This is a genomic window from Streptomyces sp. NPDC059499 (genome assembly GCF_042749285.1).
Taxonomy (GTDB): domain Bacteria; phylum Actinomycetota; class Actinomycetes; order Streptomycetales; family Streptomycetaceae; genus Streptomyces.
The window spans coordinates 1-54885 of the sequence record NZ_JBHYTT010000007.1 but is presented as its reverse complement, the minus strand read 5'-3'; the positions used below and the strand labels follow the sequence as shown (position 1 = coordinate 54885).

Below are 54885 nucleotides of genomic sequence, written 5' to 3'. Positions count from 1 at the left end.
GCGCCGGAATGCTCGCCGTGGCGCAGGCGGCACGGGCGGCACGGCCGGAGGACGACGGCGGTCCGGCGGTGGACTGGGTGCGCGCCGACGCGCTGGCGCTGCCCTTCGCGCCGGTCTTCGATCTGGCCCTCAGCCTCGGGGCGTTCGGTCACTTCCTGCCGAAGGAGCGCCCCGAGCTGTTCCGGCAGGTGCACGCTTCGCTGCGGCCGGGTGGCCGGTTCGTCTTCCCGGTCGGTGCGCCGCCCCCGGTGGGTTCGCGTGCCTACTGGTCGCTGCTCGGCTTCGACGTGGCCATGCGTGTGCGCAACGCGCTGTGGCGTCCGCCGTTCGTCATGTACTACCGCACGTTCCGGCTTCCGGATGTGACGGAGGATCTCGTGCGCACCGGATTCTCCGTGCGGCTGCTTCCCCTCACGGACCTCGGCCAGGGGCCGGACGGCAGTCCCCGCGCCCGTCTGGTGGTCGCCACCCGCCGGTAAAACTACGACAGATCTCGTACAATGGACAGCCCGGACGAAGTGGAGCCACAGTGACGTCGAATGCCGCCCGTGCGCTCGCCCACCCCTCGCGGGACGAGATCCGCCTGGAGGGCGTGCTCCATGCGCTCTCCGACCCGATACGACTGCGGATCGTGCGCCAACTGGCAGGCGCCGCAGATGAGCTGGCCTGCTCCCGCTTCGAGCTTCCGGTCACCAAGTCCACCAGCACCCATCACTTCCGGGTGCTGCGCGAGAGCGGTGTGATCCGGCAGATCTACCGTGGCACCGCGAAACTGAGCGGCCTGCGGACAGAGGACCTGGACGCCCTTTTTCCGGGCCTGCTCGACAGCGTCCTCGGTGCGGCGGACCGGCAGGCGAAACGTCTCGGGGAGGACTGACCCCACGGCGGGCCGCTCAAGAGCTGTCCCGTCACCCGATGCCGTCGCCCCGCGCCGCGTCGAGCAGTCCGGGCCAGTCGGGGATCTTCACCTGTCCACGTCCGAGCGAACGGCCCAGTGCGGCCTCCGCCCGCTCGATCGACAGCCAGCCGTTCCACTCCACCGGGCGCAGCCCCCAGTTCCTCAGGGCGCCCAGCGGGTCGGCCGCGACCGCCCTTTCCGCGAGCAGCGGCGCGTCGTCGATCAGCGAGGCGACCGTCTCCTTGGCGCAGGACCTGTTCGAACCGATCACTCCCGTCGGGCCTCGTTTGATCCACCCGGCGACGTACTCCCCGGGCGACGCGACCCCGTCCCGCAGCACCCGGCCGGCCAGATGCGGCACCGTGCTCCGCGCCGGGTCGAACGGCAACCCGGGCAGCGGAGTTCCCCGGTAGCCCACGGCCCGCAGTACGAGCTGGGCCTCGATGTCCTCGTGGCCACCGGTGTCCCGCACTCCGCCGGCACCGTCCGGAGCCGTCCGCGCGAACCTCACACCCGCCACCCGTCCGCCCCTCTCCAGCAGCTCGACCGGGCGCAGGAAGAAGCGGAGCCGGATGTGGCGCTCGGGGTCGTCCTCCTGGGGCGGCGGATCGGTCGACCACCCGCGCAGCACCTCCAGATTCCGCCGCACCACGGCGGGCAGCGGTGGCGTCCCGGGCGCGCCCGCCGGGGCGGCGTAAGCAGGGTCGAGAGCCAGCTCCGCACCGTTCACGACCATCCGTGCGCGCGGCAGCGCACCGAGCTCGCGCAGTTCCTTCGTGGTGAACCTCGCCTGTGAGGGGCCCCGCCTGCCCGCGATGTGGACATCGCGGACCCGGCTCGCCGCGAGTGCGTCCAGGGCTGCCGGGGGCACATCGGTGGAACGCAGCTCCGCCGCGCCGCGGGCCAGGATCCGGGCCACGTCGACCGCGACGTTCCCCACGCCGATCACCACGGCCGAGCGTGCCCCGAGCGTGAAGCCGTCGGCGGCCGTGTCCGGGTGCGCGCTGTACCAGGAGACGAACTCGGTCGCGGAGAAGCTTCCCGGCAGATCCTCGCCGGGAACGGCGAGCGGTCGGTCGGCCGCCGCACCGACGCAGTAGACCACCGCGTGGTACAGCTCCTTGAGCCGGGCGGGTGACAGCCCGCCCTCGCCGCCCACCTCGACATGCCCGACGAAGGTGATCCGGTCGTCCTCCAGAACCGCCCGGAGACTGTTCTGGAGCGACTTGATCTTCTCGTGGTCGGGGGCGACCCCGTAGCGGACCAGGCCGTACGGGGTGGGCAGCCGGTCCAGTACATGGACCCGCACATCCGGCACCCGCGACTGCTGCAGCAGGGCCTGGGCGGTGTAGACCCCGCTGGGGCCCGAACCGACGACGGCGACACGGAGCACGGCGCACCTCTTCCCGCAGGATGTCTCCAGCATCGCACCGCGGGGCGCAACGGGGGAGAGGCACGCGGGGTCCGGTTTGCCCGCCCGGGGCCGTCAGGTCATGAGCTTGCGCATCCGGTCGATCTCCACGGTCTGCTGGGCGACGACATCGGTGGCCATCTCCTCGACGGTGACGTTGTTGCCGTCGGCGAGGGCCTCCGTCGCCATGGTGATCGCGCCCTGGTGATGGGTGATCATCAGGTCGAGGAACAGCGCGTCGAAGGCCTTGCCCCGTGCCGCGCGCAGCTTCTTCAGCTGGTCGTCGGTCGCCATGCCGGGCATGGCGGAGTGGTCGTGGGTCTCTGTGCGCCTGTTTCCGCCGTTGTTTTTCAGCCAGCCTTCCATCGCGCCGATCTCCGGCTTCTGACCTGCCGATATGCGTTCGGAGAGCCGTTCGACAGATGTGGAGGCGCCCCGTCCGGAGACCAGCGCGGTGAGGACCAGGGCCTGCTTGTGGTGCTCGATCATCAGCTCGGCGTAGCGGAAGTCCGCGGAGTTGGGGGTGTCGTCCCCGGCGGCCTTCACCGCTTCCTCGGCGGACAGGGTCCTTGCGGGCTCGCCCGGTTTTCCGGGCGCCACCACCGAAGGCCCCTTGTCCGTAGCGGATTTCGTCTCCTTGTCGCCGCTTCCGGAATCGCAGGCCCCCAGGGCGAGTACGGCCACCGCGAGCGTCGCCGCGAGAGCGGTTGCGCGTGTGCGCGGGGTCTGACGGCGGATCAACACGGCGACCTCCTGTGCCACATGGGTGTGTTGCAGACCGTCCTAACACCTTCCACAGGGCAAAGATCAAAAACTTTTATTACGTCTCTGTTGCCATCTGTTGGTGTGTACATGCGAGGGACGATACTGCCGGGGTCCATGCACCGTTCAACCATGAACGGCCACAAGGGAGGACGCAGTGACCTCGTTGCACACCACCAGAGTGCGGCGCAGACGTCTGGGTGTGGCGACAGCCGCGGCCGGACTGATCGCCACGCTGCTCACGGCCGGACCCGCGGCCGCGACACCCGACCCCGGTGACAAGGCTGCCACCAGCAGCGGTGTCTCCGTGAGTCAGCAGGCCGAAGCCAGGGCAGCCATCGAGAGCGGCGAGATACCCGGCGTGGACGAGATCGTCCACAGCGACAACATCACTCACGTCGCCAACGTTCCGAAGGACGCTCTGAAGGGCACGAACTCGGACCTGGTATTCCAGGGCAAGTACGCCTTCGCCGGAAACTACGACGGCTTCCGGATCTTCGACATCAGCAACCCGAAGAACCCGAGCACCGTCGCACAGGTCCTGTGCCCCGGTTCGCAGAACGACATCTCCGTCTCCGGAGACCTGCTCTTCCTGTCCACCGACTCCTCGCGCAGCGACAACTCGTGCGCCAGCACCACTCAGCCCGCCACGGAGAAGTCCTCCTGGGAGGGCATGAAGGTCTTCGACATCAGCGACAAGCGCAACCCGGAGTACGTCGCCGCAGTCGAGACCGCGTGTGGTTCGCACACCCACACGATCGTTCCCGAGCGCAAGAACGTCTACGTGTACGTCTCCTCGTACTCGCCCAACGCGACGTTCCCGGACTGCCAGCCGCCGCACGACGGGATCTCCGTCATCAAGGTGCCGCGCAACGCTCCCGAGAAGTCCCGGATCGTCAACTTCCCGATCCTCTTCCCGGACGGCGGGAACCCGGGCGCTCCGGACAACCCGGGTGTCTCCAAGACCACCGGCTGCCACGACATCACCGTGCTCCCGTCGAAGGACCTGGCGGCCGGCGCGTGCATGGGTGACGGCCTGCTGTTCTCCATCAAGGACCCCGAGAACCCGAAGATCATCGACCGGGTCCAGGACAACGTGAACTTCGCGTTCTGGCACTCCGCGACCTTCAACCAGGGTGCCGACAAGGTGGTCTTCACCGATGAGCTCGGCGGAGGCGGCGCGGCCACCTGCAACGACGAGGTCGGTCCGAACCGCGGCGCCGACGGCATCTACGACATCACCGGCAGGGGCGACCACCGCAAGCTGGTCTTCCGCAGCTACTTCAAGATCGACCGTCCGCAGGCCGAGACCGAGGTCTGCGTCGCCCACAACGGGTCGATCATCCCGGTCAAGGGCCGCGACCTGATGGTCCAGGCGTGGTACCAGGGTGGCGTCTCCGTATGGGACTTCACCAACTCCTCGAAGCCGAAGGAGATCGCGTTCTTCGAGCGCGGACCCATCACGACCGCGGCCGTCACCACGGCCGGTCCCTGGTCGGCCTACTACTACAACGGCTACATCTACTCCAACGACATCGCCAAGGGCTTCGACGTGCTGAGGCTCGACGACCGGCGGACGGACCCGGCGAAGCGGGTGCGGATGCACGAGCTCAACGTGCAGACGCAGCCGGACTACTTCGACCACTGACCCGGCCGTACCTCCCGCACATAACGCTGTGCCCCGCCAGGTGGTTCACACCCGGCGGGGCACGCTTAATTCATTGACCGACGAGCCACGCGGGGACATGCTGTACCCCTGGATCCGGCGACGCGGGGGATCGCCGGAATCAGAGGACCCAGCGGCATCGACGGGAGCCGGACGGAACCGGCGGTATCAGCCGCCGGGGGCCGTGTCGCACCGGACGCTCTCAGGCCGCCGGCCTCACGCTCGTACCCGCCGCCGCGGCCCACTCCACCAGCAGGCTCTGGTACTCCGTCTCGTCGTCCGGGGACAGCAGTCCGCCCGAGCGCTGCCACAGGTCACGAATCTCTTCGTTGACCACGGAGACGGAACGCACGGAACCGGACGTGTTCGGATACGGGGACATGCGTCCAGGCTAAGGCCCCTGTCCGACAATCAGCCCCATCGGCGGACAGGACATCCCTCACACCTTCTCCAGGAAGCCTTCACGAAGCGTGCGGATCCGGCCGCCCGTCCGTGAGCGTCACCAGCCCGAGCGCACGGAGCCCGTCCGGCCGCTCACGCACGGGCAAGTGATCCACGAAACGCACGTCACAGCCCAGTGCCGCCGCGCCCCCGTCCGCGTGCCGGTCGTCGCCGACCATGACCACGTCCGACGGATCGTGCCCCAGCAGCGTGCAGGCGGTCCGGAACAGGCGGGGATCCGGTTTCTGGATGCCGTGCTCGAAGGACAGGACGTACGCGTCGACCAGGCCGTCCAGGCCGTGTGCCCGGAAGACGGGCCGCAGATCCCAGCCGATGTTGCTGACCACACCGACCGCGATCCCGTTGCGCCGCAGCCCACGGAGCACCTCCAAGGCATCGGGGTACGGGCGCCATGCCTCGGGCGCCATATGGCGGTCGTACAACGCGTCGCACAGGCCGGGATCCGGCAGCTCGGCCCGGTGGGCCAGGCCGGTGTACGCCTGCCTGTGCAGCTCCGCGCTCCTGTCGCGATCGGCCCAGGCCGCCGTGAGGTGCGGCGGGATCCGCTCCGGACGAGGGCCGCCCGGCAGGGCCCCGGCAGCTGTCAGCCGCTGTACGTACCGTGCGAAGTCGGCCCGTCCCACGGTCGCGCCCCGTGCGTCGAGGACGGCGCGCAGCCACGAGTCGACCGACTCGATGCGGAAGAGGGTCCCGGAGAAGTCGAAGAGCACACCTTTGAGGGCCATGGTCCCTGATCCTCGTCGTCTCACGGGCGGTGCGACAAGGCCGCGTCCCGTCCGCCGCGCCGCCGGAGTGCCGTGTAACCGGCTGTCGAGAACGCGACCACGGCGGCGCCCAGCAGCAGTCCGCCCACGACATCGGTCATCCAGTGCACCCCCAGGTAGAGGCGGGTGACGGCCACCCCCACCACGGAGACCCCTGCCACCGCCAGTGCCGTGCGCCACAGCCTCGGCCCCGCATCGAAGAGGCGCAGCAGCCACAGCAGCAGTCCGCAGCTCACGACCGCCGTCATCGCGTGGCCCGACGGGAAGGCCGCGTAGTTCGCCGAATCCACCGGGTCGGGCCACTGGGGGCGCTCGCGGCCCAGGGCGGCCTTCAGCCCTTGCTGCACCGCGGTGGCGAGCGCACTCGTCGCGGCCACCCACACGGCGAGCAACCGCGCCCCGCGCCACCACAGGGCGATCACGGCCACGGCGATCAGAGCGCGCATCGTCCAGGGGTCCCACACCCAGTCCGTCAGTACCCGGTTGACCTGGACGAGCCCGGGCTCGGTCACCGCTCTGCGGTGCAGGGCCTCGGCGACCGTGCGGTCCAGCGACATCAGGGGCGACCAGCGAACCGCGACCAGGATCAGCAGCACAGCGGCCAGGGCCGCGCAGATGACTCCGGTCGTCGGAAAGCCGGCTTCGGTGTGCGGGGGCCGGGAGGGGGAGCGCATGGGGACGATCCTCGCGGACGTGGGGCGAAACCCACTCATCGCAGGGCGCTGAGTCCCGGAACGAAGGCCACCAACAGCGGTACGACCGGCACCAGGGCGGCCGCCGCGGTCAGCCGCAGCCGGCGGCCCGCGGTCAGCCGCTCCACCGGGGCGAGCAACCGGTTCACCCGGAGCGGCACTTGCGCGTCCGGGGTCGGGCACGGGCCGAACACCCCGCGGTCCTCGTTGAGTTCGACCAGGGCGAGGGCGATCGTGAGGCGCCCGAAGCGCCGGGACGCCACATCGTCCGCCGCCAGTTCGACCAGCCGGTGCATCTCGTCACGGAACGCCGCGAACACCGGTACCTGCGGGAACCCGGTCGCCAGCGCGGCCGAGCAGTGCAGGAGCCAGTCGTGGCGGGCCTGCGCGTGTCCCTGCTCATGAGCCAGTACGGCATCGAGCTGACGGCCTTTCAGCCGCCCGAGCGCCGCCGTGGTGATGACCAGTTGAGGCGCCGCACCGGGCAGCCACCAGGCATCCGGACGCTCGCCCTCCAGCACCACCAGAGGGTCGCTGCCGGGCTCCTCGCCGGGCATCAGCGGGGAACGGACCAGCAGTTCGCTCCGGCGCCGCCTGCGCCGCTGCTGCGCCCGGTGGATCTCCCGTACGAGCATGGCCGCGGTCCAGAGACCGCCGAGCGCGAGCAGCACCGCGATGACGGCCGACCAGGGTCCGTAGGCGGCCAGCGCGTAGGCCTCCACCACCGCGCGGGGGGCAGGCGCGAAGACCTGTCCGCGTACCTCCTGCCAGGCGGCGGCCGCACTGAGTGTCATGGAGAGCCCGAAGGAGAGCAGAACCCCGGCGACCACGCACTGCCAGACCCACAGGGCCACGACCGGCTCGCGCTCCGGCCACTGTGCCCGGGCCATCAGGCGCGGAGTCACAACGGCCGTCAGTGCACCGAGGACCAGCAGCACGAGGGAGACCAGCATGGGCGTCACCCTATGAGGGCCGCGGCACTCGCGGGTATGGCCGTGCACGCCAAGTGACGCACGACACGGCACAACGGGCCCGTTGTCTCACAGGGTGAGCAGCATCGCGAACATGCCTATCCCCATGGTCAGCCTGCAGGCCAGTGCCAGCTCGGGGCGTGACTCCCGGCCGGGGCCCGCCGCACCGCCCGGGCCGGCGACTGCGGTCACCGGGACCAGCCGTCCCGCGGAGCGCAGCACGTACAGCGCGTAGTACGCCAGCAGCACTCCGGTCAACAGGGGTATGCCTCCCGCCGACGCCGAGGATCCGGCGACCCCGTGATCCATGTGCCCGCCGCTCACGCCCCGACCCGCGCCTGGCGCCATCGCCACCGCCATGTAGACCATGGCCAGCGAACCGACCAGATGGTGCAGATGGTGGGCGCGGTAGCGGGCGGCCACGAGCACGCGCAGAGCCGCCCCGCCGAACAGCACCGCATACACCGCCCAGGTCCAGCCGGGCAGGGTGAACACGGCCGCGGGCACGGCCATCGCGGCCATGCCGAAACCCATCAGTCCCTCCGCGCGCGCAGTCCGGCGCTCCTCCGCCGTTCCGCTGCGCGTACGCAGCAGGCAGTACGCCCCCGTCACCCCGCACAGCACCATCAGCAGCCAGCCGGCCAACGCCGGTCCGTGCACGGTGCACCTCCCCCTCCAGGTGAACGCCTGTGTCACCTACTCGTTGCCCAGGGCCGGGTCGTCCTACCGGGGCGCACTGGGGTACTGGGGGAGCGCGCCAGGGCCTGCGGGGGGCGGCCGGTGGCCGGGTTAGTCTCGGACGGCACCGTCGGCAGCAGACAAACGGAGAACGCCACCATGGACATCGCACCGTCCCCTGACCGGGCCCAGCTGACCTTCCGCGACGCGACCGAGGACGATGTGCCGGTCCTCGTGCAGCTCATCCAGTCCGCCTACCGCGGCGACTCGAGCCGGACCGGATGGACCACGGAGGCGGACATCCTCCAGGGGCAGCGGACCGATGCGGACGGGGTGCGCGAGGTGGTCACGGCGGCCTCGGGGCGGCTCCTGGTGGCCGAGCGGGACGGCGACCCCGTCGCCTGCTGTCAGCTCGAGCACCGGGGCAAGGCCGCCTACTTCGGCATGTTCGCCGTGAGGCCCGGGCTCCAGGGCGCCGGACTCGGCAAGGTCATCATCGCCGAGGCGGAGCGCATGGTCCGCGAGAGCTGGGGCGTGACCGAGATGCACATGACGGTGATCTCGGTCCGCGAGGAGCTGATTGCCTGGTACGAGCGCCGGGGCTACCGCCGTACGGGAGAGCTGACGCCCTTCCCGTACGGCGACGAGCGCTTCGGCATCCCGCAGCGCGACGACCTCGCGTTCGAGCTGCTCGTCAAGGAGCTGTAGACCCGTCCGGCGCTCAGGCGGTGAAGCGGCCCGCCCGGCGGATCTCCGGATAGTCGGTGGTCGCTCCGTCCAGGCCCAGGCCGCGCACCAGCCGCAGATGGTCCTGGGTGTTCACCACCCAGCCGATCACCTTCAGACCCTCCGTGTGCGCCTGCTCGACGACCTCCAGCGTGGTGCGGCGGATGTTCAGGGCAAGCGTGGAAGCTCCCACCGCCCGGGCGCGTTCGACCACGTCCCCGCCCCAGTGGCTCGCGATGAGTACCGTCCGCACCCCTGGTACCAGCTGCGCGATCTCGGCGACCGCCTCGTCGTGGAACGACGACACCTCGACCCGGCCGGCGAGATCGCGCCGAAGCATCACCTCGGCGAGCGCCCGCGCCGCGGCCACGTCCTTGATCTCCGCCTGCAGGGGTGAGCCGACCGCGTCGAGCACCTCCTCGAAGACGGGTACCCGCTCACCCTGTCCGGCATCGAGCTCGCGGAGCTCTGCCAGCGTCTTCTCGGCGATCAGCCCCCTGCCGTCCGTCGTGCGGTCCACCGCGGCGTCGTGCATGACGGCGAGTGCGCCGTCCTTGCTCAGATGGAGATCCAGTTCGATGGCGTCCATGCCGGCCTGCTCCGCGTGCGCGAAGGAGCGCAGCGTGTTCTCCGGCTCGACACCCATGACTCCGCGGTGACCGATGGTGAGAAAAGTCAAGGCAATCCCGCTTCCGTCCGTCGTCGGCCCCCGCGTGCTGGTCATACCCCAGGGAACCAGGTCTCGCGCGCAGGAAGGCGAATGTCCTGCCTGTCCGGCGGAAGAAGTTGTCCAGCGGATGTGTGACAGGAAAAATAACGGTGATGATGGAGGATCGCAGGATAATTTTCTGGATCCGACTTGTTCGAAGTGGCCGTGCGTGGTTACCGTTGCTCCACGCGAGGTTCTTCTGTGAAGGAAGTGTTATGACGGAAATTCTTGAGCACACCGCCGCCACCGGCGCGATAGCTGCTGCCCCGCGGGTTGTCGAGCACCCGGCCTGGCCCGTGCTCAAGAGTGCCGTGGAAGAGATCCGTCCCTGGCAGTCGAAGGACGGCTCCATCGACTTCACGGCCGCGGGAGCCCCCTCCCCGGAGACGGCCACCGCCACGCTCGAGCGCGTGATCACCGCGGTCGAGGAGCTCTCCCCCCTGCTCCCGTACGACGCCGCGTACCACCGCGCCCTCGTCCAGGACCTGCGCCGCTGGGCAGCCGACGGCTTCGGCGTTCCGGACTTCCTCGACTCGCTCCTCGCCTTCCAGCCCGCCAAGAACCGCGCCGACGGACTCCAGCACCTCGTCGTCTTCGCGATGTACACCCAGAACGGCAACCCGGACCGCAACCTCGAAGCGGTCGTGCTGCGCATGGTCTGGCCCGAGTGGCTCGCCGACCTCGAGGCCACCCGCTACGACAACCCGCTGTTCTGCGGCATCACCTTCGAGGACTTCACCTCGGGTTACGACACCAACTCCGCCGTGCTCTTCCCCGAGACCATCGCCGTGCGCGAGGCGCCCGAGCGTTTCAGCTGGGGAGGCATCTTCTGCGACCGTGAGGCGGCCCGCTTCCGCCGCGTCACCGAGGCCTCCGTCGAGCTCCTGGGTGTCGAGCTGCCCGACGACATCCGCGAGATGATCGGCGACCAGAAGCGCTGCGAGCAGGCATTCGTACTCTGGGACATGGTCCACGACCGCACCCACAGCCACGGCGACCTGCCGTTCGACCCCTTCATGATCAAGCAGCGCCAGCCGTTCTGGATGTACGGGCTCGAGGAGCTGCGCTGCGACCTCACCGCCTTCAGGGAGGCCGTGAACCTGGAGGGCGACGGCTTCGGCCAGGGCCGCGACGTGCAGTTCGCGGTGCTGTTCGACCGGATGTTCCGCTTCCCCGTCACGGGCGAGCGCGTGCGCAACTACGACGGCCTCGGCGGCCAGCTCCTCTTCGCGTACCTCCACAAGCACGACGTGGTCCGCTGGACCGACAACACCCTGAAGATCGACTGGGCCCGCGCCCCCCAGGTCACCAACCAGCTCTGCGGTGAGATCGAGAAGCTCTACCGCGACGGCATCGACCGCCCCAAGCTGGTGCACTGGTTCGCCGCGTACGACCTGGTCGCCACCTATCTCGCCCCGCACCCCGGCTCCCGCTGGGCCAAGGGTCCGGACGCCCTGGACCTGACCCAGCCGCCGCGCAAGCTCGTCGACGACGTGCTTCCGGACGAGTTTCCCCTGAGCATGTTCTATGAGGCGCTTTCCAAGAAGCTGAAGCACGTGATCGCCTCCACCAAGGGGATCACGGCGACGGATGCCGAGCGGGCAGCTGCGTGAACGCGCGTTCTGAGGAGTCGGTGGCCATGAACGGAACAGACAAGAACGAGGGCAGCGGTGTGCTCGAGGGTGCGGTGATCGCGGTGGCCGGAGCGGCGGGGCCCGCCGGCCGGGCCACTCTGCTGAGGCTCGCCGAGGCGGGTGCGACCGTGGTGGCGTCCGACGCCCATCCGGAGCGGCTCGCCGAGGCGGTCGACGCCGCGCGCTACGCGCACGGTGGAGCGACCGTCACGGGAGACATCGTGGACCTGCTCGACGTGGGTGCCGCGCGTGAGTGGGTGGACAAGACGGAGAAGGAGTTCGGCCGGATCGACGGCCTCGTCCACCTCGTCGGGGGCTGGCGCGGCAGCGCGACCTTCGCCGAGACGTCGCTCGCCGACTGGGACTTCCTCGAGAAGCTGCTGATCCGTACGGTCCAGTCGACCTCCCTCGCGTTCCAGGACGTCCTGCAGCGCAGTGACCGCGGCCGCTATGTCCTGGTGAGCGCGGCAGGAGCCAGCAAGCCCACGGAGGGCAACGCGGCCTACTCCGCGGCCAAGGCCGCGGCAGAGGCCTGGACGCTCGCTCTGGGCGACGCCTTCCGCAAAGCGGGGGGCGACGACGGTCCGACCTCGGCTGCTGCGATCCTGATCGTCAAGGCACTGGTGCACGACGCGATGCGCGCCGAGCGCCCGAATGCGAAGTTTGCGGGCTTCACCGATGTCAAGGAGCTGGCCGAGGCCATCGCCGGCGTCTGGGACATGCCCGCCGGAGAAGTGAACGGAAAGCGTCTGTGGCTGACCCCGCAACCGTAAGGACCGATGCGCGACGTCACCACGATCCGCAGATACGCGGTTTCGCCAGTGACAACTACGCGGGCGCGCACCCGGAGATTCTCGCCGCCCTGGCCCTCGCCAACGGCGGCCATCAGGTCGCCTACGGCGAGGACGACTACACCGGGCACCTCCAGCGGGTCATTCACAGCCACTTCGGCCCGACCGCCGAGGCCTTCCCGGTGTTCAACGGCACCGGGGCCAACGTCGTCGCGCTGCAGGCCATGACCGACCGCTGGGGCGCGGTGATCTGCGCCGAGTCCGCCCACATCAATGTGGACGAGGGCGGAGCGCCGGAGCGGATGGGCGGACTGAAGCTGCTCACCGTCCCGACCCCGGACGGCAAGCTGACACCGGAGCTCATCGACCGCCAGGCCTACGGCTGGGACGACGAGCACCGGGCGATGCCGCAGGTCGTGTCGATCACCCAGAACACCGAGCTCGGTACGGTCTACACGCCGGCCGAGATCCGGGCGATCTGCGATCACGCCCACGAGCGGGGCATGAAGGTCCACCTCGACGGAGCCCGGATAGCCAACGCCGCCGCGTCGCTGGACGTGCCGATGCGCACGTTCACCAACACGGTCGGTGTCGACGTCCTCTCCTTCGGGGGCACGAAGAACGGCGCTCTCTTCGGCGAGGCGGTCATCGTCCTGGACCCGGACTCCGTCCGTGCGATGAAGCACCTGCGCAAGCTGTCGATGCAGCTGGCCTCCAAGATGCGCTTCGTCTCCGTCCAGCTCGAGGCGCTGCTCGCGCGTGACCTCTGGCTGCGCAACGCCCGGCACTCCAACGCCATGGCGCAGCGCCTCGCCGAGGGGGTCCGCTCGGTGGACGGCGTGGAGATCCTCTATCCCGTCCAGGCCAACGCCGTCTTCGCCCGCCTGCCGCACGACGTGAGCGAACGGCTGCAGAAGCGCTTCCGCTTCTACTTCTGGGACGAGAAGGCCGGAGACGTCCGCTGGATGTGTGCCTTCGACACCAGGGAAGAGGACGTCGACGCGTTCGTGCTCGCGCTCAAGGACGAGATGTCGAAGTAGTCGCAGGGGATGCGGCCGACCGGAACACCCGGTCGGCCGCATCGCTGTGCCCGGCGGGCGCACGCCCAAGTTCAGTGGAGTGAACCGTCCAGTACGCTGTGCCGTACCGCGTGCGGTGGTTCCGGAACGCCCGGACCTGTGCCCGCAACGCGTCGGAGCGAGGCGGACGATGGCACTGACGATCACGGTTACCGACGAAGTGCGCAGCCTGGCCCCGGACTTCACCCATGTCGCCGTCGAGGCGCACGGTCTGGTCAACGGGCCCAGCAACGAGGACAGTTCGGCGCTGCTGGACGATGCGACCCGCAGGCTGGTCGAACGGCTCGGCGGCCGGGCGCCGCACGAGGACCCGCACATCGCCGCCTGGCGCGAGACCTACACATCCTTCGGCGCCAAGCCCTCACGCACCCGCAACTCCGCCGAGGCGCTGGCCAGGCGCGCGCTCACCGAGGCCGGACTGCCCCGGATCAATCTGCTGGTCGACCTCTACAACGCCATCAGCGTCGCCCACCTGATCCCTGTCGGCGGCGAGGACCTGGACCGCATCGGCGGTGCCATGCGGCTCGTGCGCGCCACGGGGCTGGAGCCCTTCCCCACCGTCGCCGGCGGCGAGGGCGCCGTGGAACACCCCGAGCCCGGCGAGGTCGTCTGGCGCGACGACGAGGCAGTCACCTGCCGCCGCTGGAACTGGCGTCAGGGCGTGCGCACGCGTCTCACCGAGGAATCGGTGAACGCCCTCTTCCTGCTGGAGGGTCTCGCCCCCGTGACACCCGGCGAGCTCGGGGCCGCAGCCACCGAACTCGCCGAGTCCCTCGAGAAACTGAGCCCCGGGGTACGGATCACCCTCCACGAACCGGCGTGACGATCCGCTGCCGAACGGCCGGTCAGCCGAGCTCGCGGACCTCGGCGGGCGTCGGAGCCGTACCGCCGAGGTGCGCCGGGACCCACCAGGTGTCGCTCGCGTCCTTGGGGCGCACCGGATAGGCGCGCTGCGCCGCTTCCAGGAGCTCCTGCACGCGCTCCCGCAGCCGGCGGGTGATCGCGCCCGCGTACTGGTCGGTGGGCGCCTCCACGGGCTCGCCCACCCGGATGGTGACCGGGATGTGGCTGCGCCGGAAGTTGCGCGGGCGGCCCTTGGTCCACAGCCGCTGCGTGCCCCACAGCGCCATCGGGATCAGCGGCACGCCGGCCTCCTGGGCCAGCCGCGCGGCACCCGACTTGAAGCTCTTCAAGGTGAAGGACTGGGAGATCGTCGCCTCGGGGAACACACCGACGATCTCGCCGGACCGCAGCGAGGCGAGCGCGTGCGCGTAGGCGTCCTCGCCCTGTTTGCGGTCGACAGGGATGTGCTTCATGCCCCGCATCAGCGGGCCGGAGACCTTGTGCCGGAAGACCGATTCCTTCGCCATGAAGCGGACGAGCCGCTTCTGCGGGAGGGCGCCGAGTCCGGTGAAGATGAAGTCCAGATAGCTGATGTGGTTGCTGACCAGTACGGCGCCACCGGTCTTCGGGATGTGCTCCGAACCCTGTGTGTCGATCTTCAGGTCGAGCGCCTTGAACAGCGTACGAGCGGCGCCGACGACCGGCCGATAGACGAGTTCTGCCATCTGGATGAAGACCCTTCTTCAGTGCCTGGGGTGGGTTCTCCCGGCGGAAGTTACGCAGCCGTAGGTAATCGGCATTGTGGCGATCGTGCCCCATGTGCGACGCCGTGGCCAGCCCCAAAGGGCCCGGCGCGCGAGATTCTCGTCACGTGAAACCTCCGGGAATGTAATGGGGCCATACGATGCTGACCCTTTGCGCAGAGCTCTGAGAAGGAGGACGCGGATGGACGGGCAGACGGCTGCCGAGACCCTGGACGCTGCCCAACTCGGCGCGGAACTGGGGGATCGGGCGACTCTGGTGCAGTTCTCCAGCGCGTTCTGTCAGCCCTGCCGGGCCACTCGGCGCACGCTGACCGAGGTGGCGGGGATGGTCGACGGCGTGGCGCACATCGAGATCGACGCCGAGGCGCATCTCACCCTCGTACGCAGACTCGGTATCGGTCGCACGCCCACCGTCCTGGTGCTCGACGCGGCGGGCAGGGTCGTCCGGCGGGCCGCGGGGCAGCCGAGGACGGCCGATGTCGTCGCGGCGCTGGGGCAGGCGTTGTGACGGACCGTGATGCATCTCCCACATGGCGGGACGCGCTTGACTGCACACACCACGTATCGAAAGTCTGACGTCATGCCGCCAGCACTCCTTCTCTACGGCCGGGTCCACATCGACCTCGTACGCCATGCCAGTGCGCGCTGTCCGGGTGCCTGAGAACCCACGGCCCCGTACATCCCCTCGCAGAAGGACTCCCATGACGGCCTCGCCCGATCTCGCCGCCCCCCGGACGGCCTCACCCGAACTTCTCCGTTCGGTCTTCCGACAGCACGCCGCCGGTGTCGCCGTGATCACCGCGGCCGGCGAGCGCCCGGTCGGCTTCACGGCCACCTCGCTCAACTCCGTCGCCGCCGAGCCGCCCCTCATCTCCTTCGGTGTGGGTACCTCGTCCTCCAGTTGGCCCGTGGTGGCCGAGGCCGAGCACATCGGCGTACACATACTCGGCGAGGAACAGCGGGAACTGGCCGCCACGTTCGCGCGCAGCGGCGCAGACCGGTTCGGCCCGTCCACCGGCTGGCGCAGTGGGCCGGAAGGCGTGCCCCTGCTCGACGGTGTGGTCGCCTGGCTCGTGTGCCGAGTGGTGGCCCGGATTCCGGCCGGGGATCATCGCATTGTGATCGCTCAGGCGGTGGTCGGGGATCCCTCCGGAGGTGGCCGCCCGCTCGTCTACCACCAGGGCCGATTCACCGCTCTGCGAGACTGAGAACCCGCATGCGGCACATGGGCGGACCGCGTTGGCAACGTCACAGTTCCAAGCGCTTGCTTATGGGCAGATCAATGAGTGTACTGACGAGTAATATTTCCACCGGAGCATCGGTCGCCCCGACCGGAAACCGCCCCATAAGGCGCCTATGCTGCGTGCAACAAGGCAGCCCAGAAAAGACGATGCAGTAGGAGAGCCGGCGTGAGCTTGAGGATCGTTGTCTGTGTGAAGTACGTGCCCGACGCCACCGGCGACCGGCACTTCGCCGATGACCTGACCCTGGACCGTGACGACGTCGACGGTCTGCTGTCGGAGCTGGACGAGTACGCGGTCGAGCAGGCGCTGCAGATCGCCGACGAGGCGGACGACGCGGAGATCACCGTGCTGACGGTGGGTCCCGAGGATGCCAAGGACGCGTTGCGCAAGGCGCTGTCGATGGGTGCCGACAAGGCTGTCCACGTCGAGGACGACGACCTGCACGGCACGGACGTCATCGGTACCTCGCTGGTGCTGGCCAAGGCGATCGAGAAGACCGGTTACGACCTGGTCATCTGCGGTATGGCGTCGACGGACGGCACGATGGGTGTGCTGCCGGCGCTGCTCGCGGAGCGGCTCTCCGTCCCGCAGGTCACGCTGCTCTCCGAGGTTTCCGTCGAGGACGGCACCGTCAAGGGCCGCCGTGACGGCGACAGCGCGTCCGAGCAGCTTCAGGCTTCCCTGCCGGCGGTGGTGTCGGTGACCGACCAGTCGGGTGAGGCGCGTTACCCGTCGTTCAAGGGCATCATGGCGGCGAAGAAGAAGCCGGTTCAGTCCCTGGATCTCGGGGATCTGGACATCGAGGCGGACGAGGTCGGTCTGGGGGGTTCCTGGAGCGCGGTGGATTCCGCGGCGGAGCGTCCGGCCCGCACCGCGGGCACGATCGTCAAGGACGAGGGCGAGGGCGGCAAGCAGCTGGCCGAGTTCCTTGCGGGCCAGAAGTTCATCTAGCCGCCCCCTTGCGGGCCAGGAGCTGATTCCGGGCCCCGGCTGTTCTCTGTTCACCGCCCCCGCCTCTTTCGCACGCAGGAGATTGAAGTCCCATGGCTGAAGTTCTCGTCTATGTCGACCACGTGGACGGTGCCGTCCGCAAGCCCACGCTGGAGCTGCTGACGCTCGCCCGCCGCATCGGCGAGCCGGTCGCCGTCGTGCTGGGCAACGGTGCGGCGGACACCGCCGGTGTGCTCGCCGAGCACGGTGCGGTCAAGGTCCTGACCGCGGACGCCCCGGAGTTCGCCGACTACCTCGTCGTCCCGAAGGTCGACGCGCTGCAGGCCGCCTACGACGCGGTGTCGCCGGCCGCGGTGCTGCTGCCCTCCTCCGCGGAGACCAAGGAGATCGCGGCCCGTCTCGCGGTCCGTATCGGTTCCGGCATCATCACCGACGCCGTCGACCTGGAAGCCGGCGACCAGGGCCCGGTCGCCACCCAGTCCGCGTTCGCCGCCTCGTACACCACCAAGTCCCGTGTCTCCAAGGGCACCCCGGTCATCACGGTCAAGCCGAACTCGGCCCCCGTCGAGCCGGCCGCCGGTGCGGGCACCGTCGAGGCCCTGAGTGTGTCCTTCTCCGCGACCGCCACCGGCACCAAGGTCCTCTCGCGCACCCCGCGTGAGTCGACCGGCCGCCCCGAGCTGACCGAGGCCGCGATCGTCGTCTCCGGCGGCCGCGGCGTCAACGGCGCCGAGAACTTCGCGGTCATCGAGGCACTCGCCGACTCCCTCGGCGCGGCCGTCGGCGCGTCCCGTGCCGCGGTCGACGCCGGCTGGTACCCGCACACCAACCAGGTCGGCCAGACCGGCAAGTCCGTCTCCCCGCAGCTCTACATCGCCTCCGGCATCTCCGGCGCGATCCAGCACCGGGCCGGCATGCAGACCTCCAAGACGATCGTCGCGATCAACAAGGACTCCGAAGCCCCGATCTTCGACCTCGTCGACTACGGCGTCGTCGGCGACCTCTTCAACGTCGTCCCCCAGCTCACCGACGAGGTCAAGACCCGCAAGGGCTGAGCCGCCACAAGCAGTACCTGTGCGACGGTCCGGGGCCGCGCGGTGTTCTTCACCGCGCGGCCCCGGACCGTTTCCGATCACCATTGACGCAAGGGCGGACGGACTTATAACTTCACTATGCGGATGAGTATTTCCGGGAAGCGGAAATTGCGAGAGTGTGGAGGGTACGGTCATGGGCCAGCAGGAGAAGGTGGCAACGAGCCTCGCCGACACGGTGGGTGAGGAGATCAGCGCCTCCCTCGCGGCGGTGGACGCCGAACTCGCCCGCCGCTACCCGGGAGACCCGGGCACGCGCCAGCCGGTCCACACCGTGTACGTCCCCGCCGACACCTTCACCGTCGGCACCATCCGGTCCTGGGGCGACCAGGCGCTGAAGGCCCTCGACGAACACGCCCCCGACGCCGCCGCACTCGCTGGGGTCCTGGGCATCCCGCAGGAGCTCGCGGAGCCCGTCCACGACCGCGTACGCGCCAAGCTGGAGCGCGAGCCCGTGGAGGACCTGCGCATCGACTTCGAGGACGGCTACGGGCCCCGCCCGGACGCGGAGGAGGACGAGGCCGCCGCCCGCGTGGCCCGGCTGGTGTCCGAGGCGTACGGGAACGGGACCGCGGCCCCGTACATGGGCATCCGCATGAAGTGCATGGAAGCCGGGGTGCGCGACCGCGGCATCCGCACCACGGATATCTTCCTCACCGGTCTGATGCGGGCAGGCGGCCTCCCCGACGGGCTCGTACTGACGCTGCCCAAGGTGACGTACCCCGAACAGGTCACCGCCTTCGTGAGCCTGCTCGAAGCCTTCGAGCAGGCTCACGGGCTGCCCGCGGGCCGTCTCGGTTTCGAGATCCAGATCGAGACGAGCCAGTCCATCCTCGCCGCGGACGGCACCGCGGCCGTGGCCCGCATGATCGACGCCGCGCGGGGCCGTGCGACGGGACTGCACTACGGCACCTTCGACTACAGCGCCTGCGTCGGTGTCAGCCCCGCCTACCAGGCGAGCGACCACCCGGCCGCCGATCACGCCAAGGCCGTCATGCAGGTGGCCGCCGCGGGCACCGGCGTGCGCGTGTGCGACGGGTCCACCAATGTGCTCCCCGTCGGCCCCGCCCACCAGGTCCACGAGGCCTGGCGCCTCCACTACGGCCTCACCCGGCGCGCTCTGGCCCGCGCCTACTACCAGGGCTGGGACATGCACCCGGGACACCTGCCGACCCGCTACGCGGCCGTGTACGCCTTCTACCGGGAGGGTCTCGCGCAGGCCGCGTCCCGCCTCGCCGCGTATGTCGCCAAGGCGGGCGGCGACGTCATGGACGAGCCGGCCACCGCGAAGGCGCTCAGCGGCTATCTGCTGCGCGGTATCGACTGCGGCGCCCTGGACACCGCGGAGGTGGCCCGGCTCACCGGCCTCACCCGCGCGGACCTGGACGCCTTCGCCTCTCCCCGGCGCGGCGGGCTGACGGTCACGACGCCCTAGCCGAGGGCGCCGTACGCACGCTTCAGGCGGGCGGCAGTTCGCCCGAGCCGCGGGGGATGAGCCTCGTCGGGAGCTCCACCCGCACCGGGGGGTGGTCGGCTCCGTCGAGGCGGCGGAAGAGGTGTTCCGCGGCGGTCCGGCCCACCGCCGCGGCGTCCTGGGAGATCACCGTGATGCCGAGCAGGTCGGCGAGCTCGATGTCGTCGAAGCCGACCAGGGCGATCCGCCGTTCGTACTCCGCGAGGACACGAACGGCGGTGACCGTCACGCGGTTGTTGCCCGCGAAGAGGGCGGTGACCGGTTCGGGGCCCGAGAGCATGGTCCGGGCGGCTGCCGCGACCCGCTCCGGATCGGTGGATCCGAGGGAGACCCAGGAGTCCTCGACCGTGATTCCGGCGTCGGTCATGGCCGCGTGGTAACCGCGCAGCCGCTCCGTCGCGGTGTGGATGCGCGGCTGGTCCCCGATGAAGCCGATCCTGCGATGGCCGTGCGCGAGGAGGTGGCCGACGCCTTCGCGTGCGCCGCCGAAGCTGTCCGAAAGGACCATGTCGGCATCGACCCGGCCCGCCGGGCGGTCCACGAACACGGTGGCGATACCCGCCTGTATCTCGGGCTCCAGGTAGCGGTGGTCGTCACCGGCCGGAATCACGATGAGGCCGTCGACGCGACGGGCGCAGAGCGCGAGCACCAGCTCCTGCTCGCGCTCCGGGTCCTCGGCGCTGGAGCCGTTGATCAGCAGCGCGCCGTGGGCGCGCGCCACTTCCTCCACCGCGCGGCTCAGGGGGCCGTAGAACGGGTCGGCGAGATCCTCCAGGACGAGGCCGATGGAGGCAGTGCGGCCCTTGCGCAGCACACGCGCGCTGTCGTTGCGGCGGAAACCGAGGGCCTCGATCGCCTCCTGGACGCGGCGCTCCGTGTCGGGGGTGACGCCGGGTTCGCTGTTCACCACCCGGGATACCGTCTTGAGGCCCACTCCGGCACGGGCCGCCACATCCTTCATCGTGGGCCGATTGCCGTAGCGGGACTCGGAATGACGGGTGGTCTCGGCCACGGTGCGCTGTCCTGTCGTCGGGTGCGGGAGGTTCCGGCGGCGCCCCACGGGCGGTGCTGGGAAGGGCTCGGAGCCTGTGGCGTCGAGCATAGGCCCTGGACAACGTTGTCAACAGTATGGAGACTATGCAGACCACGTACGGAAGTCGCAGGTCCGCACCTTTCCCCGCTCCTCACCCATCCGGAGAGACCACACCGATGCATACCGACCTCGTCGCAGCGCTCGACATCGGCGGCACCAAGATCGCCGGCGCGTTGGTGGACGGCGGCGGAACCCTTCTCCTGCGGGCGCAGCGGCCTACACCCGCACGTGAGGACGCCGAGACGGTCATGGGCGCCGTGAGCGAGGTCCTGTCCGAGCTCAGGGCCTCCACGCTGTGGAACAGGGTGAGGGTGGCCGGAATCGGCAGCGCAGGGCCCGTCGACGCCTCGGCCGGCACGGTCAGCCCCGTCAACGTGCCGGCATGGCGGGGTTTCCCGCTGGTGGAGCGGGTCAGTGCGGAAACGGGCGGCCTTTCCGTCGCGCTGGTCGGCGACGGTGTCGCGATGACAGCGGCCGAGCACTGGCTGGGGGCGGCCCGCGGCTACGACAACGCGCTCTGCATGGTCGTCTCCACAGGCGTCGGTGGCGGCCTCGTGCTGGGCGGAAAACTGCACCCGGGCCCCTCGGGCAACGCCGGACACATCGGTCACATCAGCGTCGACCTGGACGGCGACCTCTGCCCGTGCGGTGCGCGCGGCTGCGTCGAACGCCTCGCCAGCGGACCGAACATCGCGCGCCGCGCCCTGGAGAACGGCTGGCTCCCCGGCCCGGACGGCGATGCCACGGCAGCCGCGGTGGCCGCCGCCGCGCGGGCCGGCGACCCGGTCGCCGTCGCCTCGTTCGAGCGGGCCGCCCAGGCGCTGGCCGCCGGAATCGCCGCCACCGCCACGCTGGCCGAGATCGACATCGCGGTGATCGGCGGGGGAGTGGCGGGCGCGGGTGAGGTGCTCTTCGCGCCGCTGCGCCGGTACCTGCGCGACTACGCCACCCTGTCCTTCGTCCGGCAGTTGACGGTCGCCCCCGCGGTGATGGGCACCGACGCAGGGCTGGTGGGCGCGGCAGCCGCCGCGTCCGCGGTCCGTCCCGGAGGAGCGAACGGGGTACGGGTCGTCGTCGCCCAGTAGCGGCCCGCCGGACCGGGCGCCCCGCGCCGGGCTCAACAGCCCCGGTCCGTCGCCTGCTGCGGAACGACCACCAGGAACGTGTCCTGCTCCAGGTCCATCACGACCTCGGCGGCCATGCCCTCACAGCGTCGGGCGGCCGCGAACTCCTCGGCGGGCCAGCTGCCCCGTGGTCCCCCCGCGGGAAACCGCTCAAGTACCGTACGACGCACCGCGCACCCCCTCGTCGTTGCCGTGCTGACCGCTCCAACGACGTCCGGCGGTCCGCCGTTACGGTCGCGCCGGCGGCCGGGCTCGTACAGTGGGACGCCCTCCGACAGGCGCCGGTTGCCGTCTCCGTGCAACAGCGTCGCCCGGGCGGGTTTCCGCAGCGGGGTGTTGCGGGCAAGCCACAGGGGGCTACGGAAGAGGGGGACCCGTGATCGTCTGGATCAACGGTGCGTTCAGTGCGGGCAAAACGAGCGCCGCGTGCGAACTGATCGATCTGATCCCGAACAGCACCTTCTACGACCCCGAACTGATCGGCGGGGGACTGCGCCACCTGCTGCCCCAGAAGAAGCTCGCAGAAGTGACCGATTTCCAGGACCTGGCGATATGGCGCCGTCTGGTGGTCGACACGGCCGCCGCTCTGCTCGCCGAGCTCTCCGGGGTGCTCGTGGTGCCCATGACACTGCTGAGACAGGAGTACCGCGACGAGATCTTCGGTGGACTCGCCGCCCGGCGCATCCCGGTGCGTCATGTACTGCTCTCACCTGAGGAAACGATCCTGCGGAGACGGATCGCCGGCCGGGAGGAGTTCGCGGACGACCCCGAGCACAGCGAGCGGATCCGGCAGTGGGCCTACGAGCACATCGAGCCCTACCGGGCGGCGCTCGAGTGGATCACCTCGGACGCCCACACGATCGACACCAGCGCCCTCACCCCGTACGAGACGGCCGAGCGCATAGCCGAGGCCGTACGCACCGGGGACGCCCGTGAGTGCGAGATCGTGCAAACCCCCGAACCGCGTGCGGAAACCGTCGCCTCCGGGGTCCTGCTCTTCGACGAACAGGACCGGTTCCTGCTCGTCGACCCGACCTACAAGCCGGGCTGGGAGTTCCCCGGCGGGGTGGTGGAGCCGGGTGAGGCCCCGGCGGAGGCCGGGATACGGGAAGTCGCCGAGGAGCTCGGGCTCCGCCTCGGCACCGTACCCAAGCTCCTGGTGGTCGACTGGGAGGCGCCCAGACCCCCCGGATACGGAGGGCTGCGCTTCCTGTTCGACGGCGGGCGTCTGAGCGGCGAGGACGCCGCGCAGCTCCTGCTGCCCGGTTCGGAACTGCGCGGCTGGCGCTTCGTCACCGAGGAGGAAGCGGCCGTCATGCTCCCGCCCACCCGCTTCGAGCGGCTGCGCTGGGCGCTGAGGGCCCGCGAACGGTCGACCGTGCTCAACCTGGAGGCCGGTGTGCCGGTGGGCCGATAGGCCTCTCGGCCCACCGGCAGCGTCACCGCTCGGGAGGCCGTCGCCCGGACATCCGCTCCGGGCGACGGGTGCGCGAAGGCGCGTTCCCTCAGGCCTTCTTCGACTCCGCGTAGTTGCGCAGGAACAGCGCCTCGGCGACGGAGAGGCGCTCGAGCTCCTGAGGGGACACGCTCTCGTTCACCGCGTGGATCTGGGCCTCGGGTTCGCTCAGCCCGATCAGCAGGATCTCCGCCTCGGGGTACAGCCCCGCCAGGGTGTTGCAGAGCGGGATCGAGCCGCCCATGCCGGACGACTGCATCTCCTCGCCGGGGTAGGCGGCCCGCATGGCCTGCGCCATGGAGGTGTACGCCGGGCTGGTGATGTCGGCGCGGAACGCCTGTCCCTGGCCGACCAGTTCGACAGAGACCCGCGCGCCCCACGGTGCGTGCGACTCGAGATGGGCGGTCAGCAGCTTCGTCGCCTCCGCCGCGTCCTGGCCCGGGGGCACCCGCAGGCTGACCTGAGCCCGCGCGCTCGCCTGCAGCGACGGTGTGGCACCCACCACCGGCGGGCAGTCGATGCCGATGACGGTCACCGCGGGCCGGGCCCAGATCCGGTCGGCGACCGAACCGGTACCGATCAGTTCCACGCCGTCGAGCACCTTGGCGTCCTTGCGGAACTCACCCTCCGGGTACTGCAGTCCGTCCCATTCGGCGTCCGACGTCAGCCCGTCGACCGTCGTGGTGCCGTCCTCGGCGCGCAGCGAGGCCAGCAGCTGGATCAGCGCGGCCAGCGCGTCCGGGGCCGCGCCGCCGAACTGCCCGGAGTGCAGGTTCCCTTCGAGGGTGTCCACCTGCACCCGCAGCATGGTCATACCCCGCAGCGTCGAGGTGACGGTGGGCAGACCGACCCGGAAGTTCCCGGTGTCACCGATGACGATCGTGTCGGCGGCGAGCAGTTCCGGGTGTGCCTCGGCGTACTGTTCGAGGCCTCCCGTCCCCTGCTCCTCCGAGCCCTCCGCGATCACCTTGACGGAGACCGGCACGCCCCCGTTCGCCTTGAGGGCGCGCAGCGCTAGCAGATGCATGATGAAGCCGCCCTTGCAGTCCGCGGCGCCCCGGCCGAACCAGCGGCCGTCACGTTCGGTCAGCTCGAACGGAGGGGAGATCCAGGCGGACTCGTCCAGGGGCGGCTGGACGTCGTAGTGCGCGTAGAGCAGCACGGTCGGCGCGCCGGCCGGTCCGGGCAGGAAGCCGTACACGGAGCGGGTTCCGTCCGGGGTGTCGAGCAGGGCGACGTCCTGGAAGTCCTCTGCCCGCAGCGCGTCGGCGACCCAGTCGGCCGCGGCGTCGCACTCACTCTTCGGGAACTGCGCGGGGTCCGCCACCGACCGGAAAGCCACCAGCTCGGTCAGCTCCGCCTTGGCGCGGGGCATCAGTGCGGCAACGGTCTCGGAAATCGGACGGGCGGTCATGGGCACGCTCCTGGTGGGTGCGACGTTAGGTCTGTGACGCGGTGTGTGCGCCACGGTGGGCGACGCCGTGGGTGCGACGTTGCGTGTACGACGAAATCATGGCTGATCCTCCCACAGCGGGGCTCGGCCGCAACGCGCCGTAGGATGCCGTGAGCAGCTGGGGCCACTGGTCGGGATCGGGAGCAGAAGCACATCGTGAGCAGCGAGAACGCAGAGGCCGGACGTGAGCCGGAAGAGTCGTCGTCGGTATGGGACGTCGTCGTGGTCGGTGCGGGTCCGGCCGGAGCTTCCGCGGCGTATGCGGCAGCCGTCGCAGGCCGTCGGGTGCTGTTGCTGGAGAAGGCGGAGATTCCCCGCTACAAGACGTGCGGCGGCGGGATCATCGGATTCTCCCGGGATGCCCTCCCTCCGGGGTTCGAACTGCCCCTGAGGGACCGTGTGTACGCGGTGACCTTCTCGCTCAACGGGAAGCTGTCGCGCACCCGCAGGTCCAAGCGCATGCTCTTCGGGCTGATCAACCGTCCGGAGTTCGACGCCGGTCTGGTCGAGGAGGCGCAGAAGGCGGGCGCCGAGCTGCGTACCGGTACGGCGGTGACGCGGGTGGAGCAGCACGGCCCCGCGGTGCCCGACCGGCGCACGGTGGCCGTGGTGCTGTCCGACGGGGAGACGGTTCTCGCGCGGGCGGTCGTCGGTGCGGACGGCAGCGCGGGCCGCATAGGAGCGCACGTCGGGGTGAAGCTCGACCAGGTGGACCTCGGCCTCGAGGCGGAGATCCCGGTCCCGGAGACGGTCGCGGAGGACTGGGCCGGGCGGGTGCTCATCGACTGGGGCCCGATGCCGGGAAGTTACGGCTGGGTCTTCCCGAAGGGCGACACGCTGACGGTCGGGGTGATCTCGGCGCGCGGCGACGGAGCGGGGACCAAGCGGTATCTGGAGGACTTCATCGGGCGGCTGGGGCTCGCCGGGTTCGAGCCGAAGATCTCCTCCGGTCACCTGACCCGCTGCCGCAGCGACGATTCGCCTCTCTCCCGCGGCAGGGTGGTGGTCTGCGGCGACGCGGCCGGCCTGCTCGAACCGTGGACCAGGGAAGGTATCTCGTTCGCCCTTCGGTCCGGACGGCTCGCCGGTGAGTGGGCGGTCCGGATCGCAGAGGCGCACGACGCGGTCGACGCCAGGCGCCAGGCCCTCAACTACGCGTTCGCGATCAAGGCGGGTCTGGGCGTCGAGATGGGCGTCGGCCGGCGCATGCTCAAGCTGTTCGAGCGGCGCCCGGGAGTCCTCCACGCGGTGCTGACGGGATTCCGCCCGGCCTGGACCGCGTTCGCCGGGGTCGCCCGGGGGACGACGTCGCTGGCCGAGCTGGTGCGTTCGCACCCGATGGCACAGCGGGCGCTGTCGGCGATGGACCGCAGGGAGCTCCGGGAACAGGCGGCGTCGGTCTCCGAGGATTCCGCGGTTCGCTGAGGTCTCCCGTTCACGGAGGGCCTCGGCTCCCTGAGGTGCTTCCCGTCGCAGGGGTGCGGCGCCCTCGGCTCGCTGAGGGTGCCTCAGCCGGGTCTGCCGCCCACGCCCGGCCCTGAGGCGTCTCCGCCCTCGTCGCCTCAGCCCTCGACCGTGATCCGGAAGACCGGGTGGTCGGGGGCGATACGGCGCAGCTCCTCGGCGGACGAGTCCGGGCCGACGCCGTTGAAGAACACGCCGACCTCCGCCTTCCAGCGCTTGAGGTAGGCGCGCAGCAGGTCGGGCTTCTCGTCGTCGGGAACCTCGGTGGCGGTGAACGCCGTGCTCTTCTTCCCGAGGTGGAGCTCGCCGCCGCCCGCCGCACGCATGTTGTGCGTCCACTGGACGTGGCCACGGGGTGCGACCAGGTACTGCTGCCCGTCCACGGTCAGGAGGTTGACCGGGGTACGGCGCCACTCGCCGCTCTTGCGGCCACGGACCGCCAGGACACGGGATCCCCAGACGCTGATGCCGCGCCGGGTGATCCATGCGACCGTCCGGTTGAGGACGTTCACCGTGAACCAGCCGGGCTTCTGAACGTGTGCGGACATGAGATCCCCTTCGCAAGCGTGAGCACTGCTCTCTCTTGAGATCAGTGTGCACGCAATTAGTGCTCAAAAGCAAGAGCACTGCTCTCGTTATTGGTCAGTGCTCCGTTCCGTGTCAGAATGAGGCCATGAGCACCATCCGAGGAGCCAGGGAACGAGCTCGCATCGAGGTCACCGCAGCCATCAAGGACGAGGCGAGGAGACAGCTTGCCGCAGACGGCGCGGCGAAGCTCTCCCTCCGCTCCGTCGCACGCGAACTGGGCATGGTCTCCTCCGCGCTCTACCGCTACTTCCCCAGCCGCGACGATCTCCTCACCGCGCTCATCGTCGACGCGTACGGCGCGGTCGGCGAGACCGCCGAGGCGGCTCGCGCGACGCCCGGCGGCTCCACCGGACCGCACACCGCCCGCTGGACCACCGTCGCCTGCGCCGTACGGGAGTGGGCTCTTGCCCATCCTCACGAGTACGCACTGATCTACGGATCGCCCGTCCCCGGCTACACCGCCCCGCAGGACACGATCGGCCCCGCGTCGCGCGTGGGCCTCGTCCTCATCGGGCTCGTCCGTGAAGCCTTCCTCAGTGATGGTCTGGCCGTTCCTCCGCTGGCCGGCGAGCTGCGCCCCGAGGCCGAACGCATGGCTGCCGACCTCGCCCCCGACCTCCCGCCCGGCGTCGTCGCCGCGCTCGTCCCGGCGTGGGCTCAGCTCTTCGGCCTGATCTCCTTCGAGGTCTTCGGCCAGTTCAACCGGGTCGTCGAGGCGCGGGACCTGCTGTTCCGCCGCGGCGCCCACGACCTCGCCCGCTCGGTGGGCCTCCTGGACGGCCGGGCCACCGCCACCGACCGGGCGGGCGGAGCGGCGTCCTGACCGGTACGCCGCTGCAGGGCCTGGAGGGCGGACCACGCAAAGGACCCCGCAAAGGGCCCCGCGAAGGGCCCCGCAAAGCACCCGGCCCGCCCGGACGAGGTACTCCACAGGGAGTAGGCGTGATCGCCACGCCCGGCTGACGCCCGGCAGGGGGCCGTCCGTCTAGCGTTGCCGGTATGGACGAGCAGCGAGCGCACAGAAGCGCGGCCCCCCGCAGGGGACCGGGCGGCCCCTGGGGCGAGGGGCCGCCGCGGTGGCTTTCCGTAGTGCGGGCACGGTACGCCGCCCGGCTGCCGTGGCCGTCGACCGTGGCGCTCGGTGTGTTCGTGATGGCGGGCACCAACTTCGCGGCGCAGGGCCAGGACCGTCAACCGGTCGACCTCCTCGCGCGGCTGCTGCTGCTGGCGGCCGTCGCCGTACTGCTCGTGCGGCACCGGCACCCGGTGGTGGCCGTCGCCGGGACGTCGGCGGCGACACTCGTCTACCTCGGGCTGGGGTATCCCTACGGCCCGGTGTTCCTCGCCGTCGCCGTGGGCTGCTTCAGCGCGATCGTCTCGGGGCACCGCAAGGCCGCCTGGTGGTCGCTCGGCACGTTGTGGGCGGGCCATGTGCTGATGTCGCACTGGCTGTACCGGTGGCTGCCGCCGGACGGGGACGACTCCGCCCCCTGGGGGCAGGAGGCGCTCGTCGCCGCCTGGGTGGTGGCGATCGTCGCTGCCGCGGAGCTGCTGCGGGTACGCCGTGAGCAGTGGGCCGCGGCCAGGGCGGAGCGCGAGGCGGCCGAGAAGCGGCGGGCCGACGAGGAGAGGCTGCGCATGGCCCGCGAACTCCACGACGTCCTCGCCCACAGCATTTCCGTCATCAACGTCCAGGCCGGTGTCGGACTCGCGCTGCTCGACTCGGATCCGGAACAGGCCCGCACCGCTCTCACCACCATCAAGTCCGCGAGCAAGGAGGCGCTGGGCGAGGTCCGTCAGGTACTCGACAACCTCCGCGCCCCGGGCGACGCCCCCCGCGCCCCTGCCCCGGGTCTGGACCGGCTCCCCGAACTCGTCGACCAGGCAGCCGCTGCGGGCCTCACCGTCACGGTCGAGACGGACGGGGCGCCGGGCCAGGTGCCGCCCGGCACCGATCTCGCGGCCTTCCGCATCGTGCAGGAGGCGCTCACGAACGTGGTGCGGCACTCCGGATCGCGCAGTGCCGAGGTCAGGATCGCGTACGGGAACGAGGGCATCCGGCTCCGTATCGACGACGAGGGACCCGCGACCGGCGGCGACGCAGGAGGCAGCGGCAACGGTCTTGTCGGCATGCGGGAGCGTGCCGCCGCGCTCGGTGGCACGATCGTCGCGGGGCCACGGCCCGACGGGGGCTTCCGTGTGCGGGCCCAGTTCCCGCTGCCGTCGGACTCACGGGATCCGGCCCGACCCACGGAGGAGGCATCGTGATCCGCGTACTGCTGGCCGACGACCAACTGCTCGTCCGGGCAGGCTTCCGGGCCCTGTTGGACGCCCAGCCCGACATCGAGGTGGCGGGAGAGGCGGCCGACGGCGCGGAAGCGGTGCGCCTCGTACGCGAACTACGGCCCGACACGGTGCTCATGGACATCCGCATGCCGCATCTGGACGGCCTCGCGGCGACGCGCGCCATCACCGGCGACCCCGCGCTGCACGAGGTGAAGGTGGTCATGCTCACCACCTTCGAGCTGGACGAGTACGTGTTCGAGGCAATCCGTTCCGGGGCCTCCGGCTTTCTGGTCAAGGACACCGAACCCGAGGAACTGCTGCGCGCGGTACGGGCTGTGGTGGGCGGCGACGCCCTCCTCTCGCCCGGAGTGACGCGCCGTCTGATCGCCGAATTCGCGGCCCGCTCCAAGGAGCCCGCGGCAGCGACGGCCCTGGACGAACTGACCGAGCGGGAACGGGAGGTGATGGCCCTCGTCGGAATAGGGCTCTCCAACGAGGAGATCGCCCGCAGGCTCGTCGTCAGTCCGCTGACCGCCAAGACGCATGTGAGCCGCGCGATGGTGAAGCTGGGCGCCCGTGACCGGGCCCAGCTCGTCGTGCTCGCCTACGAGTCGGGGCTCGTACGGCCCGGTTGGCTCGGCTGAGAGGACGACACGCGCTGCTCGTGCGGCGCCCGCGGAAAGCGCCACAGCACGTGCACCACGCGGACGACGAAGGCAAGGGAGCCGAGCGCGGCGCCGATGCGGAACAGGACGCGCTCACCCGTGGACGTCAGATCGAGGAACAGGGCAGGGAGGAAGATCCCGGCGAACGTGGCCGCGGCCACCAGGGCTCCGCTCACCAGCGCGTAGCCGATCTCGACCGTCATCGCGTCCCGGTCCGCCTGAGTGCGTCGCCCCATGTCCGAAGTGTCACAGGAGCGGTGGCCGGCGGCAAGGAGCCCTGCGGCCACCGCTCCCAGAATTCCATGCGCGTGCATATAATTCCGATGCAGCGACCACCCAGTGCTCTGCTAGCGTGCGGACATGGCAGCGAACACGTCCGACCGAGTGCTCGTCGACGAGTGGCGGGCTCTTCTCGCGCTGCACGCCAGGACCCTCTCCGAGCTCGATCGCGTCCTTCACCAGTACGGCCTGGGAGCCAGCGACTTCGAGGTGCTGGACGTCCTCGCGGAGAGCGCGGCCGACGACGGCGGAGCCGCCTACCGCGTACAGGAACTCGCCTCCCGGGTCCATCTCAGCCAGAGTGCGCTGTCCCGGCTGGTCGCCCGGCTGGAGAAGGACGGGCTGGTCTGCCGTGGGATGTGCAGCGAGGACCGTCGCGGTGTACGGGTCGAGCTGACGGAGAAGGGCCGGACCCTCCACACGCAGGTCAGGCCGCTGCAGCGCGCGGTGCTCGCCCGGATGCTGGGCGAGCACCGGGGCTGAGCGGGACCGTCCGGTCCGGGGCGGCCGGAGCGCTCACGACCAGTTGACTCCGGAGTTCCCGGTCCACAGCGCGGCGACCTCTTTGTCCCCGCTCGCCACGAGGGACGGGAGCGGCAGCCGGTTCCACAGGGCCAGACAGAGTTCCGAGGCGGTTCCCCTCACCTCGCAGTCGGCCTGCTCCGCCTCCGCGGCGGCGCCCCGGACCGTCTGCGGCGGTTCGGCGGACAGCCGTACGGTCCACACCGCGTCCGCGTCCAGCGCACGCAGCCGCATGGTGCGGGGTGTGCCGGTACGCACCCGGCTCTTGGGGCGGGCGTGGAAACCGGTCAGCAGTTCGTCGATGCCGTCGACGGCGTAGGGCGCCGACACCGGTGTCAGTGCCCCGCCCCGCGCCGACTCGGCGTCCACCCGGTGGATCCTGGTCTCGTGCGCCTGCCTGCGCGCCCAGAACGCCAGCGGGGACGGTGCGGGCAGGAAGGCCCAGCAGTCGAGGTCGTCGGGCGCGGTTCTCAGTGCTTCCACCAGCAGAGCGTGCCCGTCCGTGAACCAGGCGAGCAACTCGTCGCCGTCCAGATCGGGCTCGCCGCCGTCCGGGACGTACGTCCGGTGGCCCTCGGTCACGAACGCCGTCGCCCAGCGGTGCACCATGCCGGTGTGTCTCAGCAGGTCGCGCACCTGCCAGCCGGGGCAGGTCGGTACCGGTGCCTCCGGGCCCGCCTCGCCGGCGGCCTTGGCCAGCAGACGGCCATCATCGGCGAGGGACGCGATGTGCTCGGTTATCTCCACGGCCGAGATTGTGCCAGGTGGGTCAGGCGCCCTGGGGGTGGACGGAGCGGCTCCGGCCGCCACGGCGGACCAGTCGTGCGAACCAGCCGAGGGCGCAGGCCTGCACGAGGACGGACACGATCAGGGCAAGGTAGACGAACCAGGCCGGACCGCCCGTGTCGGTGCCGGCCATGGAGCCGCCGACGAGGAAGGCGAAGACCGTCGGCGCCGCGAGGAAGAACAACCAGACCCCGGCGAACGAAGCATCCTCGTGGGTCACGAACAGTGTGTCCACCGCCACGAAGACCGTGGCCGCGAGGACGAGACCCAGGTAGATCCGTGACGTCGTGTTGCCGAAGGTCAGTCGTGCCAGTGTGCGTAGCTGCCGCTTGGTCATCAGCTGGTGGCTCATGTCCGCTCCCCGTGGTCGGTTGATGTCTCCATCCTCCGCCGGGGAAGCCGTCAACGCCTGAGTACGCCTACTCAATCGCTCATGTGTGCGTTTGCGCGGCGTGCGCCGAAGCCCAGCAGCGCCGCGGTCGCGGCGAGCACCGTCACCGTCGTGAGCGCCACGGGCAGGGAGAACCAGTCGGCCAGGAAGCCGATCACCGGCGGTCCCAGCAGCATCCCGCCGTAGCCGAGCGTCGAGGCGGCAGCCACTCCGCTGGGACCGGCCAGCGCGCCCGCCCGGCCGACCGCGACGGGGAAGATGTTGGCCAGGCCGAGGCCGGTCACGGCGAATCCGAGCAGGGCGAGCCAGAGTGTGGGGGCGAGGGCCCCGAGCAGCATCCCCGCCGCGGCCGTCGTCCCGCCGACCACCAGGGTGCGGGTCTGCCCGAACCGTTCGAGGAGCGTGGTGCCGGTGAGCCGGCCGATGGCCATGGTCAGGGCGAACAGGGAGTAACCGGCGGCCGCGGGCCCCGGGTTCGCGTGCAGGTCCTGTGTGAGGTGCAGCGCGCCCCACTCGGCCAGCGCGCCCTCGCCGTACGCCGTGCAGAGCGCGATGACGCCGAAGAGGATGACGATCCGGCGGGCCCGGCCGTCCATACGCCGCGGGCGCTCCCGTGTGCCGGAGGTCCCCTTCGGGGCGGTGACGGCGGTTGCCGGGCGGTGGCGCAGCAGTACCGGGCCGGTGACGGCTGTGACGAGCAGCCCGATCCCGGTGAGGGCGAACAGGTGCGTCGAGGGCGACAGGTCACCCGCGACCAGCCCTCCGAGCCCGGCGCCGGCCATGCCGCCGAGGCTGAAAGCGGCGTGGAAACTCGGCATCACCGGGCGGCGCATGGCGGTGACCAGATCGACGGCCGCGCTGTTCGCCGCCACGTTCATGCCGCCGTAAGCGGCTCCGAACAGCAGCAGGACCAGCCCCAGAGCGAGGACCGAATGCGTCTGCGCGGGAAGGGCGATGCTCAGGGAGAGCAGCACACCGCAGACCACGGTGACGGCATGGCTTCCGTAGCGCCGGCAGAGCCTGCCGGTGAGCATCATGGTGATCACCGCACCCGCGGAGACTCCCAGCAGGGCGAGTCCGAGAGTGGAGGGGGAGGCTCCGGTCTGGTGCTTGATGGCCGGGATACGGACCACCCAGCCGGCGAAGAGGAACCCGTCGAGGGCGAAGAACACGGTCAGCGCGGTACGGAGGCGGGCCGACGGGGGTGGGGCGGTGTCTCCGCCAATTCCCCCCGGTAGGGCCGTCCGCAGTTTGTTTAGTTGCGGCACAAACTCAGCATAGGGCCGCGCGGACGCCGTACGCAACATGGCGAAGCCCGTGACGGTCCGGTGAACGATGTGGGGCGTACGGGCGTCGGCGACGGCTCCGGATCATGGGAGACTCGCCCCCATGAACGGGAAGTCGACCACCACCCGGCAGAAGTTGGAGAGAGGCCGCAGCGCCCTGGGACCCGCACTGGAGCTGGTCCACACAGGCCGCGCGCCCACGCGTGCCGTGCTGACGTCCGAACTCGGTGTCACCCGCGCCACCGCGGGAGCGGTGGCCGCTGAACTGGAGGCGCTCGGGCTGATCCGGGTCGACTCCAGCCCCGGCTCCGCCGCCGGTTCGCAGGGCCGCCCCTCGCACCGGCTGGCCGTCAGGGACAGCGGGCCGGTCGCACTCGCCGCACAGGTCCACTCCGACGGCTTCCGTGCCGCGCTCGTCGGGCTCGGTGGCAGGATCGTCGCCACCGCACCCGGCTGCGTCGCGGTCATGGCCGATCCCGCCCAGGTCCTCGGCGAGGTCGTCGAAGCCGGTGCCCGGCTGCTCCGGGACAGCGGACTGCGCTGCGTCGGAGCCGGCCTCGCCGTACCCTCCGCCGTCGCCGAACCCGAGGGCACCGCCCTCAACCCGCTGCACATCGCCTGGCCCGCGGGTGCCCCCGTCCGGGAGATCTTCACCGCCTGCGTGCGCGCGGCCGGTATCACCGGACCGGCGTTCACCGGCAACGACGTCAACCTCACCGCCCTCGCCGAGCACCGGCACGGCGCAGGACGCGGCGCCCAGCACCTGCTCTGCGTGGCCACCGGACACCGAGGCGTGGGCGGTGCGCTCGTCCTGGACGGGCGCCTGCACAGCGGGAGTTCGGGACTCGCCCTGGAAGTGGGACATCTCACGGTGAACCCCGAGGGGCGGCCCTGCCACTGCGGCGGACGCGGCTGCCTGGACGTCGAGACGGACCCCCTCGCCTTCCTCACCGCGGCACGCCGCGAACCCGGCCCCGAGGAGTCGCTCCTCAAACAGGCAGGCGACCTGCTGCGCACGGAGTACGCCGACCCCTGTGTACGGACCGCGGCGGAGGAGCTGATCGACCGGCTCGGCCTGGGCCTTGCCGGGCTCGTCAACATCCTCAACCCCGACCGCATCATCCTCGGCGGACTGCACCGCGACCTCCTGGAAGCCGACCCCGAACGGCTCCGTGCGGTCGTCGCCGACCGCAGCCTGTGGGGGCGCAGCGGCAGCGTGCCGATCCTGTCCTGCACGTTGGCCCACAACAGCCTTGTGGGCGCCGCCGAGCTGGCCTGGCAACCCGTGCTCGACGACCCGCTGGCCGCACTCGCCTGATCAGGGACGGGGGCCCTCCGGAGCGGTGGCCGGGACGGAGTGCACCAGGTCCTTTCCGCGGGCCTGCTCCAGCCCGTTGCGGACCCGGGTCACCACTGCCTGTCCCGCCCCAGCCGGTCGCGCTCCGGCGCCGACACGTGCAGCACCTCGAAGCGGTCACCGGGGGCCGCGCCGGGCTCCTCTTCCCAGAGGGTGAAGTGGAGCAGCTCCCAGCGGCGCGGATCCACGGCCAGCGCCGTGGCGACGACCCCGGCAGACGCGGCCAGCAGCCGGGCCTCCTCCAACGCGGCCTCGACCGCCTTGGCGGGCCGGACCGTGTCCGCGACCGGCACCCGGCGGCGGACCGCGGCACGGGCGGGGGCGTCCGCGGCCGGCCCGTCCAGGTACGCGAGTCCCGTCCAGTGCTGCACCTCGGGGCGGCCGAAGTCATCGACGATGCCCTGGAAACCCGGGCCCCAGAGAAAGGAGTTCATGCCTTCGGGTGCCGACCACAGATACAGCGGTGCGTACTGGTTGACCGGTGACGCCTCGCCGCGTTCCCGGATCAGGTACGCCTTGAGGCCGAGGCCCGGGAACGCGTCGAGGAGGTGCCCCCTCGTCGCGACACGTCTGCGAATGGTCTCCATGTCGTAGTCGGTAGGCAGGGTGATCTCGTACTGCATGGCGTGCATCGGAACTCCTCGGGCAGGGAACCGTCTTCGCGGTTCAGGCCGACGGGGTGCGTGCGGTGAGCAGGGAGAGCAGCCCCGTGACCGCCGAGTCGAAGGCGGCGGTCGAACCGGATGCGCGAGCCAGGACGTAACCGCCCTGGACGGTCGCCACGACGGCCGCTGCGATCTCGTCCGCAACGAGACCCGGTGTGAACTCGCCCTTGTCCAGGCCCTCCTGGACGATCTCGGTGAGCCGGTCCCGCAGCCAGGCCAGTGTCTCGTCCACCGGTGCGCGCAGTTCGTCGCTCGCCATGACATCCGGATCCATCGTCAACCGCCCCACCGGGCAGCCCCGCAGTACCTCGCGCTCGCGCAGCAGGTAGCGGGAGATCCGCGCGTACGCCGGTCCGGGGCCGTCCAGCACGCGCCCCGCGGCCTCCCGCATCTGCGCCGCGGTGCGGTCGATGGCCGCGAGCGCCAGATCGGGCTTGCCGGCGAAGTGGTGGTACATGCTGCCCTGGCCCGCACCCGCCCGTTGCTGGATGGCCTTGGGGCTGGTGCCCACGTAGCCGCGCTCCCAGAGGAGCTCCTGGGTGGCCTCGATCAGACGGTCCGGAGTGCTCATCGCTCCACTGTACATACCAGTAGGTACAACCGAGAAGCAGCCGGGGCCGATGCGGGGAGCAGACGCGTGGGCGCTGCGTGCTCCCACGGTGGTACGCGCACTGCCGCCGGCCGTACGACGCCCTGGCCCCCCTCCCGGAGACAGGCTCGTAAGCGACAGAAGAACGCGAACGAACCCCCTGACCGAGGGAGCTGACCGAGATGAACACCCTGGCCCACTCCGGCGGACCCGGACCCTGGATCCTCCTCTTCCCGATCCTCTGGGCGGCCGTCGTCATCGGCGTCGTCACCCTGCTGCGCCGCACCGTCCGGCGTGGCCGCCGCGGCCCGTGGGAGTCCCACGGCGTCCGCCGGGGCGTCACCGGCGAGCACTCGCCGATCGACCTCCTCGGCAAAAGGTTCGCCGCAGGTGAGATCGACGAGGACGAGTACTGGCGCCGCCTCTCCGTCCTGGACGAGCCCTACGGACGCTTCGACAAGGACGGACCTTCCTGACCGCCGTCGACACCACCGCCCATAGCACCGCAGCCGCCCAGGAAGGCAACGGCCGTCACCGGCGACGCCTCGACCGCCGGGAACCGGGACATGAACTCCGGCGCGTTCCTGAGCCGGTTCACCCAGGCTCCCGCTGGTGTTCTGCTCACGCCGGTCTACGCGCCGCCGGCCCTCGCCGTGCTGATCGCGATGCCGGGCATCACCGACACCCTGACTCCGACGTTCCGTGAACGCGCAAGGGAACTGGGCCTGTTGCGGGCGGTCGGCCAGAGCCCGAACGATCACGCCGGGGGAGCGGCGTACTCGGACCCTGCCCGGTCAGCCGACGACGGCCGACCGGGCCCGGGTCTGTGCGGTGGGCTCCACGAGGGTGTCCCGTCCGGAGCCGAAGGGACCGTCGGTCGTCGACCCGTACACCGGGAGAGGAGACAGTACGGTGGCGAAGGACGGGGCCGGAAGGGTGAACCAGACGACCTTGCCCGTGTCGTCGGTCGGTCGTACACCCCAGCTCTCGCTGACGGCGGCGATCATCGCCAGTCCGCGCCCCGAAGTGGCGGACGAATCGGCATCGCACACGGTCGGCAGCCGTGGGTCGTGGTCGTGGACGGAAACCGTGAGACGGTCGAGCAGCAGCTCGATCTCGACGGTGCACGATTTGTCCGGCTGTGCATGCCGGTGGACATTGGTCAGCAGTTCGGTGACGCCGAGCGCTGCCTGGTCGATCAGAGGATCGAGATGCCAGTAGCGCAATTGCGCCGAAATGATTCTGCGGACCTGACCGATCCGCGACGGCAGGGCCTGGAGCTCCACCGCGCAGTGCCTGCTTGGCTCGCTGATCACGGCTGCGACTCCCCGAAATAGGTCCGGAAGAAGACGAAGGAACGGATCCAGCAGTGTGGCTCGCTGCTGTTTCTGGTCTGGTCGTGCGTGGTCCGCCCTGCGGCACCCGGCGGAGCGGCTTGCGCGGTCACCGCCGGTACACCATCAGTGACGTGTTAACAGCGTGACTCAGGGGGTTGGGGTCCGCAACTCGCGGTGTCCGTACGGAACCGTTGTGTCAGGTCCGCCGCCCGCCCGCGCGGCGCAGCGCCTCCAGGAACCTGCGCACCGGAGCGGCCCCGCCGGGCCTGCGGTTGCGCTGCCCCATGGTCAGTCGGTAGCGCACCCCGTTGACCCGCGCGACCGCGGAGTCCGCCGCCAGGAACCATCGTTTGCCCGCGCGCACTGTGGTCACCGGGGCGCTGTCGATCTCCCGGCCGTTACTGGTCAGCAGCGCCAGCCGGCCGTCCTTGACGACGACCTGACCGGCCAGGGTCAGGGAACGGGTCCACCGCTCGATCCTGACTCCACTCGCACTGAACTCTGCCTCGGACATGGCGACTTCGCCCCCCTTGTACCGGCTTCTGCTGGGAAGTCTGCCCGCATCGGGGCCTTTGCACCAGGTCGCATCAGGCCGGAACCGTGCGTTTCGGGAGCGGCACCCAGGCACCACGGGCACCTGCGGCCACGACAGGGCCAAGGAAGGGCTATGGGGTACCAAAGCGATCGTTTGCGCAGGTGGGGGGAATATCGTGGTGGTGTCGGGTACCGGTGGCACGAGGAGGAGATCGCTGATGGACACCAGTGGGCACAGAGGTGACGGTGAGATCGCGACGACCACGGACATCGACCGCAGCGATCCCGACTACCGTGCCTGGCTCAAGGAAGCCGTGCGCAAGGTCCAGGCGGACGCCAACCGGTCCGCGGACACCCACCTCCTGCGCTTCCCGCTGCCCGAGCAGTGGGGCATCGACCTCTACCTCAAGGACGAGTCGACGCATCCCACGGGCAGCCTCAAGCACCGGCTCGCTCGTTCGCTCTTCCTCTACGGGCTCTGCAACGGCTGGATCCGCCGCGGGAAGCCGGTCATCGAGGCGTCCAGCGGCTCGACAGCCGTCTCGGAGGCGTACTTCGCGAAGCTGATCGGTGTCCCGTTCATCGCGGTGATGCCCCGCACCACCAGTCCCGAGAAGTGCCGGCTGATCGAATTCCACGGCGGACAGTGCCACTTCGTCGACGACTCGCGGAAGCTGTACGAGGAGTCCGCGGCCCTCGCCGCCCGCACAGGCGGCCACTACATGGACCAGTTCACCTACGCCGAGCGGGCCACCGACTGGCGCGGCAACAACAACATCGCGGAATCCATCTACCAGCAGCTCAGGCTGGAGCGGTACCCGGAGCCCGCCTGGATCGTCGCCACGGCCGGAACCGGCGGTACCTCGGCGACCATCGGGCGCTACGTCCGCTACATGCAGCACGACACGAAGATCTGCGTACCCGACCCGGAGAACTCCTGTTTCTTCGACGGGTGGACCCGGCACGACCCCCTGGCGACCAGCGACTGCGGTTCACGCATCGAGGGCATCGGCCGGCCCCGCATGGAGCCGAGTTTCGTACCCGGCGCCATCGACCGGATGATGAAGGTGCCGGACGCGGCGAGCATCGCGGCCGTGCGCGCACTGGAGCGGGCCATCGGCCGCAAGGCCGGCGGATCCACCGGCACCGGACTGTGGAGCGCGTTCAAGCTCGTCGCGGAGATGGTCGGCCAGGGCAGCACCGGGAGCATCGTCACGCTGTTCTGCGACCCGGGCGAGCGCTACCTCGACAAGTACTACTCCGACAGCTGGCTGAGCGAGCAGGGCCTGGACATCGACCCGTACACGCGGACCATCGACCACTTCCTGGCCACCGGTACATGGCCCGCCTGAACCGGGCCCGTTCGTTCTCGTCGTAGCCCGTCCGGTGAGTCGTCCTCAGTGGGTGCTTGGGATCTCCAGCGCGTGACCGAGAAGGTTCACCGCGTTGGCTGTGATGCGACGTCCGGTCAGGTGAGACGGTGCGGTCGGTCCTGGCCGAACGTTTCGCCGGCGAACCCCGGACGGGCCTGAGGCGAGCCCCGGCCATGTGGAACCGGGCGCTCGGGGCCGCACGTCCCCCCGTACATGTTGACCATCCTGGGGATACTCTTCGCCGTCGCGCCCGCCGTCGTGTGGAAGACGATCGCCCGCACCCGTCCTGTCGGCTTCGCGATCGGCGGCGCGCTGCTCGCCGGAGCCGGTCTGCTGATCAGCGTCCAGCAAAGATGGATCGACGTCCCTCGGCTCGACGTCCATCTCCTGTTCACGGCTCTCGCGCCCCTGCTCATCGCCTGTGGCGTGGGACTGGAAGGACGGCACGAGAACTGCCCTTCCCCGGAATGGATCTCCCGCCGCAACGGAGCGATCGGCTTCCTGGGGATGCAGTTCTCTCTCACCCTCGTGGTCGGCATCCTTTACGCGCTGATGATCAGCGAAGGCTCGGACGCCCCGTCGTCCAGAGCCCTCCCCTCATTGCCACCCGGCATCACCATTGATGAGGAAGGCACCAGTTGCGGTTCCGGCGGCTGCTGGCGCGTCGCGAAGGTCATCAGCGAGGACGGCCTGTCCCGCCCGGAGATCATCCGCGAACTGGGCCTCCAGCAGGAGCGCTGCCGCTCCAGCGGGTGGCTGCTCGACTGGCGTGACGTGTGCGTCGGAGCCAGGGACAACGGCGAGAACGTCACCGTCTACGCCGGCTGGGGATCCTGAAAAGCGCTTCGTCCTTATGAGGTCTGATCCTGTCGGGTCTAAGGACTGTCGAGCAGAGTGTCCAGCACCCGCCCGAAGACCCGGCGGCCCGCAGTCGAGAGCAGCGGATCACCCCACCCGGGCAGCAGCCTCACGCGCAGTTCCTCGACCCACACCACGTGCGACCCCGCGACAGTCGGCCGGACATCGATCGACGCCCTGCCCAGCACGACCCGGCCGTGCTTCTCCAGTCGGCAGATCCCGGCACGGCCGGCCACCGGCGGCGTCCACCGCACCACTTCCATCGGATCGTCGAACCCGAACGGCCCGATACCCGTACGGGCCACGAAGACCGTCCCCACCCGTGTCGGTGGACCGGTCGGGACGGTGACCGACGTCATCGGCACCGGTCCGGCGTGGGCCTCCCAGTCGGTCACCCGACGCCAGGCCTCGGCGGCGGGGAGGGGAGTGAAACGCTCGATCCGGAAGACGGCCACGGCCCGATCCTAGGACGTCCGCGGCCCGTCGGAGGCGGAGCGGAACCCACGCGTTCCCGGAGCGCGGCTACTGGGGCGCGGAATCGCCCGCCACGACCAGCCCCGGCAGATGCTCCTCGATCTCCTGCCGGGCGCCGTCCGGCAGCCCCGAGTCCGTGACGAAGGAGTCCACCTCGTCCAGCGTCGCGAACGAACTCAGGCCGACCGTGCCCCACTTGGTGTGATCGGCCACCACCACGACCCGTCGCGCGGCCCGCACGAAGCGGCGGTTCGTCTCGGCCTCCGCGAGGTTCGGGGTCGAGAGACCGGCCTCCACGGAGATCCCGTGCACCCCGAGAAACAGCACATCGAAGTGGAGCGAGCCGATCGCGCGGTCCGCGACCGGCCCGACGAGGGAGTCCGAAGGCGTGCGCACCCCGCCGGTCAGCACCACGGTGGCCGATCCGGTCCGGGGGCCACCTCCCGACGTCGGCCGCTGGGCGTCGTGGAACACGTCTGCGACCCGCACCGAATTCGTCACCACGGTCAGGGACGGAACGTCCAGGAGATGCCGGGCCAGCGCGAACGTGGTCGTGCCGCCGGACAGGGCGATCGCGCTGCCCGGCACGGCCATGGCCGCCGCCGCCCGCGCGATGTCCTCCTTGGCACTGAGCTCCAGCGTCGACTTGGCCTCGAACCCGGGCTCGTGCGTACTCGCTTCGACGAGCGGCACAGCTCCGCCGTGCACCTTCTCGATGACGCCCTGGCGGGCCAGCGCGTCCAGGTCCCGGCGGATGGTCATGTCGGAGACATTCAGCCTGCGGGTCAGCTCGTTGACCCGGACCCCGCCGCGCTTGCGCACCTCGTCGAGGATGAGCGCGCGCCGCTGTTCCGCGAGCAGATTCTGGTTCTCGCTCAACGCCGGGTCCGTTCCCTTCCCTCTGGCCGCAGGTCCGACACCGGCCTGCGGGACGCCCTCATCCTGCCACGCGGCCCTGCCGGCCGTGTCACTGGGGAGATTCGGTGAGAGCGATGCGGCAGGCCCCCTTTGTCGGCGATGGTGGTGACTGCGCGTCAGCCCGGCGCTCCGCGCCGTGCCCCCCGTCCCTTCCCCGCCGTCCGACGGACCGGCGGGACCAGAGAGCGAGCAGACGACCTTGCCCCCTGCCACCCAGGCCCCGCAGAGCACCGGGGCAGCGCTGGAACTGCTCGTCCACGGCGTAGGCGGAGCCACTCCCCAGGAGATGCTCGGCGACCCCCGTACGACCAGGATCACCGGTGACGCGACGGCCGCCATCTACCGGCGTACCGAGGACATCGAGGCCGAGCAGCACCCCGAACGTCATGGGGACCGGCCCGTCGCCGAGGCCTACTGCTGGTCCAACCTCACCTCGGGCAACGGCTCCCGTGCCCTGTGGCTGCTGCTGCTCCCCTTCATGGTGGTCAACCTCGCCCACTGGATGCGGCCCACCGCACCGGGCCGCACCGCGTCGGTGCGGCTGTACGGCATGGTGGTGCGGCTCATCGCGCTCAGCCTGACCGTGCTGCTGACCGCCGCGGTCTGCGAGGTCGCCCTCGACCTGGTGGCCTGGCAGTGCGCGGGCGCACCGGAGTGCTCCGGCCGGCGGTCCTGGCTCGGGTTCCTGTCGACGGAGCAGGGCGGCTGGTGGTCCCAGCCCGGACGCCGGCTCGCGGTCGCCGCACTCGTGCCGACGGCCCTGGTCGCACTGCTCTGGTACCTGTCCAACCGCACCTGGAGCGCGTACGAATCGCAGCGACCGCTGAGCTGGGACGAACCCGGGGAGGACTCGGCACACACGCCGGAGACCTCCGCGTCCGCCGCACCACCGGTCCGTCCCGCCCTGGGCCGGCCCGGGTTCTGGTACGGCCGCCGACTGGTCGCCCGGCTGCGGGCCGCCCACACGGCCGCCGGATTCCTCACCGTCGCAGCCGCGGTGGGGGGAGCCGCCGCCCGGCACGACCGGTCCGCCGACGGGCCCGTGCCCGCTGTGATCGGCGGGCTGTTCGAGGCGGCTCTCGCCGTGTGCGCCCTTGTGGTGGTCGCGGTGGTCTGCCGCCGGGGCCGCAGCGAGCGGCGCCTCGACAACGCCCTCGACCGCGCCGTCATCACCCTGCTGCCGGGGACGGCGCTCGCCCTGCTGCTCGCCGGCACGGTCTACGCGGCGTGGTCCCGCCCCGCCTGGGCGTCCTCGGGAACCCTCCCCGGCGAGACCGCCTTTCGCGTCCTCGCCGTCGGACAGGGCGTTCTCGTCGTCCTGCTCGCCGTGGTGGCGCTGAGCCTGTACCACCGCATCCCCGAGCCGCGCACGACCCTCCACGGCCTCGGAGGGCCCGCCGTGGCCATGCTCGCCTGTGCGCTCGGCGGTGTGATGACCGGCGGGGTCGCCCAGCGTGTCGCCGACTGGCTCGACGGCTCCGGTACACCCGGCATGGGCGCCGGCTCGACCATAGAGGGGCCGCCCGTACTCCTCAGCTGGCAGGCCTCCGTCATCCCCGTCCTGCTGCTGCTCCTGCTCGTCCCCCTCGCCTGGCTGGCCGTCCGCACCGGGCTGCGCGCCCGCCGGCTGGGACCCGAGGTCGAGGCGGAGTACGAACAGGCGCGGCCCGACCGCGCCCGCACCCGGGCCATCGCGGGCACCAGGGCCACGGCGGCCCTCACCGACTCCGCACCCTGGCTCGTCGCCCTGGTCTCGGGCGCCACCCTGCTCCTCGGCGCCGGAGCGGTCGCCGGGTCCTGGCTCACCGGCGAGGTGCCCGGCCGGGCGATGGACGGAGCGGTTCCCCTCGTCGAATCGCTCGCCGAGGCGGCCCAGTCGACCGGTTCCTGGATGATCGGCTTCGGGTTCGTCCTGTTCGTCACCTGGGGCCGCCGCGCCTACCGCGACGTGTCCGCCCGGCGCACGATCGGCATCCTCTGGGACGTCGGCACGTTCTGGCCGCGCGCCGCCCATCCCTTCGCGCCGCCCTGCTACGCCGAGCGTGCCGTGCCCGACCTGTCGTCCCGGATGTCCGCCTGGACGGCGCGCACCCGGGGCCGGCTCGTCATCTCGGGCCACTCCCAGGGCAGCGTCCTGGCGGCGTCCGCGGTCTGGCAGCTGCCCGACGCGACGCGGCGCCGGGTCGCGCTCCTCACCTACGGCTCACCGATCGAGCGGCTCTACGGGCGCTGGTTCCCCGCCTACTTCGGACCGGTACCCCTGGACGGGCTGCACCGGTCCGTGCACTGCTGGCGCAACCTCTGGCGGGCGACGGACCCGATCGGCGGTCCCGTCCGCATCGACGAGAGCCAGGGACCCGAGGTGGACCGCGGCCCGCTGAAGGACCCGCTGGTCTACGGCCGCACCCCTGAACACCCGCTGCCCGAACCGATCCTGGGGCACTCGGACTACCAGGCCGACCCGGTCTTCGCCGTCGAGCGGGCCGCGCTCCTGGAACGGCTCGGACCGGTGGTGCCCCACCAGACCGGCGGGGAGACTCAGGGGAGCTCGGGAAGGTCCTCCGGATAGAGCAGCGTGAGGTCGTCCGTACTCGGCTCGGCGAGCTGGGCGACCCGGCCGGCATGCCGCTCGACCATCGACTCGAAGGTCTGGCGGGCCGTGCGGCCGTTACCGAAGGCGGGGCCCTTGGGAAGCGCTGTGAAGTACTTGAGCAGCGCTTCCCCGGCCCCGTCGGCGAGGCTGTACTCGTGCTCCTCGGTCTGCTGCTCGACGATCCGCAGCAGCTCCTCGGGAACATAGTCACTGAAGGTGATGGTCCGTGAGAAACGCGACGCGACACCCGGGTTGACGGTGAGGAAGCGCTCCATCTCGTGCGTGTACCCCGCCACGATCACGACGACGGCGTCCCGGTGGTCCTCCATCAGCTTCACCAGCGTGTCGATGGCCTCCCGGCCGAAGTCCCGGCCCGAGTCCTCCGGCGACAGCGCGTACGCCTCATCGACGAACAGGACTCCGCCGCGGGCCCGTTCGAAGGCCTCCTGCGTGCGGATCGCGGTCGAGCCGATGTGCTCGCCGACCAGGTCGACCCGGGACACCTCCACGAGATGACCGTGCTCCAGCACACCGAGCGACGCCAGGATCTCGCCGTACAGACGGGCCACCGTCGTCTTGCCCGTACCGGGGGAGCCGGTGAACACGAGGTGCCTGCGCACCGACGCCGCCTTGAGGCCCGCCAGCCTGCGGCGCCGGCCGACCTCGATCATGTCGGTCAGGGCACGCACCTCGCGCTTGACGCTGTCCAGACCCACCAGCGCGTCCAACTCCCCGAGGACGGCACCCGAATCGCGCACCGGCTCCGCCGGGGCGGCCGGGGCGGCGGGCTCGGCGGCACGTTGTCCCGGCATCGCAGAGAGCAGGCCGGGCGTCGACTGGGTCGCCGTCAGGACCGGAGGGGCCGGGGCAGTGGCACCGCGCAGTCCGCTCTCGTCGCTGGTGCAGTCCTTCACCACCGGACCGCCGCTGAGCCCGTCGCCCGGGGAGCCGGAGCCCTCCGCGAACTCGTACCCGCCGCGGGCGCACCGCTCGGTGCGGCAGCGGGTGAGCGTGGAGCGGCAGCCGTCCATGACATGGAAGCCGTAGCCCTCGCTGCCGGTGACACGGCAGGTGTCGAAGGTGCCGCGGCCCTCGGCGGAGACGTAGAAGCCGGCCTCCGCGGGCGAGGTGACCGTGCAGCGCTCGATCGTCGGGTCGGCACCCTTGGTCACGATGACGCCGGTCTGGGCGGCGTCGATGGTGCAGTTGTTCAGGGTTCCGCCGCTGCCGTGGTCGCGGAACCAGGCTCCGGTCGACGCTTCTCGGATCCGGCAGTCGTCGAGCTGGGCGGTGGCACCGTCGCTCACCGACACCGCCGTGTTGCGGATCTGGGACAGGTCGCTGTCCACCACGTCGGCACGCGAACCCCGGTCCAGGACGAAAAGGGCATCGGGTACGTCGTGGACGCGGCACGAATCGAGTATCACGGTGGCGCCGTCGCTGACCCACACCGCCGGGTAGTCGCCCGTGCTGTCGTGGATCTCGCACTGGTTGGCATCGACACGGGTGCCCGGGTCCCAGACCGACAGGCCGTTGCGGCCGAACCGGCGCACGGTCGAGCGGGTCAGCGTGAGAACGGAGCGGGACCGCAGGTCGACCGCGTTCTCCGGGATGTCGTGAATGTCGCAGTCGGCGAGCGTGAGGACCGCGTCGGTGTCCAGCGTGACCCCGTCCGCGGACGTGCGGTGCACGGTGCAGTCGGTGAGATGCGCGGTGCCGCGGGCCGTGACCTGTACCCCGCTGCCCTTGATCTCGTACACCTCGCAGCCCACGGCCTCCAGACCGCTGCCCTCGCCGGTCACGCTCAGCCCCGCACCGGAGGCGTGGTGGACACGGCACCGCTCGAGCCTCGGATGCGCCCCGTCGCGGACCGAGACGCCGGACTGCCCGGCCGACACGATCTCGCACTCCTCGAACACGCCCCCGGCACCGTCGAGTACGGCGATGCCGACGCCGGCCGGGTTGTCGACGGTACAGCGGCGCACGGTGGGCCGGGCCGCGCCCCGTACCTCTATCCCGGCGGCCGACCGGGTCACGACACGCAGATCCGAGAGCTCGGGCGCGCCCTCCTCGACGAGCAGCGCCGGGGCGGCGGAATCCTGGCCCTCCACATGAAGATCCTGGATCACCGCCGATGCGCGCACCGTCAGGGGTACGCCGTCGGCCGGCGCGATCCGCACGGAACCGACGGATCCCTCGGGGCCGCGCAGGGTCACCGCGCGGTCGACGACGAGATTCTCCCGGTAGGTACCCGGGGCGATGGTGAGGACGTCACCGTCCGCTGCGGCCTCCAGGGCTGCGGTGAGGGAAGCGTATTCGCCCGTGCGGCGGCGCCATCGCGATGTGCCGGTGTGCGTCACCTGGACCGTGCCCTGTGCCATGGTGCTGCTGTGCCCCCACCTCGTGCCGTGTGCGCTGCCTCGTGCCTGTCCGCAAGCCTGTGCGACGCCGGTGCCACCGGCCGCACCGCAGCTCCGGGCCCGCCTGCCGAGGAGTCGGGCGGGCCGGTCCACCGTAGCGCGCGCGGCGGACGCGAGTTGACGAGTCGGCTGCTCATGGGGTCCGTGAAACAGATGTAGCGGCCCGGCACTCGGCATCCGTACCGGTGGGTTCAGCTGCCCGTCCCGGTCCGGCCCCAGTCCGGACCGGTTTCGGCCCAGGCCCTGTCGAGCCGACCGTACCGCCGTTGCATCATGCGCCATACGGCCAGTCGGCGTGCGGTTTCCACCAGACCGGCAGCGACCAGGGTCGCGCCGATTCCGGCCAGAACGGCATGGGTGCGCGCCGTCGACGTGTCCATCGGGCGAGCCACCGGGCGGCCTCCGTCGTCCGTCCAGATCCGTATCCGCTCCCCGGGGGCGGTGACCGCGGACGCCACGGACACCCTGCCGGTGCGGGCCGTACCGTCCGGGGCCTTCCACCGGGCCACCGCGGAGGATTGCGCGGTGCCTTCCGCCACGGCCGCCTCGGGGTTCTGGGCGAAGCGCGAGACACCGGAGGGCCCGCGCACGACGACCGCGGTGGTGAGGTGCCGCTGCGCGTGCTGCGCGCGCACTGCCCGCTGTAGGGCTTCGTCGGTGAGGGAACCACACATCCAGCCGAGCACCGGGGCGGCGATCAGCATCAGCAGCAGTGCTGCCAGTGCCCCCCATGCCTCGTGGCGGTCGGTGGGCCTGCACAGGGGATTGTGCCGCCACCGCCGGATTCCCAGGACCGCTCGCACAGTCATCCACCCCCTTCCGTATCCGTCATAACCCGGTACGGCATCGATCACCTGCTGGGGAAGCGAAGAGAGAGCAACCTCACGCCGCCCAACGCCCGGGACGCTCCGGGGAGTTCCCGGCCGGCGCGAGGTGGCACGACGTTCAGCCGAGGATCCGCAGCGGGTCCCCGACCCGGATCACTCCGGTGCCTTCAGGGATCAGATTCTGGCCGAAAAGGAGATCCCTTCCCACCAGACGATGGCGGGCCAGCGTGCGCAGGGGCTCCTTGCCGCGCTTCGACGTCCGCTGGTCGGTCGTGGTCACGATGCAGCGGCCGCAGGGCTTCGCCACGCGGAAGGTGACCTCCCCGATCGCGATCCGGCCCCAGTCGTCCTCGGCCCACGGGGCCGTTCCGTCCACGACCACGTTCGGCCGGAAGCGGTTCATCGGCAGCGGGCCCTCTTCGGGGTGGTCACCCCGTGCCACGAGTGCGTTGAGCGCATCCAGCGAGGCGCGCGAGGTGAGAAGGAGGGGGTAGCCGTCGGCGAACGAAACCGTCTCGCCCGGGCGGCCGAACGCCGGATCGACCGGCCTGCGGTGCGACGGCGCGTCGAGATGGACGAGCCGGACCTCCGCACCGAGGCGTGCGCCGAACCAGGCGTGAGCGGCCCCGGCCGCCTCCACCACCTCGACCTTGTCCCTGAAGAGCTCCGCGCCCACGGTGCAGACCGGCTCCGGCACGTCCACGGTCAGCGGTGCACTCCCCGGCGCCGAGACGATCACCCCGCCACCTGGCAGGGGCCTCGCGGACAGCTGGGCCATGCCGGGCTGCTGACGCTGGGTGACCACCTTGCCCCGGCTGTCGATCAGCATCCAGCGACGGTCGCCTTCGAGTCCCCATGGCTCGACGACGGCCTGCTCGGCCGCACACGCTGCCAGCGACTTGACCGGGTGGACGTGGACAGCCCTGAGTACGGGAGAGACCATGCGTCCAGTCTGCCAGTCCTGTCCGACAGCGGGCAGGAGCGCCTGCTCAGTACCCCCGGCCCTGATACGGACGGTTGTACGGGTCCTCGTACGGGGACGGAGTCGGGGCGGGCCGGGGCGAGGCCGGGCGCATCGACTCGTAACCCGTACCCGGGCGCTGCGGCTGCTGCTGCTGGTAGCCGCGCGGCGCCGAGGGCTGCTGCGGGATGTACGGGGCGGGTGCGTGCTGCAGGTGTGCGGGCTGCATCGGCGCGTGCTGCATGCCCGCGTTCTGGTACTGCGGCTGCGGCGCCTGCTGCGGGTAGCCGTACGACCCGCTGGACGGGGCCGCGGGCAGGGCGGGAAGCGACGACGGCAGGGCCGGCAGATAGCTGTTGCCCGTGTCGTACGCGGCGGGGACTCGGATCGGTGCGATCTGAGGAGTACCCCGCTCGGCGACCAGGGAGTCGTAGATCGGGGTGTCGGGGAACGACGGCGCGGCGTAGTAGCCGCCGCCGTAGGTGGAGCGGGGGGAGGTCATGACACATAAGTTAAGCCCACGATGTGCTGGTTGGGGAGTCCGATAAGAGGGTTGTTTTGTGCGTTGTGAGTGAACCGCGTTCCCCAATGCGAGCGAACTTGGCAAAAAGGGGCACCGAGGCGCGTTGTGATCGTGTAAAGAGCGAGTTCACAGGGGGTTACCGGCGGGTCGCGGGGAGCAGTCTCCGCCGTACTGTGGGCTCCCCGGCGGGCCGGGGATTAGGTTGTCGTGAAACTCTCCGGGCAGCCGGACTCGTGATGGGGGCGAGCATGACCATGCAAAAGGGAACCAATGTTCCTGTGCCGGCTCAGGTCGTACAGGTCGAATTGGGCTGGCGAACCTCCCCAGGGGCGCCGGACGTGGATGCCTCGGCGCTCCTTCTCGTGTCGGGAAAGGTACGCAGCGACGCGGACTTCGTCTTTTACAACCAGCCGGCACACGCATCCGGCGCGGTGCGCCACGAGGGCAAGCGGACGGCCGGTGACGCGGTCACGGACAGCCTCGTGGTCGATTTCGCGGCGGTGGAGCCGGCGATCGACCGCGTGGTCGTCGTGGCCTCGGCGGACGGCGGCACCTTCGGCCGGGTGACAGGCCTCTACGTGCGGATCGTGGACTCGGTGAGCGGCTCCGAGATCGCGCGCTTCGAGAGCGCGGACGCGACGGTCGAGACCGCGTTCATTCTCGGCGAGCTGTACCTGCGGCAGGGCGCGTGGAAGTTCCGGGCCGTAGGACAGGGGTATGACACCGGACTCGGAGGTCTGGCGACGGACTTCGGTATCTCCGTCGACGAACCGCAGCAGCCGGCACCACCTCAGCAGGCCCCCCGCCCGCAGCCGGCGCAGGCGCCCCCGGCGCCCCACCGCGCACCTCAGGCCGCCCCCGCCCCGCAGGTCGTGCCCCCGGTAGCGCCCCCCGTCACGCAGCCGGTGAGGCTGACCAAGGTCACCCTGACGAAGGAGGCGCCGTCCGTCTCCCTGTCGAAGCAGGGCGGAACCTCCGGGGCCCTGCGCGTCAATCTCAACTGGGAAGTGCGCAAGCAGTTCAAGAGCTGGGGCGCGAAACTCGGCAGGGCCGTAGCCATGCACGCCGACCTCGATCTCGATCTCTGCGCACTCTACGAACTCACCGACGGAAGCAAGGGAGTTGTGCAGGCGCTGGGAAACGCCTTCGGTGATCTCCGTCGGCCCCCCTATATCCACCTCGACGGTGACGACCGCACCGGCGCGCTCTCCACCGGCGAGAACCTCACGGTGAACCTCGACCACAAGGACCGGCTGCGCCGCGTTCTGATCTTCGTAACCATCTACGAAGGCGCCCGGAGTTTCGCCGATCTGCATGCCACCGTCACTCTGCAGCCACAGAACGGAGCGGCGATCGACTTCTCTCTCGACGAATGCACCGTGCCCTCCACTGTTTGCGCTCTCGCGCTGATCACCAACAACGGGGGAGAGCTCACGGTGCAGCGGGAGGCACGCTATCTCGTCCCGCAGCGCGGGGTGAGCCCCCAGCGGACCATCGACGCCGCCTACGGCTGGGGAATGAACTGGACCCCCGGACGCAAGTGACCCCCGGCCCATGGAGTCCGGCCTCCCACAGCCGGGTTCAGGGCTCCGGTGCGGCCTCGGGACGGGCGTACGTACGCCCCTTCCAGGCCGCACCGCGTCCGCGGTAGTGCTGCACCGCCGAGTCCACCGTCATCAAGAGGTAGAGGACGGCGGTGAACGGCAGGAGCGGCGCCAGCCACAGCGACTGACGGTAGTACCCGAGCATCGGCATGTACGTCCCCGCCATCACGGCCCACGCCGCCGCCCCCGCCCACGCGGCCACCGCATCGCCTGTCAGCAGCCCGGCCGCGAGCGTCGCCGGCGGTGCGACGTAGACGAGACCCAGCCCGAGAACGGTCCCGGCCAGCAGCAGCGGGCTGTGCCGCAACTGCGCGTACGCACTGCGCGAGACCATCTGCCACAGATCCGCGAGCCGCGGATACGGACGCGCACTGTCCACCCGCTCCGCGAGCCCCAGCCAGATCCGGCCGCCGCTGCGCTGCACCGCCCGCGCCAGCGACACGTCGTCGATCACCGCCTGCCGGATGGACTCCGGGATGCGGGCCCGTTCGGCGGCCCCGGTGCGCAGCAGCACGCAGCCGCCCGCCGCGGCCGCCGTCCGGGAACCCGCCCGGTTGACGCGGCGGAAGGGGTAGAGCTGCCCGAAGAAGTAGACGAAGGCCGGCACGACGAGCCGTTCCCAGGTGCTCGTCACCCTGAGCCGGGCCATCTGCGAAACCAGGTCGAAGCCGCCCGCCCCCTCGTCCCCGGCCGCGGCGACCAGCTCCCTCAAGCTGTCCGGCTCGTGCGCGATGTCCGCGTCGGTCAGCAGCAGGAACTCCGGCTTCCGCTGCCGGGCGAGCGCGATTCCGTGCCTCAGGGCCCAGAGCTTGCCCGTCCAGCCGGACTCGGGCTCACCCGGCGACACCACCGTCAGCGGCAGCCCCCCGTGCTTCACCGACAGCGCACGCGCGAGCTCACCGGTGCCGTCCTCGCTGCAGTCGTCGACCAGGAAGATCTCCGCGTCCCCCGGATAGTCCTGGGCGAGCAGCGACGGGAGGCTGACAGGCAGCATCTCGGCCTCGTCCCTGGCGGGCACGACCACGGCGACCGAGGGCCAGCGCACCGGCTCGGCACGCCTGGGGAGCCGCTGGTCGGTCCGCCAGAAGAACCCCTGCCCCAGCAGCAGCCACACCCACACGACCAGCGAACCCACGGCGATCCAGGCAACGGCGCTCATCCGCCGAAGTCTGCCCCACTTCGGCGGCGCCGCAAGGGCTGTCGACTATGGTGACCGGGTGAAGATCGCACTGATGGACTCGGGAATCGGCCTGCTCGCCGCCGCTGCCGTGGTGCGCCGGATTCGGCCCGACGCCGATCTGGTGCTGTCCTCGGACCCCGGATCGATGCCCTGGGGACCCCGTACCCCGGAGGACGTGACCGTTCATGCGCTCGCCGTGGCACGCGCGGCCGCGGCCCACCGGCCGGACGCCCTGATCGTCGCCTGCAACACCGCGTCCGTCCACGCGCTGCCGGCCCTGCGGGCCGAACTGGAACCCGGACTGCCGGTCATCGGCACGGTCCCCGCGATCAAGCCCGCCGCGGCGGGCGGTGGCACCGTCGCCATCTGGGCCACCCCGGCCACCACCGGGAGCCCCTACCAGCGCGGGCTGATCCGAGATTTCGCCCGATCGGTGGACGTCACCGAAGTCCCCTGCCCCGGGCTCGCCGACGCCGTACAGCATGCGGACGAGGCGGGGATCGACCGCGCGGTGGCCGCTGCCGCCGCCCTCACCCCGCCCGGCGTGACGGACGTGGTCCTGGGCTGTACCCACTACGAGCTGGTGGCCGAGCGCATCCGCGCCGCCGTTCAGCAGCCGGGCCTGCCGCAGGTCGTCCTGCACGGCTCCGCCGAGGCGGTCGCCACACAGGCGCTGCGCCGTATCGGCTGCGAACCCGCTCCGTCGGCCGAACCGGTCGGCACCCTCGCGGTCCTCCTCGGAGGACACGCCGCCGACCTGCCCGAACCCGCACTGGCCTACGCGGAGGGCCTGCTCCTCAAGGCCGTCAGCCCCGCGCTCTGACCGTCCCGCCCGGCCTGCCGGGCTCTGCGGCCCCCTCCCCGGGACGCGGAACGTGGGTACGCTGCTTGGCATGACGGACCACCCCGGCAGTGCGAGGCACGGTTCGAGCCAGGCCCCGGCCACGATCTGGACGGGCCGGGCCCGCAACCGCTTCCAGTGGCTGCTCGCGGCCGCCGGAGCGGGCTGCCTGGCGCTCGGCATCGAACTCGCTGTCGATTCGGCCTGGAGCGCCGGAATCGCCCCGCTGCTCATGTCGGTCATCGGCTGTCTCGCCGCCGGACTGATGATTCTGTTCGGGACCCTCGCCTTCGTCCACGTCGCCGTGAAGGTCGACGGCGACGCCCTCGAGGTGCGCTGCGGCCACATCGGACTGCCCAGGCGCCGGATCCTGCTCACCCATGTGGTCGGTGCGGACTTCGCCCCCCAGGTCACCCCACGCCAGTGGGGCGGCTGGGGCTACCGCTGGCGCCCCGAGCAGGGAACCGCCGTGGTGGTGCGCCGGGGTGAGGGGCTGGTGCTGAGACTCGGCGACGGCAGGACCTTCACCGTCACGGTGGACAACGCCGAAGCGGCGGTACGGTTCATCCGCGACCGGCTGCACCTGAGCACCACCGGGTCCGCGGAGTCGTAACGGCCGGAGCGGGATGCCGTTCCCACAGCCGCCCACCGTAGACTCCGCCAGGTGAGCGCCACCATCACCACCGTCGAACCGCCGTCCGCCCCCGTGTCCCGCAGCAGGAAGCTGTGGCCGCGGCTCGTCCGGCCGGCCGCAGCCGTCCTGTCCGGTGCGCTGCTCTACGCGAGCTTCCCGCCCCGGCCCCTGTGGTGGCTGGTCCTGCCCGGGTTCGCCCTGCTGGGATGGGTCCTTTTCGCACGCAGGCTGCGCGCCGCGCTGGGCCTTGGCCTCCTGGCCGGACTCGGCTTCATGCTCCCGCTGCTGCACTGGACGGGCGAAGAGGTCGGCCCCGTCCCGTGGCTCGCCCTGGCGCTCGCCGAAGCGGTGTTCATCGCCGTGGGCTGCGTAGGGATCGCCGCGGTCTCCCGGCTCGCGTACTGGCCCTTCTGGGCTGCAGCGGTCTGGGCACTCGACGAAGCGGTCCGCGCCCGCGTGCCGTTCGGCGGCTTCCCCTGGGGCAGGATCGCCTTCGGCCAGGCGGACAGCGTGTTCCTGCCGCTCGCCGCGCTGGGCGGAACCCCGCTGCTCTCCTTCGCCGTGGTGCTGTGCGGCTTCGGACTCTTCGAAGCCCTGCGACAGATCCGCGCGTACCGCGCCACCGGCACGGTGCCCCGCATCGCCGTCGCGGCGGCCGCGGCAGCCGTCGCGGTCCCGGTCGTCGCCGCCCTCGCGGCCCTGCCGCTCGTCGACGACTCCGCCGAGGACGGTACCGCGACGGTCGCCGCCATCCAGGGCAACGTGCCGCGCCTGGGGCTCGACTTCAACTCCCAGCGCCGCCAGGTCCTGGACAACCACGCGAAGCGCACGGAGCAGCTGGCCCAGGACGTGAAGGCGGGGAAGGTGCCCCAGCCGGACTTCGTCCTGTGGCCGGAGAACTCCTCCGACCTCGACCCGTACCGCAACGCCGACGCCCGCGACGTGATCGACAAGGCGGTGAAGGCCATCGGTGCCCCCACTGTCGTCGGTGCCGTGCTCGCGCCCAACACGGGGAACCTCCGCAACACCCTCATCGAGTGGGACCCGGACAACGGCCCCGTGGACACGTACGACAAGCGGCACATCCAGCCGTTCGGCGAGTACATGCCCATGCGGTCCTTCGTGCGGATCTTCAGCAAGGACGTCGACCGGGTCCAGCGCGACTTCGGGCCCGGCAGCAAGGTCGGCGTATTCGATCTGGCGGGCACCAAGGTGGGGCTCGTCACCTGCTACGAGGCGGCCTTCGACGACGCCGTCCGCGACACCGTCAAGAACGGTGGCCAGCTGATCGCCGTGCCGAGCAACAACGCGACCTTCGGGCGCAGCGAGATGACCTACCAGCAGCTGGCGATGTCCCAGGTGCGTGCGGTCGAACACGGCCGGGCGGTCGTCGTGCCCGTCACCAGCGGTGTCAGCGCGGTGATCCGGCCGGACGGCACGATCGTGCAGAAGACCGGGATGTTCACCGCGGACGCCCTGGTCGACGAGGTGCCGCTGCGGTCCTCGCTCACCCCCGCCACGCGGATGGGCCCCCTGCCCGAAGGCATCCTCGCGCTGATCGCGGTGGCCGGCCTCGGCTGGGTGGCGATCCGGTCCGCGCGTGCCAGGAACGACCGGAGCGCACGCCCCGGAACCTCCCCCGCGGCCACGTAGGCTCGCCGCATGGCTACTCCCGACTTCATCCGCGAGATCCGCGCCACCGCCGGACACCAGTTGCTCCTGCTGCCGGGCATCACCGCGATCGTCTTCGACGACGAGGGCCGAGTCCTGCTCGGCCGACGGTCCGACACCGGCCAATGGGCCGTCATCGGCGGTATCTCCGAGCCCGGTGAGGAGCCCGCGGCGACCGCGGAACGGGAGGTCTACGAGGAGACCGCGGTGCACTGCGTCGCGGAGAGGGTGGTGCTCACCCAGGCGCTGCAGCCCGTGCAGTACGACAACGGCGACCGGTGCCAGTACCTCGACATCACCTTCCGCTGCCGGGCCACCGGCGGCGAGGCACGGGTGAACGACGACGAGTCGCTGGAGGTGGCGTGGTTCCCCGTCGACTCCCTGCCGCCGCTCAACGAGTTCTCGCTGTTCCGGATCAAGCAGGCCCTCACCGACGGCCCCACCTGGTTCGAACCCACTCCCGTGCCAGGCGCCTGACCGGGCGCGACGCCGAGGGGCCGGCCACCACCCGACGGGTGGTGGC

58 protein-coding genes (1 of these 58 only partly in view) are annotated in these 54885 nt (G+C 70.8%); 30 read left to right on the top strand and 28 right to left on the bottom strand.

Going from position 1 to position 54885, the window contains the following annotated elements:
- A protein-coding gene (locus tag ACFW9O_RS18250) for a class I SAM-dependent methyltransferase (protein ID WP_384610487.1) crosses the window boundary here: on the top strand, nt 1–479 show its 3' portion. The gene continues 259 nt to the left of window position 1, outside the view; 479 of the gene's 738 nt are visible here — the last part of the coding sequence; its start codon lies beyond the left edge, outside the window; its stop codon occupies nt 477–479.
- Between the two features lie 50 nt (nt 480–529).
- Nucleotides 530–877 carry an ArsR/SmtB family transcription factor gene (locus ACFW9O_RS18245; RefSeq protein WP_384610485.1) on the top strand — a complete coding sequence of 116 codons (348 nt, stop codon included), beginning with the start codon at nt 530–532 and terminating at the stop codon, nt 875–877.
- Between the two features lie 31 nt (nt 878–908).
- On the opposite strand, the gene ACFW9O_RS18240 is transcribed toward ACFW9O_RS18245, so the two are convergent.
- Both ACFW9O_RS18240 and ACFW9O_RS18235 read right to left on the bottom strand, forming a co-directional pair.
- A complete protein-coding gene (locus tag ACFW9O_RS18240) occupies nt 909–2291 on the bottom strand; it encodes an FAD-dependent oxidoreductase (RefSeq protein ID WP_384610483.1) in 1383 nt (460 codons plus the stop codon).
- Nucleotides 2292–2384: 93 nt separating this feature from the next.
- Nucleotides 2385–3053: a DUF305 domain-containing protein gene (locus ACFW9O_RS18235; protein ID WP_384610481.1), complete on the bottom strand. Its 669-nt coding sequence runs from the start codon at nt 3051–3053 to the stop codon at nt 2385–2387.
- A 175-nt stretch (nt 3054–3228) separates the two neighbouring features.
- Between ACFW9O_RS18235 and ACFW9O_RS18230 the strand changes: the two genes are divergently transcribed.
- Entirely contained in the window at nt 3229–4719 is a 1491-nt protein-coding gene (locus tag ACFW9O_RS18230) for an LVIVD repeat-containing protein (RefSeq protein WP_384610479.1), read from the top strand.
- A 220-nt stretch (nt 4720–4939) separates the two neighbouring features.
- Here the strand turns inward: ACFW9O_RS18230 and ACFW9O_RS18225 are convergent, their stop codons facing one another.
- From ACFW9O_RS18225 to ACFW9O_RS18205, 5 genes are all read right to left on the bottom strand, one after another.
- Nucleotides 4940–5119: a hypothetical protein gene (locus ACFW9O_RS18225; protein WP_351177248.1), complete on the bottom strand. Its 180-nt coding sequence runs from the start codon at nt 5117–5119 to the stop codon at nt 4940–4942.
- Between the two features lie 79 nt (nt 5120–5198).
- Nucleotides 5199–5924 (bottom strand): HAD family hydrolase, encoded by a 726-nt coding sequence (locus ACFW9O_RS18220; protein ID WP_384610477.1) that lies wholly within the window; start codon nt 5922–5924, stop codon nt 5199–5201.
- A gap of 20 nt (nt 5925–5944) precedes the next feature.
- Complete coding sequence (locus tag ACFW9O_RS18215) at nt 5945–6637, bottom strand: phosphatase PAP2 family protein (protein WP_384610475.1); 693 nt, start codon at nt 6635–6637, stop codon at nt 5945–5947.
- Between the two features lie 35 nt (nt 6638–6672).
- A complete protein-coding gene (locus ACFW9O_RS18210; protein ID WP_384610473.1) occupies nt 6673–7608 on the bottom strand; it encodes a M56 family metallopeptidase in 936 nt (311 codons plus the stop codon).
- Between the two features lie 87 nt (nt 7609–7695).
- A complete protein-coding gene (locus ACFW9O_RS18205) occupies nt 7696–8286 on the bottom strand; it encodes a DUF5134 domain-containing protein (protein ID WP_384610471.1) in 591 nt (196 codons plus the stop codon).
- Nucleotides 8287–8463: 177 nt separating this feature from the next.
- On the opposite strand from ACFW9O_RS18205, the gene ACFW9O_RS18200 reads away from it, so the two are divergent.
- The gene (locus ACFW9O_RS18200) at nt 8464–9012 is read left to right on the top strand and encodes a GNAT family N-acetyltransferase (RefSeq protein ID WP_351177233.1); all 549 of its coding nucleotides are present in this window, start codon (nt 8464–8466) and stop codon (nt 9010–9012) included.
- 13 nt (nt 9013–9025) lie between these two features.
- Here the strand turns inward: ACFW9O_RS18200 and ACFW9O_RS18195 are convergent, their stop codons facing one another.
- Nucleotides 9026–9676: a glycerophosphodiester phosphodiesterase gene (locus ACFW9O_RS18195; protein WP_384610822.1), complete on the bottom strand. Its 651-nt coding sequence runs from the start codon at nt 9674–9676 to the stop codon at nt 9026–9028.
- A gap of 278 nt (nt 9677–9954) precedes the next feature.
- Here ACFW9O_RS18195 and ACFW9O_RS18190 point away from each other — a divergent pair, with 278 nt between their 5' ends.
- From ACFW9O_RS18190 to ACFW9O_RS18175, 4 genes are all read left to right on the top strand, one after another.
- Nucleotides 9955–11352, top strand: a complete 1398-nt coding sequence (locus tag ACFW9O_RS18190) for a DUF6421 family protein (protein ID WP_384610469.1) — start codon at nt 9955–9957, stop codon at nt 11350–11352.
- A gap of 26 nt (nt 11353–11378) precedes the next feature.
- Nucleotides 11379–12146 (top strand): SDR family NAD(P)-dependent oxidoreductase, encoded by a 768-nt coding sequence (locus ACFW9O_RS18185; RefSeq protein ID WP_384610467.1) that lies wholly within the window; start codon nt 11379–11381, stop codon nt 12144–12146.
- A complete protein-coding gene (locus tag ACFW9O_RS18180) occupies nt 12125–13204 on the top strand; it encodes a low specificity L-threonine aldolase (protein WP_351177224.1) in 1080 nt (359 codons plus the stop codon). The genes ACFW9O_RS18185 and ACFW9O_RS18180 overlap by 22 nt, the downstream gene beginning before the upstream one ends.
- Nucleotides 13205–13373: 169 nt before the next feature.
- On the top strand, nt 13374–14066 hold the full coding sequence (locus ACFW9O_RS18175; protein WP_384610466.1) for a B3/4 domain-containing protein: 693 nt from the start codon (nt 13374–13376) through the stop codon (nt 14064–14066).
- A gap of 22 nt (nt 14067–14088) precedes the next feature.
- Here ACFW9O_RS18175 and ACFW9O_RS18170 read toward each other — a convergent pair whose 3' ends face one another.
- Nucleotides 14089–14811, bottom strand: coding sequence for a lysophospholipid acyltransferase family protein (locus ACFW9O_RS18170; protein WP_351182317.1), 723 nt, complete (start codon nt 14809–14811; stop codon nt 14089–14091).
- Nucleotides 14812–15031: 220 nt separating this feature from the next.
- Here ACFW9O_RS18170 and ACFW9O_RS18165 point away from each other — a divergent pair, with 220 nt between their 5' ends.
- From ACFW9O_RS18165 to ACFW9O_RS18145, 5 genes are all read left to right on the top strand, one after another.
- Nucleotides 15032–15358, top strand: a complete 327-nt coding sequence (locus ACFW9O_RS18165) for a TlpA family protein disulfide reductase (protein WP_384610464.1) — start codon at nt 15032–15034, stop codon at nt 15356–15358.
- 193 nt (nt 15359–15551) lie between these two features.
- Entirely contained in the window at nt 15552–16058 is a 507-nt protein-coding gene (locus tag ACFW9O_RS18160; protein ID WP_351182311.1) for a flavin reductase family protein, read from the top strand.
- A gap of 201 nt (nt 16059–16259) precedes the next feature.
- The gene (locus ACFW9O_RS18155; RefSeq protein ID WP_384610462.1) at nt 16260–17045 is read left to right on the top strand and encodes an electron transfer flavoprotein subunit beta/FixA family protein; all 786 of its coding nucleotides are present in this window, start codon (nt 16260–16262) and stop codon (nt 17043–17045) included.
- Between the two features lie 92 nt (nt 17046–17137).
- A complete protein-coding gene (locus tag ACFW9O_RS18150; RefSeq protein ID WP_384610461.1) occupies nt 17138–18100 on the top strand; it encodes an electron transfer flavoprotein subunit alpha/FixB family protein in 963 nt (320 codons plus the stop codon).
- Nucleotides 18101–18272: 172 nt separating this feature from the next.
- Nucleotides 18273–19571 (top strand): DUF6986 family protein, encoded by a 1299-nt coding sequence (locus ACFW9O_RS18145; RefSeq protein WP_384610459.1) that lies wholly within the window; start codon nt 18273–18275, stop codon nt 19569–19571.
- A gap of 22 nt (nt 19572–19593) precedes the next feature.
- On the opposite strand, the gene ACFW9O_RS18140 is transcribed toward ACFW9O_RS18145, so the two are convergent.
- Nucleotides 19594–20622: a LacI family DNA-binding transcriptional regulator gene (locus ACFW9O_RS18140; protein ID WP_384610457.1), complete on the bottom strand. Its 1029-nt coding sequence runs from the start codon at nt 20620–20622 to the stop codon at nt 19594–19596.
- Between the two features lie 197 nt (nt 20623–20819).
- On the opposite strand from ACFW9O_RS18140, the gene ACFW9O_RS18135 reads away from it, so the two are divergent.
- Nucleotides 20820–21788: an ROK family protein gene (locus ACFW9O_RS18135; protein WP_384610456.1), complete on the top strand. Its 969-nt coding sequence runs from the start codon at nt 20820–20822 to the stop codon at nt 21786–21788.
- Nucleotides 21789–21820: 32 nt separating this feature from the next.
- On the opposite strand, the gene ACFW9O_RS18130 is transcribed toward ACFW9O_RS18135, so the two are convergent.
- A complete protein-coding gene (locus ACFW9O_RS18130; protein WP_351181931.1) occupies nt 21821–21997 on the bottom strand; it encodes a hypothetical protein in 177 nt (58 codons plus the stop codon).
- A gap of 206 nt (nt 21998–22203) precedes the next feature.
- Here ACFW9O_RS18130 and ACFW9O_RS18125 point away from each other — a divergent pair, with 206 nt between their 5' ends.
- Nucleotides 22204–23244 (top strand): NUDIX domain-containing protein, encoded by a 1041-nt coding sequence (locus ACFW9O_RS18125; RefSeq protein ID WP_384610454.1) that lies wholly within the window; start codon nt 22204–22206, stop codon nt 23242–23244.
- Between the two features lie 88 nt (nt 23245–23332).
- Here the strand turns inward: ACFW9O_RS18125 and ACFW9O_RS18120 are convergent, their stop codons facing one another.
- Nucleotides 23333–24697 (bottom strand): dipeptidase, encoded by a 1365-nt coding sequence (locus ACFW9O_RS18120; protein WP_384610452.1) that lies wholly within the window; start codon nt 24695–24697, stop codon nt 23333–23335.
- A gap of 195 nt (nt 24698–24892) precedes the next feature.
- Here ACFW9O_RS18120 and ACFW9O_RS18115 point away from each other — a divergent pair, with 195 nt between their 5' ends.
- Complete coding sequence (locus tag ACFW9O_RS18115) at nt 24893–26161, top strand: geranylgeranyl reductase family protein (protein WP_351181430.1); 1269 nt, start codon at nt 24893–24895, stop codon at nt 26159–26161.
- Nucleotides 26162–26298: 137 nt separating this feature from the next.
- Here the strand turns inward: ACFW9O_RS18115 and ACFW9O_RS18110 are convergent, their stop codons facing one another.
- On the bottom strand, nt 26299–26748 hold the full coding sequence (locus ACFW9O_RS18110) for a nitroreductase family deazaflavin-dependent oxidoreductase (protein WP_351181433.1): 450 nt from the start codon (nt 26746–26748) through the stop codon (nt 26299–26301).
- A gap of 125 nt (nt 26749–26873) precedes the next feature.
- Between ACFW9O_RS18110 and ACFW9O_RS18105 the strand changes: the two genes are divergently transcribed.
- The 3 genes from ACFW9O_RS18105 to ACFW9O_RS18095 all read left to right on the top strand — a co-directional run bounded on the left by ACFW9O_RS18105 (nt 26874) and on the right by ACFW9O_RS18095 (nt 29718).
- Entirely contained in the window at nt 26874–27611 is a 738-nt protein-coding gene (locus ACFW9O_RS18105) for a TetR/AcrR family transcriptional regulator (protein WP_384610449.1), read from the top strand.
- 176 nt (nt 27612–27787) lie between these two features.
- Entirely contained in the window at nt 27788–29056 is a 1269-nt protein-coding gene (locus ACFW9O_RS18100) for a sensor histidine kinase (RefSeq protein WP_384610447.1), read from the top strand.
- Nucleotides 29053–29718, top strand: a complete 666-nt coding sequence (locus ACFW9O_RS18095; RefSeq protein WP_351181442.1) for a response regulator transcription factor — start codon at nt 29053–29055, stop codon at nt 29716–29718. The genes ACFW9O_RS18100 and ACFW9O_RS18095 overlap by 4 nt, the downstream gene beginning before the upstream one ends.
- On the opposite strand, the gene ACFW9O_RS18090 is transcribed toward ACFW9O_RS18095, so the two are convergent.
- A complete protein-coding gene (locus ACFW9O_RS18090; RefSeq protein WP_384610445.1) occupies nt 29679–29975 on the bottom strand; it encodes a DUF6332 family protein in 297 nt (98 codons plus the stop codon). The two genes, ACFW9O_RS18095 and ACFW9O_RS18090, sit on opposite strands and share 40 nt — an antisense overlap.
- Nucleotides 29976–30099: 124 nt before the next feature.
- Here ACFW9O_RS18090 and ACFW9O_RS18085 point away from each other — a divergent pair, with 124 nt between their 5' ends.
- Complete coding sequence (locus tag ACFW9O_RS18085) at nt 30100–30501, top strand: MarR family winged helix-turn-helix transcriptional regulator (protein ID WP_384610443.1); 402 nt, start codon at nt 30100–30102, stop codon at nt 30499–30501.
- 33 nt (nt 30502–30534) lie between these two features.
- On the opposite strand, the gene ACFW9O_RS18080 is transcribed toward ACFW9O_RS18085, so the two are convergent.
- The 3 genes from ACFW9O_RS18080 to ACFW9O_RS18070 all read right to left on the bottom strand — a co-directional run bounded on the left by ACFW9O_RS18080 (nt 30535) and on the right by ACFW9O_RS18070 (nt 32985).
- Nucleotides 30535–31287 carry a maleylpyruvate isomerase family mycothiol-dependent enzyme gene (locus ACFW9O_RS18080; RefSeq protein WP_384610442.1) on the bottom strand — a complete coding sequence of 251 codons (753 nt, stop codon included), beginning with the start codon at nt 31285–31287 and terminating at the stop codon, nt 30535–30537.
- 22 nt (nt 31288–31309) lie between these two features.
- Entirely contained in the window at nt 31310–31678 is a 369-nt protein-coding gene (locus ACFW9O_RS18075; RefSeq protein ID WP_384610440.1) for an SCO4225 family membrane protein, read from the bottom strand.
- A gap of 71 nt (nt 31679–31749) precedes the next feature.
- Complete coding sequence (locus ACFW9O_RS18070) at nt 31750–32985, bottom strand: MFS transporter (protein WP_384610438.1); 1236 nt, start codon at nt 32983–32985, stop codon at nt 31750–31752.
- A gap of 121 nt (nt 32986–33106) precedes the next feature.
- Here ACFW9O_RS18070 and ACFW9O_RS18065 point away from each other — a divergent pair, with 121 nt between their 5' ends.
- Entirely contained in the window at nt 33107–34321 is a 1215-nt protein-coding gene (locus tag ACFW9O_RS18065) for an ROK family protein (RefSeq protein WP_329213751.1), read from the top strand.
- 89 nt (nt 34322–34410) lie between these two features.
- On the opposite strand, the gene ACFW9O_RS18060 is transcribed toward ACFW9O_RS18065, so the two are convergent.
- Together ACFW9O_RS18060 and ACFW9O_RS18055 are read right to left on the bottom strand one after the other, a co-directional pair.
- Nucleotides 34411–34992: a DUF4865 family protein gene (locus ACFW9O_RS18060; RefSeq protein WP_384610437.1), complete on the bottom strand. Its 582-nt coding sequence runs from the start codon at nt 34990–34992 to the stop codon at nt 34411–34413.
- Between the two features lie 34 nt (nt 34993–35026).
- Nucleotides 35027–35596: a TetR/AcrR family transcriptional regulator gene (locus ACFW9O_RS18055; protein ID WP_384610435.1), complete on the bottom strand. Its 570-nt coding sequence runs from the start codon at nt 35594–35596 to the stop codon at nt 35027–35029.
- Between the two features lie 200 nt (nt 35597–35796).
- Between ACFW9O_RS18055 and ACFW9O_RS18050 the strand changes: the two genes are divergently transcribed.
- Nucleotides 35797–36090 (top strand): SHOCT domain-containing protein, encoded by a 294-nt coding sequence (locus ACFW9O_RS18050; RefSeq protein ID WP_384610433.1) that lies wholly within the window; start codon nt 35797–35799, stop codon nt 36088–36090.
- Between the two features lie 318 nt (nt 36091–36408).
- Here the strand turns inward: ACFW9O_RS18050 and ACFW9O_RS18045 are convergent, their stop codons facing one another.
- Entirely contained in the window at nt 36409–36930 is a 522-nt protein-coding gene (locus ACFW9O_RS18045) for an ATP-binding protein (protein WP_351176548.1), read from the bottom strand.
- 217 nt (nt 36931–37147) lie between these two features.
- Nucleotides 37148–37465, bottom strand: a complete 318-nt coding sequence (locus ACFW9O_RS18040) for a hypothetical protein (RefSeq protein ID WP_351176551.1) — start codon at nt 37463–37465, stop codon at nt 37148–37150.
- Nucleotides 37466–37703: 238 nt separating this feature from the next.
- Here ACFW9O_RS18040 and ACFW9O_RS18035 point away from each other — a divergent pair, with 238 nt between their 5' ends.
- Both ACFW9O_RS18035 and ACFW9O_RS18030 read left to right on the top strand, forming a co-directional pair.
- Nucleotides 37704–38837: a PLP-dependent cysteine synthase family protein gene (locus ACFW9O_RS18035; protein WP_384610431.1), complete on the top strand. Its 1134-nt coding sequence runs from the start codon at nt 37704–37706 to the stop codon at nt 38835–38837.
- 234 nt (nt 38838–39071) lie between these two features.
- On the top strand, nt 39072–39695 hold the full coding sequence (locus tag ACFW9O_RS18030; protein ID WP_384610429.1) for a hypothetical protein: 624 nt from the start codon (nt 39072–39074) through the stop codon (nt 39693–39695).
- A gap of 38 nt (nt 39696–39733) precedes the next feature.
- On the opposite strand, the gene ACFW9O_RS18025 is transcribed toward ACFW9O_RS18030, so the two are convergent.
- Together ACFW9O_RS18025 and ACFW9O_RS18020 are read right to left on the bottom strand one after the other, a co-directional pair.
- Nucleotides 39734–40171, bottom strand: coding sequence for an SRPBCC family protein (locus ACFW9O_RS18025; protein ID WP_351176560.1), 438 nt, complete (start codon nt 40169–40171; stop codon nt 39734–39736).
- Between the two features lie 67 nt (nt 40172–40238).
- Nucleotides 40239–41069, bottom strand: coding sequence for a DeoR/GlpR family DNA-binding transcription regulator (locus tag ACFW9O_RS18020; RefSeq protein WP_351176562.1), 831 nt, complete (start codon nt 41067–41069; stop codon nt 40239–40241).
- A 238-nt stretch (nt 41070–41307) separates the two neighbouring features.
- Between ACFW9O_RS18020 and ACFW9O_RS18015 the strand changes: the two genes are divergently transcribed.
- On the top strand, nt 41308–43677 hold the full coding sequence (locus ACFW9O_RS18015) for a hypothetical protein (protein WP_384610428.1): 2370 nt from the start codon (nt 41308–41310) through the stop codon (nt 43675–43677).
- Here the strand turns inward: ACFW9O_RS18015 and ACFW9O_RS18010 are convergent.
- From ACFW9O_RS18010 to ACFW9O_RS17995, 4 genes are all read right to left on the bottom strand, one after another.
- Nucleotides 43647–46082: a right-handed parallel beta-helix repeat-containing protein gene (locus ACFW9O_RS18010; protein WP_384610426.1), complete on the bottom strand. Its 2436-nt coding sequence runs from the start codon at nt 46080–46082 to the stop codon at nt 43647–43649. The genes ACFW9O_RS18015 and ACFW9O_RS18010 overlap by 31 nt on opposite strands.
- Nucleotides 46083–46312: 230 nt before the next feature.
- Nucleotides 46313–46930 (bottom strand): hypothetical protein, encoded by a 618-nt coding sequence (locus ACFW9O_RS18005; RefSeq protein WP_384610424.1) that lies wholly within the window; start codon nt 46928–46930, stop codon nt 46313–46315.
- A 136-nt stretch (nt 46931–47066) separates the two neighbouring features.
- Complete coding sequence (locus tag ACFW9O_RS18000; RefSeq protein ID WP_384610422.1) at nt 47067–47891, bottom strand: MOSC domain-containing protein; 825 nt, start codon at nt 47889–47891, stop codon at nt 47067–47069.
- A gap of 46 nt (nt 47892–47937) precedes the next feature.
- Nucleotides 47938–48411: a DUF6643 family protein gene (locus tag ACFW9O_RS17995; RefSeq protein WP_384610421.1), complete on the bottom strand. Its 474-nt coding sequence runs from the start codon at nt 48409–48411 to the stop codon at nt 47938–47940.
- A gap of 257 nt (nt 48412–48668) precedes the next feature.
- Here ACFW9O_RS17995 and ACFW9O_RS17990 point away from each other — a divergent pair, with 257 nt between their 5' ends.
- Nucleotides 48669–49976: a TerD family protein gene (locus tag ACFW9O_RS17990; RefSeq protein ID WP_384610419.1), complete on the top strand. Its 1308-nt coding sequence runs from the start codon at nt 48669–48671 to the stop codon at nt 49974–49976.
- A gap of 37 nt (nt 49977–50013) precedes the next feature.
- Here ACFW9O_RS17990 and ACFW9O_RS17985 read toward each other — a convergent pair whose 3' ends face one another.
- Entirely contained in the window at nt 50014–51195 is a 1182-nt protein-coding gene (locus ACFW9O_RS17985; protein WP_384610417.1) for a glycosyltransferase, read from the bottom strand.
- Nucleotides 51196–51253: 58 nt separating this feature from the next.
- Here ACFW9O_RS17985 and ACFW9O_RS17980 point away from each other — a divergent pair, with 58 nt between their 5' ends.
- The 4 genes from ACFW9O_RS17980 to ACFW9O_RS17965 all read left to right on the top strand — a co-directional run bounded on the left by ACFW9O_RS17980 (nt 51254) and on the right by ACFW9O_RS17965 (nt 54839).
- Nucleotides 51254–52039, top strand: coding sequence for a glutamate racemase (locus ACFW9O_RS17980; RefSeq protein ID WP_384610415.1), 786 nt, complete (start codon nt 51254–51256; stop codon nt 52037–52039).
- A 70-nt stretch (nt 52040–52109) separates the two neighbouring features.
- Nucleotides 52110–52670, top strand: a complete 561-nt coding sequence (locus ACFW9O_RS17975) for a hypothetical protein (RefSeq protein WP_384610414.1) — start codon at nt 52110–52112, stop codon at nt 52668–52670.
- A gap of 51 nt (nt 52671–52721) precedes the next feature.
- On the top strand, nt 52722–54344 hold the full coding sequence (lnt, locus tag ACFW9O_RS17970) for an apolipoprotein N-acyltransferase (RefSeq protein ID WP_384610412.1): 1623 nt from the start codon (nt 52722–52724) through the stop codon (nt 54342–54344).
- A gap of 9 nt (nt 54345–54353) precedes the next feature.
- A complete protein-coding gene (locus ACFW9O_RS17965) occupies nt 54354–54839 on the top strand; it encodes an NUDIX domain-containing protein (RefSeq protein WP_384610410.1) in 486 nt (161 codons plus the stop codon).
- The last annotated feature ends 46 nt before the right edge of the window (nt 54840–54885 follow it).

Excerpts from the sequence above, each read along its gene's own strand:
- ACFW9O_RS18225 (WP_351177248.1), bottom strand. The coding sequence starts at position 5,119 with ATGTCCCCGTATCCGAACACGTCCGGTTCCGTGCGTTCCGTCTCCGTG.
- ACFW9O_RS18220 (WP_384610477.1), bottom strand. The coding sequence starts at position 5,924 with ATGGCCCTCAAAGGTGTGCTCTTCGACTTCTCCGGGACCCTCTTCCGC.
- ACFW9O_RS18215 (WP_384610475.1), bottom strand. The coding sequence starts at position 6,637 with ATGCGCTCCCCCTCCCGGCCCCCGCACACCGAAGCCGGCTTTCCGACG.
- ACFW9O_RS18210 (WP_384610473.1), bottom strand. The coding sequence starts at position 7,608 with ATGCTGGTCTCCCTCGTGCTGCTGGTCCTCGGTGCACTGACGGCCGTT.
- ACFW9O_RS18200 (WP_351177233.1), top strand. The coding sequence starts at position 8,464 with ATGGACATCGCACCGTCCCCTGACCGGGCCCAGCTGACCTTCCGCGAC.
- ACFW9O_RS18195 (WP_384610822.1), bottom strand. The coding sequence starts at position 9,676 with ATGGGTGTCGAGCCGGAGAACACGCTGCGCTCCTTCGCGCACGCGGAG.
- ACFW9O_RS18190 (WP_384610469.1), top strand. The coding sequence starts at position 9,955 with ATGACGGAAATTCTTGAGCACACCGCCGCCACCGGCGCGATAGCTGCT.
- ACFW9O_RS18185 (WP_384610467.1), top strand. The coding sequence starts at position 11,379 with ATGAACGGAACAGACAAGAACGAGGGCAGCGGTGTGCTCGAGGGTGCG.
- ACFW9O_RS18175 (WP_384610466.1), top strand. The coding sequence starts at position 13,374 with ATGGCACTGACGATCACGGTTACCGACGAAGTGCGCAGCCTGGCCCCG.
- ACFW9O_RS18170 (WP_351182317.1), bottom strand. The coding sequence starts at position 14,811 with ATGGCAGAACTCGTCTATCGGCCGGTCGTCGGCGCCGCTCGTACGCTG.
- ACFW9O_RS18165 (WP_384610464.1), top strand. The coding sequence starts at position 15,032 with ATGGACGGGCAGACGGCTGCCGAGACCCTGGACGCTGCCCAACTCGGC.
- ACFW9O_RS18160 (WP_351182311.1), top strand. The coding sequence starts at position 15,552 with ATGACGGCCTCGCCCGATCTCGCCGCCCCCCGGACGGCCTCACCCGAA.
- ACFW9O_RS18150 (WP_384610461.1), top strand. The coding sequence starts at position 17,138 with ATGGCTGAAGTTCTCGTCTATGTCGACCACGTGGACGGTGCCGTCCGC.
- ACFW9O_RS18145 (WP_384610459.1), top strand. The coding sequence starts at position 18,273 with ATGGGCCAGCAGGAGAAGGTGGCAACGAGCCTCGCCGACACGGTGGGT.
- ACFW9O_RS18135 (WP_384610456.1), top strand. The coding sequence starts at position 20,820 with ATGCATACCGACCTCGTCGCAGCGCTCGACATCGGCGGCACCAAGATC.
- ACFW9O_RS18120 (WP_384610452.1), bottom strand. The coding sequence starts at position 24,697 with ATGACCGCCCGTCCGATTTCCGAGACCGTTGCCGCACTGATGCCCCGC.
- ACFW9O_RS18110 (WP_351181433.1), bottom strand. The coding sequence starts at position 26,748 with ATGTCCGCACACGTTCAGAAGCCCGGCTGGTTCACGGTGAACGTCCTC.
- ACFW9O_RS18105 (WP_384610449.1), top strand. The coding sequence starts at position 26,874 with ATGAGCACCATCCGAGGAGCCAGGGAACGAGCTCGCATCGAGGTCACC.
- ACFW9O_RS18100 (WP_384610447.1), top strand. The coding sequence starts at position 27,788 with ATGGACGAGCAGCGAGCGCACAGAAGCGCGGCCCCCCGCAGGGGACCG.
- ACFW9O_RS18090 (WP_384610445.1), bottom strand. The coding sequence starts at position 29,975 with ATGGGGCGACGCACTCAGGCGGACCGGGACGCGATGACGGTCGAGATC.
- ACFW9O_RS18085 (WP_384610443.1), top strand. The coding sequence starts at position 30,100 with ATGGCAGCGAACACGTCCGACCGAGTGCTCGTCGACGAGTGGCGGGCT.
- ACFW9O_RS18075 (WP_384610440.1), bottom strand. The coding sequence starts at position 31,678 with ATGAGCCACCAGCTGATGACCAAGCGGCAGCTACGCACACTGGCACGA.
- ACFW9O_RS18065 (WP_329213751.1), top strand. The coding sequence starts at position 33,107 with ATGAACGGGAAGTCGACCACCACCCGGCAGAAGTTGGAGAGAGGCCGC.
- ACFW9O_RS18060 (WP_384610437.1), bottom strand. The coding sequence starts at position 34,992 with ATGCACGCCATGCAGTACGAGATCACCCTGCCTACCGACTACGACATG.
- ACFW9O_RS18055 (WP_384610435.1), bottom strand. The coding sequence starts at position 35,596 with ATGAGCACTCCGGACCGTCTGATCGAGGCCACCCAGGAGCTCCTCTGG.
- ACFW9O_RS18050 (WP_384610433.1), top strand. The coding sequence starts at position 35,797 with ATGAACACCCTGGCCCACTCCGGCGGACCCGGACCCTGGATCCTCCTC.
- ACFW9O_RS18040 (WP_351176551.1), bottom strand. The coding sequence starts at position 37,465 with ATGTCCGAGGCAGAGTTCAGTGCGAGTGGAGTCAGGATCGAGCGGTGG.
- ACFW9O_RS18035 (WP_384610431.1), top strand. The coding sequence starts at position 37,704 with ATGGACACCAGTGGGCACAGAGGTGACGGTGAGATCGCGACGACCACG.
- ACFW9O_RS18030 (WP_384610429.1), top strand. The coding sequence starts at position 39,072 with ATGTTGACCATCCTGGGGATACTCTTCGCCGTCGCGCCCGCCGTCGTG.
- ACFW9O_RS18010 (WP_384610426.1), bottom strand. The coding sequence starts at position 46,082 with ATGGCACAGGGCACGGTCCAGGTGACGCACACCGGCACATCGCGATGG.
- ACFW9O_RS18005 (WP_384610424.1), bottom strand. The coding sequence starts at position 46,930 with ATGACTGTGCGAGCGGTCCTGGGAATCCGGCGGTGGCGGCACAATCCC.
- ACFW9O_RS18000 (WP_384610422.1), bottom strand. The coding sequence starts at position 47,891 with ATGGTCTCTCCCGTACTCAGGGCTGTCCACGTCCACCCGGTCAAGTCG.
- ACFW9O_RS17995 (WP_384610421.1), bottom strand. The coding sequence starts at position 48,411 with ATGACCTCCCCCCGCTCCACCTACGGCGGCGGCTACTACGCCGCGCCG.
- ACFW9O_RS17990 (WP_384610419.1), top strand. The coding sequence starts at position 48,669 with ATGGGGGCGAGCATGACCATGCAAAAGGGAACCAATGTTCCTGTGCCG.
- ACFW9O_RS17985 (WP_384610417.1), bottom strand. The coding sequence starts at position 51,195 with ATGAGCGCCGTTGCCTGGATCGCCGTGGGTTCGCTGGTCGTGTGGGTG.
- ACFW9O_RS17975 (WP_384610414.1), top strand. The coding sequence starts at position 52,110 with ATGACGGACCACCCCGGCAGTGCGAGGCACGGTTCGAGCCAGGCCCCG.
- ACFW9O_RS17965 (WP_384610410.1), top strand. The coding sequence starts at position 54,354 with ATGGCTACTCCCGACTTCATCCGCGAGATCCGCGCCACCGCCGGACAC.